A 53673-nucleotide genomic window follows, 5' to 3' on the forward strand; every position below is an offset into this window, starting at 1 on the left:
CGACTGGAACAACGACGGCAACGAAGACATCATCGCCCGCGACATCAACGGCGCCCTCTGGCTCTACCGAGGCCAAGGCACCCTCACCCCCAGCCTTCTCCCGCGCACCCAGATCGGCACCGGCTGGTAGGAATCCCCGCCGGCCGGAAACGACGAGGTCCCGTTCGGTCGAGACGATCGGGCGGGATCTCGCCGGTCTTCCCCCGGACATCGCGGGAACGACCCGAGATGAGATCTTCCACTCCCAAAGGTTAGCCTTACCTAATATATTCGAACGATGAATCCTTCTGACATTCGTACGGTGAGGACCGAGGCCGAGCTCCGGGAGATCGCGAAAGAGCCGCCGCAGACCATCTGGGACAAGGACATCGCCCGGATCGACGAGCACGCACGCACGATCATCGCGCACTCGCCGTTCGTGCTGCTGGCGACCTCGGACTCGGACGGAGTCTGCGACGTGTCGCCCCGGGGGGATCCCGCCGGGGCGGTGCTGGTCCTCGACGACCACCGGCTGGTGCTCGCCGACCGGCCCGGCAACCACCGGCTCGACAGTCTCCGCAACGTGCTGAGCAACCCCCGCGTCGGACTGCTGTTCATCGTGCCCGGAATGAACGAGACACTGCGGGTGAACGGGCGTGCGACGATCGTCTCCGACGCGCCGTTCTTCGACGACCTGGCGGTCCAGGGAAAGCGGCCGCGGCTGGCGCTCCTCGTCGACGTCGAGGAGCTGTACATGCACTGCGCGAAGGCGTTCCTGCGCTCGTCGCTGTGGGAGCCCGAGACCTGGCCGGACCGGAAGAGCCTGCCCACGCTCGGGCGGATCGCGAAGGACCAGCTGGGCATCAAGGGGGTTCCCGCGAAGGCGATCGACGCGGGACTCGCCCTGGACGCCAAGATGAACCGGTACTGACGTCCGGGCGCCTCGCGGGAGCCGGTCGCGGCACCCGGGCGCGTGCGGCCGTCGCCCGGGATGCCGGTGGGATGTCAGCGGTCGGAGGACGGCCAGATGCCGCGCAGTGGACGCATGCCCTCCTCGACGTAGTCGGCGACGGGACGACCGCCGCCGTCGAGGTAACACTGCTCGAGCGCGGCGAAGCAGCCGAAGACGAGGGCGTTCGCGGTCACGCGAGCCTGCGTTCCGGTCAGCCCGCCGGCAGCCGCGATCAGGGGTGCGATCCGCCGGCCTGCATGGTCGAGATCGGCGCAGACCGCCACGCGGACCGACGGCTCGGCGAAGAGGTAACGGGCCCTGCGCCACGGGCTCCTCGTCTGATGGCCTTCGCCCGCGTCCCCGGAACCGGACGCGCCCTCCGGTGCGGATCCGCAGGCGCGGACGGCTCGGAGCAGGCCGCCGACGGGATCACCGGGGACCAGGAAGTCCTCGAGCGCCTCGGGGATCATCCTGCCGAACTCGTCGGCGACCACGATCCCTTCCTTCGTGCCGAAGTAGCGGTACACCGACGACGGCGACACCTCGGCCGCGGCCGCGATCTCCTCGACCGTGACCGCGGCGAACCCCTTCTCGTCGAACAGGTCGAGGGCGCGTTCCTGGACGGCGCGCATCGCCTTGAGCCGCCGGCGTTCACGGAGCCCGCTCATGTGATCAGGGTAGCGATGAAGGCTCACCTGAGCGACGAAGAATCCCGCGCCTTGTCCGGCCGCCCCCCGCCGCGCCGAAGTTCGCCGGACCGTGGAGAGGCCGTGTGCGGAAAACGTCAGCACGCCGTAGCGGAGCCGGGGCGGCTCCTCGGCCACGGCCCGTCCGGTGAGCCGGCCGCGCCGGAGACGGCCAGGAGCGGAGTGCTCGGCCGGGAGGAGCTGCACTACCTCAACGCCGCGCCCGTGCACGAGATCGCCCACCGGTGGATCAGCCGCTACGACCGGGCCAGGGTCCGAGCCCTGGCGGACCTGAAACTCGCCCTGGAGAGGACCCCGATGGACGCGCCGACCTTCGTCTACACCGCCTACATCCGCACCACCCCGCAGAAGCTCTGGCAGGCGCTGACCGAGCCCGCCTTCACCCGCCGCTACTGGGCCACGGAGTTCATCACGGACTGGTCCGCCGGCTCGCCGATGACCTGGGACAACCACGGCGTGCTGATCAGCGACCCGGAGCAGGTCGTGCTGGAGGCCGAACCCTACACCCGGCTCTCCCACACCTGGCACGCCATCACCCCGGAGCTCTCCAACCGCTTCGGCTGGGACGAGGAACTGCTCCCCCGGCTGTCCGGCGAGGCCCGCTCGAAGGTCACCTTCACGATCGAGGAGACCGCGCAGGTCGTGAAGCTCACCGTCGTGCACGACGGCTTCGAGCCCGGATCGAGCCTGGCCGAGATGGTCGGCCACGGCTGGCCGAACGTGGTGTCGAGCCTGAAGTCGCTGCTGGAGACCGGCGAACCGCTGCCGGCCGATGCGTGACCTCCCCGATCAGGGCTCGGCGGCCGCGCCGGGGAGGAAAACGACGAGATCCCGTCCGATCGGAGCGATCGGACGGGATCTCGTCGATGTGCTTCAGGCCGTTTCGACAACGGCCCGGAGTGGAGCTATGGGGATTCGAACCCCAGACCTCCTCCATGCCATGGAGGCGCGCTACCAGCTGCGCCATAGCCCCTTGCCGTGGCCCGCCGGGCTCTCACCCGGCGGCACCACGCCAGTGTATAGGACATCGCGCAGCACCCCGTAACCGCCGGACGCTAGCCGAGTTCCACGGCCCGGCCGATCAGGCCGGCCAGCTCGGTCACCATCGGGTCCTCGGTGCTCCCGGCCAGGCGGGCGGCGTGCCCGGCGAGGTCCCGGACGCCCACTCCGGCCAGCGGCTCGCGGCCGCGCAGGTACTCGGCGAACGCCGCGGCCACCACGTCCACCTGGAACCTCGGCGGCATCCCCGCCCAGAGCGACTCCGACAGCTCCCCCGCCTCCAGGGAGCCGCTGGCCTCGGCGGGCCGCCGGGTGTCGGGGTCCTGCCAGCGCACGGTCGCGGTGGCCACCTGGCCGGAGGCCCCGCCGCGCAGCCGCAGGCGGTAGAGGGCGGTCACCGAGTGCCCGGGCCCGATCTCGCCGCCGTCCCGGGCGTCGTCGCGGAAGTCCTCGGCCGCCAGCGTGCGGTTCTCGTAGCCGATGAGGTGGTAGGACTCCACGACCGCGGGGTTGAACACCACCTGCGCCTTGGCGTCGCGCGCCCGCAGGTCGAGGGTGGTGGCGAGCTGCTCCGCGAAGACCTTGCGCGCCTCGTCGGCCGAGCCGACGTAGACCGCCGCGCCGTCGCCGTTGTCGGCGAGCTGCTCCATCAGGTGGTCGCCGTACTCGCGGCCGACTCCGACGCAGAGCAGGGTGATCTGCTTGCCGGCGGACTCCTCGACCCGGTCCAGGATGCCCTGCCAGCTCGTGTCGCCGGTGTTGGCCAGGCCGTCGGAGAGCAGGATGACCCGGTTGGTGGCCACCGGCCGGAACGCGTGGGAGGCCTCGGCGTACCCGGCGGTCAGGCCCGCCTCCAGATTCGTGGAGTCCTGTACGGCGAGCCGGTCGACGGCCGCGTGCAACGTCTCGCGATCCGTCGCCGGCGTCATGGAGAGGACCGTCTCGGCCTCGTCGCTGAAGGCCACGATGGAGATCCGGTCCCCCGGCCCGAGCTGGTCGACGAGCATGTGCAGGGACTGCCTGACCAGGTCGAGCCGGCCGGGCTCGCCCATCGAGCCGGACACGTCCACCACGAAGGTCAGGTTCGCCGGACGGCGCGTCTCCGGGTCCTCCCGGCGGGTCTGCAGGCCGACCCGGAGCAGCGCGGTCCCGTTCTCGGGCGCGCGGGCGCCGTCGACGTGCACGGCGAAGCCGTCGTCCGCGGGCTCCCGGTAGTCCTGCCGGAAGGAGTTGACGAACTCCTCCGGCCGGACCCCGGCGGGATCGGGCAGCCGGCCCTCGCCGAGGAGCCGCCTGGCATAGCCGTAGGAGGCGGTGTCCACGTCGAGGGCGAAGGTGGAGATCTGCTCGGCGGAGGTGTCCCGGCCCTCCCGGGCGCCCGGCTCCCCCGCCGCGGTCTCCTCCCCCGCCGCCTTCTGCTCCTGGGCGGGCGCCCGGGACGGCGCGGCCCGGTCCTGGTTCATCGGACCGGCCGCGGGCTTGGTGCCCTCGCCTCCCGTCCCTCCGCCGCAGGCGGCGGCGAGCAGCAGGGCGAGCGCGGCGAGGACGATGGCGAGCGGACGTGACTTCCGTGACTTCATGGTCGCCTCCGGGGATGCGGGTCACCCCCTACGACGACGACGTCCCCGTGCGGGCCGGGTGCTTGACCCAAGCGAGTGCGAACCGTGCCCGTCGCGTGATCACGCCTTCCAGGCGGGGTCCCGCCCGGTGAGCCCGAGCGCCCGGTCGAGGGGCGGGGCGTCCGCCGGCACCGCGACCTCCTCGCCGAAGACCCCGTTCTGCCGCGCCATCGGCGCCATCTGCTCGACGTAGACCGCCATGGCCTCGGCGGTCTCGGAGTCCACCTCGTAGTCCTGCCCGGTGGCCCGGGCCAGGTCCCAGCCGTGGAAGACCAGGTCGCCCAGGCCCATCTGGAACACGACGGTCATGGGCAGTCCCATCATCGGGCTCTCCCCCTCGAACGCCTCCTGGTGCGACCAGGCCTCGACCATGCCCCGGACCCGGCCCTCCAGGGCGTCCGGCTCGCTGTCCTCCGGCGGCAGGGGCTCCTTGCGGGCCAGTGCCTCGAACATCAGCGCCACCCAGGACAGGTGGCCGAGCAGCGCCCGGACGTCGTACTCGCTGCAGGGGGTCGGCAGGGCGAGCTGGTCGTCCCGGATCCCCCGGACCACGTTCACAGTGCGGTCGGCCGCACGCGACAACATCTCGTTCATAGCGCTCATCATTCCTGTCGATCCCCCTGCTGTCCCGGAGAAACGCGACATATGATCCGTGATCACGCGTGTCCGCCCGGAACCGGCCGCCGAGCGTCCCGGCGCGGAGATCCCGGGGTTCCGGCGTCCGCGGGGCGGACCGGTCAGCAGGCGCAGGCGGCGCCGGAGACGGGGGCGGTCAGGGAGTCGACCGGGCGGCGGGAGACGCCGCCCGCGGTCTCGACCGGGAACCCCTCGCGGGCCCAGTACTCGAAACCGCCCAACATCTCCTTGACCGGGTGGCCGAGCCTGGCGAACTCCAGCGCGGCGCGGGTGGCGCCGTTGCAGCCGGGACCCCAGCAGTAGGTCACCACGGTGGCCCCGGCGGGGACCGTCTCGGCGGCGCGGGCGGGGATCTCCGCGGTGGGCAGGTGCACGGCGCCCTCGATGTGGCCCTGGTCCCAGCTCTCCCGGCTGCGGGAGTCGACCACGACGATGCCCGGGACGCCTGCGGCCAGGTCGGCGGCGACGTCGGAGACGTCGGTCTCGAACGCCAGGCGGGCGGCGAAGTGCGCGAGTGCGGCGGCGCCGTCCGCGGCGGGGATCCAGGTGACGGCGGACACAGGGGCGGCAGGGGCGGGGGTGGGGGACATCTCGTACGGCCTTTCGGTCGGACCGGTCCGGCTCGTCTGCCGGGCCGGTCTGCGGCGCTGATCGGTGGAGTGGGGCGGCGGAAGGACTGCAACGGAAGGAATACTGCCGCGACCGGAGGACGCCCAACAGTGGCACGAATGCCGCTTATCGCTAATATCTCGCCATGCTGCTACCGCTGCCGGCGCCGCGCGGCGTCCGCCGTACCGTCTCCGTGCTGGCCTTCGACGGCATGGCCCCCTTCGAGCTCGGGTGCGTGGTGGAGATCTTCGGGATCCCCCGTCCCGAGCTGGACGCGCCCTGGTACGAGCTGGCCGTCTGCGCCGAGGCCCCCGGCGACCTGCGGGTCGTGGGCGGCTTCACCATGCGGGCCGGGCACGGCCTCGACGTGCTCGCCGCCGCGGACACCGTGATCGTCCCGGGGGTGCCGGACGTGCGGGGCGAGGTCTCCCCCGGCGTGGTGGCGGCGCTCCGCACGGCGCACGGGCGGGGCGCGCGGGTCGTCTCGATCTGCTCGGGGGCGTTCGCGCTGGCCGCCGCCGGCCTGCTGGACGGGCGGGAGGCGACGACCCACTGGCAGTACGCCGAACTGCTCCAGCGCAGGTTCCCCCGGGTGCGGGTGAACCCGGACGTGCTCTACGTGGACGGCGGCGACGTGCTGACCAGCGCGGGCAGCGCGGCCGGGCTGGACCTGCTGGTCCATCTCGTGCGCAGGGACCACGGCCCGGGCGTGGCCAACACGGTCGCGCGGCGGCTGGTCATCCCGCCGCACCGGGACGGCGGGCAGGCGCAGTTCGTCCAGGCGGCGGTCACGCCGCTGGAGGACGGCGACGCGGTGGCCGCCGCCATGGCCTGGGCCCTGGAGCACCTCGCCGAACCTCTCACGGTCGCCGATCTGGCCAGGGCCGCGCACATGTCGCAGCGCACCTTCATCAGGCGCTTCGGCCGCCGGACCGGGACCAGCCCGCTGCGCTGGGTGATCTCCCAGCGGGTGGCGGCCAGCCTGCCCCTGCTGGAGTCCGCCTCGGCTCCGGTGGAGGAGGTCGCCGCCGCGGTCGGATTCGACAGCGCGGTGACCTTCCGCCACCACTTCGCCCGGGCGATGCGCACCTCTCCCTCGGCCTACCGCAGGGCCTTCCGCTCCTCGGTCTGAGGCCGTACGGCGCCGCCTCCCGGGTCAGGGGCGGGGCACCGGCCCGGCCCGGCCCGGCAGGTGGAGCGTCGCGCCGGGCCGGGCCGGTGCTCCCGCGCAGGAGCGCCGCGCTCAGGAATGCGCCTGCTGCAGGCTGCCGAGCAGGTCGAAGGCGGGGCGGTCCACCGGCCGCTGCGTGTTGCTCAGCACGACGACGCCCACCCCCTTCTCCGGGTCGAACCCCGTGAACGAGGAGAACCCGCCGGTCGCCCCGTTGTGCCAGATCTGGAGGTGGCCGCCCTGGCGGGCGTGCAGGCGCTGGCCCATCCAGCCCAGGTGGATCCAGGAGAAGGGGGTGATGCGGTGCTCGGTCTCGCGGCTGAGCCGGACCGCCTCGGCGAACCCGCCCGCTCCGCCGCCCGACGGGGCGTCGTCCAGCTGGGCGCGGAGGAAGGCGACCATGTCGGCCGCCGTGGACCGCAGTCCGCCCGCGCCGGCCAGGTCCGCGAGGTGCCACGGCGCGGCGGGCCGCCCGCGCCGGGTGTGCCCCTGGGCGAGGCGCGCGGAGCGGTCCCCCCCGGTGGCGATGCCGGTGTCCGCCATGCCCAGGGGCGCGCAGATCTCCCGGGTGATCAGTGTCTCGTAGTCGGTGCCGGCCCGGCGGGCGAGCGCCAGCCCGAGCAGGCCCGCGCCGAGGTTGGAGTAGCGGAACCGGCGGCCGGGCGCGGCGCCCAGCCGGGTCGCGGCCAGCCCCCGCAGCAGGAAATCGGCGGTGCACCCGGCGTAGGGGTCCGGCTTCCCGGGGCGCAGCAGCGCCGGCAGGAGCATGCCCTTGGGCAGGCGCGGCAGGCCCGAGGTGTGGGTGGCCAGGTGCCGCAGCGTGATCTCCCCGCCGTCCCGCGACGGAACGGCCGTCCCCTCGGGCAGCAGCGCGGCCAGCGGCTCGTCGAGGCCGGCCTCGCCCGCCACGGCCAGCCGGGCCAGGGCCAGCGCGGTGAACGTCTTCGTCACCGACCCGATCTCGAACAGCGTGCCGGCGTCCGGCGTGCCGTCGCGCTCGCCTCCCGTCCGGCCCGCGCCTCCGATCTCCGCCGATCCTCCGGCCACCGCGGCGACCACCACACCCGCGTGTGTCGCCGCCAGCCGATCGGCGGTCTCCCGCACTGCAACGCCAAGATCCGTCATATCTCGATTATCCGGCAGCCGGACGAGGGGCCTCCACCGACTAAAGTCTCCGGTCCTCTATCGATGGGATGCCGTCCGGGCCGGATCCCCGGGCGTGCGCCGCCCCGCCCGAGCGGGCGCCGAGCGCCCCGGCCGGCGTCCCCCTACGGGCCGCGCGTCCCGGCCGGGAACGCTACGGCCGGATCCCGAAGCGGGTGAAGAGCATGTCCAGGTAGCCGACCAGGTCCCGGCGGCGGTCGGCAGGCGGGATCCGGGCGGAGCCGTCTCCCGCGCGCAGGCGCAGCGCCTCAGCCAGGATCGGGAGCGGGCCGAACTCCTCCATCGCCCACCGGCCCGCACCGCTCTTGGACGTGACCAGCCCGGTGGTGAGAGTGTAGCACAGGCGGCTCACGCCGAGGGCGGTCCACACGACGAGCTCGTCGCCCATGTGGACCGGGTCCGCTCCGGCGATCAGCTCACGCCTCGGATACCAGTAGCCGCGCAGGTTGCCGCGGGTCCACCCGGCGAGCCCCTCCGGGTCGGTGCGGACGTGCGGCGGCCCGCCGCGCAGGACGACCGGGGACTGGGCGAGGGTCTGCCAGACGGCGGGGTTGCTCTCGAAGCACTCGGCGACCTCGAAACCCCCCGCGAAGGCGTACGGCCGCGGCCCGCTCCGGGTGGGGTCGTCGCCCAGGCCGGCGGCGGTCACGTAGACGCCGTCGAAGGGCATGGGCGGGTCCAGCTCCGCGTGCACCCGGCCGAGGGCGGCGACCTGCTCGGCGGTGGGTTCGGCGGACGTCCGGGCGACGAAGTCGACGTCGCTGCGGCCGGGGCGGTAGTCGCCGAGGGCCAGCGAGCCGACGAGGTAGAGCCCGTCGACGAGATCCGGCGCGTGGGCGTCGGCGAGGGCGAGGTAGCGGTCGGTGACGGCCAGGACTTCCGGGGGAGGCACGATCATGTTCTGTGATCGTAATTCACCGCGCCCGACCGGGCCCCGCGTTCGGCTCGGCCCGGCCGGACCGGCGGGCGGGGGGCGGGGGGCGGGGCGGCCGCGGCCCGGGGCCGCGGCCGCGCGGATCAGCGTCTGGCCCTGCGGTAGCGGCGGACGGAGAGGGGGAGGAAGAGCGCCACGATCGCCAGGGGCCAGGCCACGGCCATCAGCAGCGCGTTCTGCGCGATCCAGGAGTCGCCGCCCAGCCCCGGGTTCCCGAACAGCTCGCGGATCGCGGCGACCGTGGAGGAGAGCGGGTTCCACGCGGCGGCGGCGCCCAGCCAGCCCGGCATCATCTCCGGGGCGACGAAGGCGTTGGAGATCATCGTGAGCGGGAACAGCAGGGCGTAGAAGTTGCCCGCCGTCTCGGCGTTCTTCGCCCTCAGCCCCAGGTAGATGCCGACCCAGATGAAGGCGAACCGCAGCAGCAGCAGCAGCCCGACCGCGGCGAGGGTCTCCCCGGCCGTCCCGTGCGCCCGCCAGCCCACGATCAGGCCGCAGAGGATCAGGATCACGAGGTCCATGACGGAGTTGATCATGTCGGCCGTGCTCCGGCCGACCACCACCGCCGACCGGGCCATCGGCATCGCCCGGAACCGGTCGGTGATGCCCTTGTCGGCATCGGTGGTGACGCCCATCATCGTGTTGCCGATGCCGAACATCATGGTCATGCCGAACAGGCCCGGGAGCAGGAACTCGCGGTAGTCGCCTCCGCCCGGGACCACCATGGCGCTGCCGAACACGTAGCCGAACAGCAGCACGGAGACCATCGGGTACATCAGCCCCCACACGACGTAGGAGGGCTCCCGCACCCAGTGGATCAGGTAGCGGCGGGTGACGGTCCAGCTGTCGGCGACCGCCCAGCGGACGCGGGCGAGCGGGCCCGACGGCAGTACCCGGCCCGGCGCGGCGGGGGCGGTGGATGCGGTGGATGCGGTGGATGTCGTCATACGGCGGTCGTCTCCTCTTCCGCTCGGTGGCCCGCGGGCTCCGCCCGCCTCTTCCCGGAGTCCGGCCGCCCCCCGCCGGGTCCCGCTTCCTCCCCGGGTCCCGCCGGGTGCCCGGTGAGCCGGAGGAACACCTCGTCCAGGGTCGGCCGCCGCAGGGCGATGTCCTCCACCGCGATCCCGGCCTCGTCCAGGGCCCGGACGGCTTCGACGAGGGTGGTCGCCGCGAGGGTGGCGGCGCGGTGCCGGACCGGGGCGGTGATCCCCCGCGTGTCGGGCCGCGTCTCGGGCTCGGCCCCGCAGACTCCGGCGACGACCCGCGCCGCCCGGTCCAGCTCGGCGGCGTCGGTGATGACCAGGTCGAGCTGGTCGCCGCCGATGGTGGACTTGAGCCGGTCGGGTGACCCCTCCGCGATCATCCTGCCCTTGTCGAGCACGACGATCCGGTCGGCGAGCCGGTCGGCCTCGTCGAGGTACTGGGTGGTCAGCAGGACCGTGGTGCCCTCCGCGACGAGCGAGCGGACCGCCTCCCAGACCTCGATGCGGCCGCGCGGATCCAGACCGGTGGTGGGCTCGTCGAGGAAGAGCACCTGCGGGGCCATGATGAGGCTCGCCGCCAGGTCGAGCCGGCGGCGCATTCCGCCGGAGTAGTGCTTGACCGACTTGCCCGCGGTGCCGGCCAGCCCGAACCGCTCCAGCAGCTCGTCCGCCCGGCGCCGGGCCCCGGCCGCGCCGAGGTGGTAGAGCCGCCCGAACATCTCCAGGTTCTGCCGGCCGGTGAGGATCTCGTCGACCGCGGCGTGCTGCCCGGTCACCCCGATCCGGTAGCGCACCTGCGCGGCCTGCCGTACGACGTCGAAGCCGGCGACCTCGGCCCTGCCGCCGTCGAACTCCAGCAGCGTGGAGAGGATCCGCACCGCCGTGGTCTTCCCCGCCCCGTTGGGGCCGAGCAGCCCGCAGACCGAGCCCTCGGGGACGGTGAGGTCGAACCCCTCCAGCGCCCTGGTCTGCCGGTACTCCTTCCGCAGTCCTTCGGCGACGATCGCCGGTCCGTTCGGAGCCATGCCGGTCTCCTTACTGGGTACAGTGTACGAAGTTATGCGTACACAATACGCAGTTCTAGGATTGACGCAAGATGACGACGGAATACAGCGGCGGCGGCGACCTGTCCTTCAGCCTCAAGATCATGTGGAGGGGCGGAGAACGGCCCTCGCGCGGCCCGAAACCAGGCCTCGACCTGACGCGGATCGTCGAGGCGGCGATCCGCGTCGCCGACGCCGAAGGGCTGGCCGCGCTGTCCATGCGCCGGATCGCCACCGAGCTCGGGGTCGGCACGATGTCGCTCTACCGCTACGTGCCGGGCAAGGCCGAACTGCTCGACCTCATGCTCGACGCGGTGTACGGCGAGGACATCGACCTGGAGCAGGATCCCGGGCAGGAGGCCGCGCGGCTGCGGGCCGGGGGCTGGCGGGCCGGGCTGGAGGAGATCGCCCGCGGGTCGTGGGCGCTGCACCTGCGCCACCCGTGGATCCTGCAGGTCTCCCAGGCCCGGCCGGTCCTCGGCCCCAGTTCGATCACGGGCCTGGAGATCGCCATGCGACTGCTCGACGGCATCGGCCTGGACGACTTCCAGATGATGAAGGTGATCTCCCTGATCGACAGCTACGTGACCGGCACGGCCCGGCTCGCCGTGGAGGCCGGCCAGGCCGCGCAGCGCACCGGCGTCAGCGACGAGGACTTCTGGCAGGCGCAGGGACCGTTCATCATGCGTTTCATGAGCGACGAGCGCTTCCCGACGCTGACCCGCGCCGCCGAGGCCGGCGTGTTCACCGTCGACGACGGCGACGGCTTCGGCTTCGAGTTCGGCCTGCAGCGCGTGCTGGACGGCATCGAGGCGTTCGTCGCGGCGGCCGGCCGGGAGCACCCGGCGCCCGGGACCGGCTGACGGCGATCACCCGGGTCCGTGCCCCCGCAGCCCCGGGGCCGCGCGGCCCGTCCGGCGCGCGGGGCGCCCGGAGCCGGGCGCGCTCCACCGGGGCCGTCCCGTCAGCCGTGCTCGCACGGCCGGCGGTCAGGACCCGCCGTGAGCATGAGCCGGAACTCGGGGCAGTCGAAGAAGTCCTCCTCCGGGCAGTCCAGCACGTGCTCGACCATCTCCATGGACGCACGCAGCCGCTCCATCCGCCGGGCGAGCCCGGCCCGGTGCCGCGCGAGGATCTCCCTCCTGCGCGCCCCGCTCCCGGCCGTCACCAGGTCGCGGATCTGCTCCAGCGAGGCCCCGGCCTCCTTGGCCCGCACGATCAGCGCGACCCTGGCCTCGTCCTCGGGACCGTAGCGGCGCCGCCCGTTGCCCTGCCTCGCGGGGCTGAGCAGGCCCATCGCCTCCCAGTGGCGCAGGACGTGGGCGGCCAGGCCGTACCGGCCCGCCAGTTCGCCGATCTCGAGCGACTCCGCGGCGGTTGACTTCATGTTCACATTAACCTGCAGAGTGGGGGCGGAGATCAATCCCCGAGAGGAAGCGATCGGCATGTCCCACTTCGAAGGCCGCAGCGGCGAGCGGTACGACCGCCGGGCGGGCCGCCTCAACCGCACCCTGTTCCGCAAGATCTGCCGGGAGGTCGCCGCCGTGGCGCCGCGGGACGGTGCGGTCCTCGACGCCGGGACCGGCTCCGGGCACCTGCTCCTGGAGCTCGCCCGGATCCGCCCGGACCTGCGCCTGACCGGCGTGGACCTGTCGGCCGACATGATCGGGATCGGCCTCCGCCACGTGCGCGGGGCCGGGCTGGAGAACCGCGTCTCCCTGGACGTGGCCGACGTGGCCGAGCTGCCCTACCCGGACGGCCGCTTCGACGTCGTCGTCTCGACGCTGAGCATGCACCACTGGGACCGGGTGGACCGGGCCGTGGCCGAGTTCGCCCGGGTGCTGAGGCCGGGGGCGCCCCTGCGGATCTACGACTTCCGGTTCACCTCCTCCCGGAAGCTGGCGGAGGCCGTACGGGAGCGCTTCCCGGGGCGGCCGCTGCGCCGCACCCCGGTCCGCGCCCTGCTGCCGTTCGCCGTCTTCGCCGGATACGCGGTCTGACCGGGCCGCCCGGCCGGCGGACCCGCCCGGCCCTGGCCGTGGCTCTCGGGCCGTGGCTCTCGGGCCGTGGCTCTCGGGCCGTGGCTCTCGGGCCGTGGCTCTCGGGCCGTGGCTCTCGGACGGCGCCCCTCCGGCGGCGCCCCGTGAACCGGGCGGCGGGCGCGGACGTTTGAAGGGCATGCGCCGTCGTGTGTTCACCACCGCCCTGCTGGCCGTCGCCGCTCTCGCCGCGTGCGGCGGCGGGCCGGAGACCCGCGCGATCACCGCCGAGGGGGTGGAGCGGGAGAACCCGCCGGGGGCCCCGGTCGCGAACCTCCAGCCCGGCCTGGCCGCCTTCGGCCACGCCCTGTTCACCGCCGCCGCCAAGCCGCAGGCCAACACGGTGCTGTCCCCGCTGAGCATCGCCTACGCCTACGGCATGGCCAGGGCGGGAGCGGACGAGGCGACCGGGGCCGAGCTGGACCGGGTCTTCGGCTTCCCGCCGGAGGGACCGCACTCGGCCTTCAACACGCTCTCCCGCGTGGTCACCACGACCGACGGGCCGCCGCCCGTACCCGACCGGGGCACTCCGCGCGACGCCCAGGAGAGCGAGGCCGCACCGCCGGTCGTCAGCCTGGCCGGAGGGCTCTTCGTGCAGGACGGGCTGAGCGTCCGGCAGGAGTTCCTGCGCGTGCTCGCCGCCAAGTACGGCGCGGGCGCGCGCCAGGTGGACTTCGCCGGGGACGCCGCCGATGCGATCAACGCCTGGGCGGAGCAGCGGACCGCCGGACGGATCAAGGAGGTGTTCGACCGGCTGGACCCGGAGACGAGGCTGGTCATCGTGAACACGCTCTACCTCAAGGCCGACTGGGCCGTGCCGTTCACCGACCCGCCGGAGCGGGACGCCGTCTTCACCCGCGGCGACGGCACGGCGGTGCGCACGGACCTGATGCGGCAGGAGGGCGAGTTCCGCTACGCGAGCGGGCCAGGCGGGCAGGCGGTCGAGCTCCCGTACGCCGGAGGCGAGCTGGCCATGTGGATCCTGCTGCCGGAGCCGGGCGGCGCTCCCGGCGACCGGCTGGCCCCCGCGGCCGTCGCCGAGGTGGGCAGGGAGCTGAAGAAGACGAGGGTCAAGGTCGCCATGCCCCGCTGGGACTTCTCCACCGGCCTGGACCTGGAGCAGCCGCTGGCGGCACTCGGACTGAGGGGCGCCGGCTACTCCGGCATCGCCGACGGCCTCCTCCTGGGGCGGGCGGTCCACAAGGCGAACATCGCGGTCGACGAGTGGGGCACCGAGGCCGCCGCCGTCACCGGCCTCGCCTTCCTCCAGTCCGCGCCGCCGCCCGCCGAGGCCGAGCTCCGCGCCGACCGGCCGTTCGCCTTCGCGATCGTCCACCGGCCGACGCTGGTCCCGCTCTTCGTCGGCCAGGTCGCCGACCCGGCCGCGGCGGGCTGAACCCGGCCCGGGTCAGCCGCCGATGTTCAGCAGGCCCGCGCCCACCACGCCGCGGCCGAAGGGCCGGGCCAGCTCGGCCAGGCGGGCCAGTTCCCCATCGGAGAGCGCGGCGTAGGCGGGCGCGGCCAGCTCGTCGGTGCGGTCCTCGATCCGCTGCTTCAGCGCCCGGCCCTCCGCGGTGAGCTCGTCGCCCGCCAGCAGCCCGCGCCCGCGCAGCGACTCCTCGGCCGCCAGCCACTCCTCCTCCGGCCAGGCCCGGCTGAGCTTCAGGAAGATCGTGGGCACGCCCCCGGAGGCGCCGTGCAGAACCAGCGCCTCCAGCGGGCCGACCCCCTCGGCGAGCAGGGTCGCGACGTGTCCGTCGCCCCGGAACTCGCGCAGCAGCGTCTGGGCGTGCCAGAGCTCCAGCAGCGGGTCCGACGGCCAGGGCAGCGTGGCGTGCGCGGCGAACAGCGGGCGGCCCTGGGGCTGCTCGCAGGCGTGCTCGGCCGCCCGCCGGGCCAGCGCGGCCGTCTCGGCGAGGCCGGGCAGCTCGTGGATCCCGCCCCGGCGCAGCGCCGCGTCGGCGGCGTCGTAGCGGGCCTGCAGGATCTTCTCCGGCGTCACGGCCTCCCAGGCCGCCGGGAGCGCCCTGCGCACGAGCGCGGGGCAGAAGTTGTAGAAGGTCGCGATGACCAGCTCGGGCGAGGCGGCGCCGAACGCGGCCGAGCGGGAGGCGAAGTAGCCCGCGTGCACGTCGAGCCCGAGCGCGGCGTAGCGCTCGGTGGCCTCGGGGACGAAGTAGATCATCCCGTGGAGGGGCTCCAGGCGGCGCCAGGACTGCCGGGCGAGCTGGACATCGGTCATCGTTCCTCCGGGAGGTCGGCTGGCGTCCGGAATGTTATTCCAGAACGTATTGCTACTCGCCAGTAGCCGTCAACGGCGGCGCAGCACGAACACGCCCCACCCGAGGTGGCGCCTGCCGTACTCCACGTGCGACCTGCGGCAGCGCTCCAGGAACGCGCGGATCTCCCCGGCCTCGGGATCGCCGGGGTTGGCGCGCAGCCAGTCGCTCAGCGTCCACCACTGGCTCGCCACGTACCGGTCCCAGCTTCCGGGATCGGCCAGGACCATCTCCAGCACCTCCGTCCCCGCCGCCTCGAAGCGGTCGAAGGTCCCGGCCAGAGAGGTGAAGGCCTCGGGCGCGAAGCCGAACGCCTCGTAGGCCCCGGAGGGCGGCTCGGAGATCCAGTACGGCTCGCCGACCAGGAGGACCCCGTCCTCCCTGAGCGCGGGGAGCATCAGCTCGACCGTCCCCTCCACCCCGCCCCCGATCCACGTCGCCCCGAGGCAGGAGACGACGTCGTAGGAGCCCGGCTCGGCCCGGTGGGCCCCGGCATCCCCGTGCTCGAACCGCACCCGCCCGGCCACGCCCAGCTCCGCAGCGCGCTCGTGCGCCGCCGCCAGGAACACCCGGCTGATGTCGATCCCCACCCCCTCGATCCCGTGTTCCGCGGCCCAGCGGCAGAGCATCTCGCCCTTCCCGCAGCACAGGTCGAGCAGGCGCGTGCCGGGCCGGAGCCGGGCGACCTCGCCGAGCAGGGCGAGCTTGTCGTCGGTGAACGGGTTGAGGATGCGGTGATCGGCCTCGGCGATCTCGTGAAAGCGCAGTGACATGCCCGCCATGCTGCTCCTCCCGCGATCTCCGGCCAACCGGTTATTCCCCCTCGCCGACGACCTCCGGGCCGGTGCTACGGTGGAGGGGACAGGATTTGAACGTGTTCAAAAATGGAGGGCGGCATGCGTCCCCTGATCGACGCGGTTCTGACCACCGGAATGCTCGTGGTCGTCCCGGCCGGTCTGCGGCTCCTGCGGGTGCCGCGGTGGCTGCTGCGGGCGTGGTGGCTCGGCGCGGTGCCCGGCGCGCTCTCGCTCTGGCTGGAGCGCGGTCCCTGGGCTGCGGCGGCCGCGTCAGCCTATGCGCTCGCCACCGCCTGCCTGGCCGTCCAGGCCCCGATCCGGCTGTGGTCCCGGCGGGACCCGAGCTCCCCCGGTTCCCGGCCCCCGCTGCGGGACCTCCTCGCCCCTCGCGAGATCGCCGCGCTCACCGCGCTGGTGACCCCCGCCGTCGCCGCCGTCGCGCTGGTCGCCGAGCGTGCGGGGCATCCGCTGTGGGGCTTCTCCCTCAAGATCCTGGCGCTCACCGTGGCCCACTTCCACTTCGCCGGCTTCGCCGCCGCGCTGGTGGCGGGACTGACCGGCCGCGCCGCCGGGGACGGCCCGCTGTCCCGCGCGGCGGCGCTCAGCGTGCCCGGCGGCACGCTGCTGGTGCTCGGCGGCTACTTCGTCGGCGACTGGGCGGAGCTGGCCGGTGCGGTGGTGCTCACCGCGGGTATGTGGCTGGTCGGCTGGCTGACGCTGGCCGAGGTACGGCGGGGCGGCCACGACCGGCTCACCGGTGCCCTGCTCGCCGTCTCGTCCCTGGTCCTGGCCGTCTCGATGGTGCTGGCGCTGAGCTGGGCGCTGGGCGAGGCGAGCGGCCTGCCCCGGCTCCCGCTGGACTGGATGGTCGCCACCCACGGCCTGCTGAACGCCTTCGGGTTCGCCCTGTGCGCGCTCGCCGCCTGGATCAGACTCCGTCCCGAACCGCTCTGACCCGCCCCGGAAGGACCACGATGGACCCGCTCCAGCGTTACCTCGGCGCCGACTTCGGCTATCCCGACGTCGGCTTCACCCACCCGGACACGGACGCGTTCCGGGCCGGGGCCGTACCGCCCGGCTACCGGCGGGTGCGCCACCGGCGGCTGCTCGGCCCCGGGGTGAGCCTGGAGCGGGCGGCCGAGACCCTGCTGACCTGGCAGGCCCACGCCCGGTGCGGGCTCCGGCCGGTCGCCTCCGCCCCCCGGGCCGCGGCGGGGGTGACCGTCGTCTCCCGGCTCGGCCTGGGGCCGCTCCGGCTGCCCGCTCCCTGCCGGGTGGTGTGGACGCTGGAGGAGGGCGACCGGGCCGGGTTCGGCTACGGCACGCTGGCGGGGCACCCGGAGAGCGGGGAGGAGGGCTTCCTGCTGGAGCGCGGCCCGGACGGGCGGGTCCGGTTCACCGTCCACGCCTACACCCGTCCCGGCCGCTGGTACACCCGGCTCGCCGGTCCCGTCCCCGGCCTCCTGCAGCACCTGTTCGCCCGCGCCTACGCCGGAGCGCTGCGCTGACACCCGGCCGTCCGCGCCCGGTGGGCCGGGCGGACGGCGGACGGCGGTCACCCCTGCGTGACCGCGGGCTCCCGGCCGGTGTCGCTCCGCTCCCCGGAGGGCTCCGGCCGTGGGGCGCGGAGGATGAGGCCGCCCGGGACGACCTCGGCCCTCAGCTTGGTGACCGTGCCCTTGGCGCCCCCGTCCAGCTCGTAGGACATGGGCCTGGCCAGCTTGACCGTGATCTTCCTGGCGCGGGTCATCCGGACGAAGGGCGAGGCGTCGGAGCGGCTCACGCTCATCCGGCCGAGCGTGCGGGCCCACTGGATCGGCCCCTCGGCCGTGGTGACGCCGACCTCCAGCCAGCCGTCGTCGGGGCGGGCGTCGTCGAAGGCCTCGATGCCGCCGGTGATCGTGCCGACGTTGCCGAACAGCACGCAGCTCGCCTCGGCGTCGAACCACGGCGTCCCGTCCACCTTGATCTTCATCGGGACGAGCTCGCCCCGCACGTGCCGCAGGCCGGTCCAGAAGTAGGCGGCCCGGCCCATCCGGTCCTTCAGCCCCCGGTCCGCGTCTTTGATCATCTCCGCGTCGAACCCGATCCCGGCCATGACGGCGAAGTGCTCACCGTTGACCCTGCCCAGATCGAGCTTCCTGTCCTCGCCGTGGAAGGCGATCCGCACCGCCTCCGGCAGGTCCTCGGGGATGCCGAGGTTCCTGGCGAACATGTTGGCCGTGCCGGCGGGGATGATCCCGACGGCCGTCCCGGAGCCCGCGAGCGCGTCCACGCACCGCTGCACCATGCCGTCGCCGCCCCACACGAGGACCAGGTCCGCGCCCTTCTTCAGCGCCTTCCTGGCCTGCTTGGGAGCCTTCTTGCTCTTGGGCACCTCGTACCAGAGCAACTCGTCCACACCCTCGTCGGCCAGCAGCCGGCGCAGCTCGTCCAGACCGCCGCCGAGCGACTTCCGCTGGTGGGCGATCACAGCGACCGTACCGGCCTTCCGCTGTCCCTTCGGCATGATGACCTCCCGCAGCCGTCCGTCCCGAGCTGACCGACGGCTGCCCCGGTGCGCAAGATCCAAACGTCGGCGGAGATCATCCGCACGCCGGGCCGGGCGGTGCGGGATCCCGCCGGCGCGCGGCGGGAGCGGGAGTGTGAGAGGACGCAGAACCGGGACGGGACGGGGAAGGAGCATGAGCATGGACGGATTCGACGCGGTGGTGGTCGGCTCCGGGCCGAACGGCCTGGCGGGGGCGCTGACCCTGGCCGGGGCGGGGCGCCGGGTGCTGCTGCTGGAGGCCGCGGAGCGCTTCGGCGGCGGGCTGCGCACCGAGGAGCTGACGCTGCCGGGGTTCGTGCACGACGTGTGCGCGACGGCGCTGCCGATGGCCGCGGTCTCGGCCGCGTTCCGCTCGCTCGGCCTGCCCGTCGGCTTCGCGCACCCTCCCGTGCCCGCGGCGCACCCGCTCGACGACGGCCCCGCCGTACTGGTGCACCGCGACCCGGATCGGACCGCGGCCGGTCTCGGGCGGGACGGGCGCGCCTGGCGGGCCGTGGTCGGGGCGACCGCCCGCGCCGGGACCCCGCTGGTCGACACCCTGCTGTCCCCGCTCGGCCTGCCCCGGGCGCCGCTGGCCGCCGCCCGCTTCGGGGCGCTCGCGGTGCAGCCGGCGACGGTGCTGGCCCGGGCGGCCTTCCGCACCGCCGGGGGCCGGGCCGCGCTGGCCGGAATGGCCGCCCACTCCATGCTGGACCTGCGCTCCCCCATCACCGGCGGCTTCGGGGTGATGCTGGCCGCCCTCGCCCACCACGCGGGCTGGCCGGTGGTGCGCGGCGGCTCTCAGGTGCTGGCCGACCTGATGGTGGCCCGGCTGCGCGAGCTCGGCGGCGAGGCCGTCACCGGGCACCGGGTGACCTCCCTGGCCGGCCTGCCGCCCGCGCGGACGGTCCTGCTGGACGTCACGCCGCGCCAGTTCCTCGCCATGGCCGGCGACCGGCTGCCGGCCCGCTACGCCCGCCGGCTGGCCCGCTACCGGTACGGCCCCGGCGTGTTCAAGCTGGACTGGGCCCTGGACGGGCCGGTGCCGTGGAAGGACCCGGCGGTCGGCCTGGCCGGCACCGTCCACCTGGGCGGCACCCTGGAGGAGATCGCGCTGAGCGAGGCGCAGGTCGCCCGCGGCGTCCACCCGGAGCGGCCGTACGTGCTGCTGGTGCAGGCGTGCGTGGCCGACCCGTCCCGCGCCCCGGCCGGCCGGCACACCCTGTGGGCCTACTGCCATGTGCCCAACGGCTCCGCGGTGGACATGACCGCGGCGGTCGAGGACCAGATCGAGCGGTTCGCCCCCGGCTTCCGCGACCGCGTCCTGGCCAGGCACTCCCTGGACTCCCCCGCCATGCAGGACCGCAACGCCAACTACGTCGGCGGCGACATCGGGGCGGGTCTGGCCGACCTGCGCCAGTTCGTAGGCCGCCCGGTGTACTCCCCGCGTCCCTGGCGGACCCCGCTGCCCGGTGTCTACCTCTGCTCGGCCGCGACCCCGCCCGGCCCCGGCGTGCACGGCATGGGCGGGTACCGGGCCGCCCGGCTCGCCCTGCGCGCCGGCTGAGCGCCCGCCGCGGGGCGGGGAGCACGGCGGGAGCGCCTTCCCCGCCCCGTCCCGCTCCGCCCCGCTCCGGCGGAGCGGGGCCTCCGGCGCCCGGCGGTTCACCTCGGGGACGGCCTCCGGAGACGGAGCGGGAGGGTGCGCGGCCCGCGGACCTGGCCCGTCGCCCAGGTCACCGCGGCCGGATCGTCGAGGCTGAACCACGGGATCCGCTCCAGCCACACCTCCAGGGCGACCCGCAGCTCCATGCGCGCCAGGTGCGAGCCCACGCAGCGGTGGATGCCGAGGCCGAACGCGGCGTGCCGGTTGACCTCGCGGTCGATGACGACCTCGCCGGCCCGGTCGAACTGGGCCGGATCGCGGTTGGCCGCCGGGAACGACAGCAGGACCCAGTCGTCGGCCTTCATCTCGACACCGTTCCAGTGCATGTCCTCCTTGACCAGCCGCGCCATCGTGACCGGCGCGTAGGCCCGCAGCAGCTCCTCCATCGCGGTCGGCAGCAGGGCGGGCTCGGCGACCAGGCGCTCGCGGTCGGCCGGCGTCCTGGCCAGGTGCCACAGCGACGCGCCGATGGCGCTCCAGGTGGTGTCGATGCCGGCGATGAGCAGCAGCGCCATCGTGCCCGCCACGTGGGCCGTCTCCAGTTTCCGGCCGTAGAGCTCCGCGTTGACGAGGTAGGTCGTCAGGTCGTCGCGCGGGTTCTCGACGTGGTCGCGGATCTGCACCATCAGGTAGTCGAACAGCTTCTCCGCCCGGAGGATGCGCTCCTCGGGCGGCAGGTTGACGCCCTCCAGCGCGTTCTCCACGAACTCGCGGAACCGCGGCCCGTCCTCCGCAGGGAAGCCCAGCATGTCGGCGATGACCCGCATCGGGATGTGCTGGGCGTAGTCGCGGGCGGCGTCGACGACGTCCTGCCCCTCCAGCGCGTCGATGAGCGCGTGGCAGAGCTCGCGCGTCGCCTGCTCCTGCCCGGCCACCGCGCTCTTGGTGAACGCCGGCAGCAGCAGCTTGCGCGCGTCGTGGTGGAAGGGGGGGTCGGAGGAGATCGGCGGCACGCCGCCCACCGGGGCCAGCTCGCGGGGCGGCCGGACGTTGCTCACGATGATCGCGCGGGAGGAGAAGCGCTCGGTGTCGTAGGCGATCGCCGCGACGTCCTCGTAGCGGGTCGGCAGCCACGCGCCTCCGAACCGGTCGGTGTGCGCGATCGGGCAGCGCTGCCGCAGGTCGTCCTGGATGGGGTACGGGTCGGCCGCCCACTCCGGCTCGGCGTGGGAGAAGTCGGTGGCCCAGTCCGCGACCGGACCGGTGATGATCTCGTTGCGCACGCCGGCGGGCCGGTGCCGCATCCTCTCCTCGTAGTTCCGCTGGTCGAAGCGGTCGTCGACGGTCACGTCACACCTCCTGGAGGATCTCGATCGCTCGTTCCGGACAGTTCGCCGCGGCCCGGCGCGCCGGATGCTCCTGCTCGGGCGGAACGGCGCCGTCGCCGGAGACCCGGCCGTACCCCTCGTCGTCCTCGCCGAACAGGCCGGGGGCGAGGTCGTAGCAGCGGCCGTGGCCCTGGCATCGCCCGGAGTCGATCGTGACTTTCACTGCGGCGTTCCCTTCTGCGCTGTGGTGCCGTCGGGGGCGAGGGCGGCGACGACCCGGGTGAGCAGCGCGGTCCACTCCCCGTCGTCCACCGCGTGCAGGCCGGGTGCGACCAGCGCGCTGCCCATGGCGAGCAGCAGGCAGAAATGCGCCAGCGCGTCCGGAGAGAGCGTGCCGTCCAGTTCGCCGCCGTCCTGGGCCGCGCGGACGAGCCCGGCCAGCCAGCCGGCGCGCTCGCCGACGTAGTCGCGCATCGGCCGGGCGACGTCCTCGTCGCGGCGGGCCGCGACGAGCGCCTCGACGATGAGGTAGCCGAAGGCGTCGCGGCGGTGCGGGAGACTGCGGCCGACGACGACCAGCAGGTCCGCTACCGGCCGGCTCGGGTCGGCGGCGAGCAGCTCGGCCAGCAGCTGCGGCCCGTGCGCGCGCAGCGCGGCCACCATCAGCTCGGCCTTCGAACCGAAGTGCGCGTACAGCGCGCCGTTGCTCACTCCCGCGGTCGCGGCGATGTCGGCCACGCGCGTGCCGTCGTAGCCGCACCGCGCGAAGGCCTCGGCCGCCGCCTGCAGCAGCCGCTCGCGGGTCTCGGCGGCGGTGACCCCTGCGATGCGCCCCATGAACGAATTAAAAAAGCGTTCATTTGATGTGTCAACGGCGGGTGCGAGCGCCCGGCGGCCCGTTCCCGGCTCCCGGCGCCCCGGCGGCGGAGCCGCGCACACGGTAGCCCATAGACGAATGTTCTGGTACGTATGCACCCATGGATGTGCTGCGGACTCCCGACGAGCGTTTCGCCGACCTGCCCGACTTCCCCTACCCGCCGCGCTATGTCGACCTGCCCGACGGCCCGCGCATGGCCTACGTCGACGAGGGCGAAGGCCCCGTCGTCCTGCTCCTGCACGGTGAGCCGTCGTGGTCGTTCCTGTACCGGCACGTCATCCGGGTGCTGGTGGACGGCGGCTGCCGCGCCGTGGCCCCCGACATGATCGGCTTCGGCCGCTCCGACAAGCCGGCCGCGATCGCCGACCATACCTACGCCCGCCACATCGCCTGGACGGCCGCGTTCGTCGACGCCCTCGGCCTCGACGACGTCACGCTCGTCGGGCAGGACTGGGGCGGTCTCATCGGTCTGCGCCTGGCCGTCGCCGACCCCGGCCGCTACGCGCGGATCGTGGCCGCCAACACCGGCCTGCCGACCGGCGACTTCCCCATGCCGGAGACCTGGCTGCGCTTCCGCGAGGCCGTACGCGGCGCGGGCGCGGAGTTCGACGTGCCGCGCGGCGTCCAGTCGGGCTGCACGAGCACGCTGCCGCCCGAGGTCCTGGCCGCCTACGACGCGCCCTTTCCCGACACCGCCTACAAGGCGGGCCCCAGGGCCATGCCGGGGCTGGTGCCCGCCGAACCGGACGACGTCGAGGCCCAGCCGAACCGCGACGCCTGGGAGGTCCTGCGCGCCTGGAACAAGCCCTTCCTCGTCGCCTTCAGCGACCGCGACCCGATCACCGGCCCCATGGCCGGGCTGTTCCAGAGCCTCGTGCCGGGCGCGCGGGGAATCGACCACCCGGTGCTGGAGGGCGCCGGCCACTTCCTGCAGGAGGACGCCGGCGAGCGCCTCGGCCGCGAAATCGTGCGTTTCGTGACACGCTGAAGGCTCCCAGTGCCGGGCCGCGCGGCCACACGGCCACCCAGGCACGCAGCCACGCAGCCACGCAGCCACGCGGAAGAACCCCAGCCGGATCACGGCTCCGGACCCGCCCCGTACGGGAGACGGTTGTCTGATTTCATGTAGTTTCACACGCCCCGGCAGCACCTCACGACGAGTCAGCCGTCCCTGTCGACATCCTTTTCCTCCCGCCCCTGCGGTGCCCGGGACGCGGCGTCCCCGCCCTGCTGCGCACCTACGCCGGCCGCATCGCCGAGGCGATCGCCCGGCTCCAGGAGTCCCGGAAGGCGCTGGACTCGCTTCTCGGCACCGCCCTGCGACGGCCCCTCGGGCCGGAGGACGGCTCTCCCTGATCTGCGCGGAGGCGGGTACGGCGCGCGGCCGGGAACGCGGGGCCCCCGCGGACCGCCCGGTCCGCGCCGTGACCCGGAACCGCGTCCGGCGCATCGCCGAACACCTCTGCCGCCGGGGCATAACCGGGTCCGCCGGGGGAAAAGGCAGGCACGATCTGGAGGACGATCTGCGACAAGGAGTCGTGTGATGGCAGCCCGGTACACGCTGAAGAAGACCTCTGCGGGATTCCGCTTCAACCTGGTCGCCGGCAACGGCGAGATCATCGCGACCAGCGAGTCGTACACGAGCAAGGCCGGCGCGCTCAAGGGCATCGAGGCCGTCAGGAACAACGCCGATGCCCCCGTCGACGACCAGACCGGCAGCTGAGGCCCCGCCCGGGCCGGGGAGTCACCGGCCCGGGCATCGCCGCCGGGATGACGCGGATCACCGGATCCGGGCGTCCCGGATGGAAGCCATGCTCCACAGCCGCACCGTGCCACCCGCATCGGGAGCGGCCAGCAGATGCCCCCGGGGGTGGAAGGCCAGTGAGGAGACATGCCCCGTCTGGCCGCTCAGCGGCTCCCCGGCGGGCCGGACGGTCGCGGTGTCCCACCGCCGCACCGCGAGGTCGTCACCGGCGGTCGCGAAGAACCGGCCGCCGGGGTGGAAGGCCACCGCCCAGACGTGGTCCCCGCGATGGCCGCGCACCGGTTCGCCGACCGGGCAGCCGGTCGTGACGTCCCACAGTCTCACCTGGTTCCGGTCGTAACCGGCGGCGGCCAGCAGGCGTCCGGCGGGGTGGAAGGCCACCGCGTGCACGGACCCGCTGTGATCGCCCGGCAGGCGGCAGGCGGACCGACCGCCCCCGACCTCCCACAACCGCACGGTACGGCCCGCGGCGCAGGCCAGCAGGCCTCCGTCGGCGGAGAAGGCCACCGCGTGGACGGGGTCGCCGTGGTCGCCCAGCGCTTCCCCGGCGGGCTGAAGGGTGTCGGTGCGCCACAGCCGTACCCTCCCGTCCTGGCCCGCACTGGCCAGCAGGTGGCCGCCGGGGTGGAAGGCCAGCGCGGTGACGCCCCCGGTGTGACCGCCCGGCGGTTCGCCGGCGGTGCGGAAGGCGGCGGTGCGGAAGGCGGCGGTGCGGAGCACCCGGACCGCGCCGTCCGACCAGCCGGTGGCGACCAGGTGGCCCCGGGGATGGAAGGCCACCGCCCAGGCCTGTTCAACCGGATCGGCCAGGGACCGGCCGACGGCGTGACCGGTGGCGGTGTCCCACAGGCGCACGGTCCCGTCCTCCCCCGCGACGGCGAAACAGCCGCCTCCGGGGTGGAAGGCCACATCCGCCGGGGCGCAGCGCCCGATCCGAACGTCCCGGAAAGGAGAAGTCATATCGATCGGAGGATAGCGCCGTCCCGCCGGCGGGCGGGACCACCCGCATCGCCGACCTGCACGTCCTCGCCCCGCGGCGGCAGAGCGCCCACCTGCGGCCCGCCGCGGCCGATCCGGAGCGCTCCGCCGGGCGGACACGCCTCACACCAGGATGAGAATCGCCGCGACCACCGCCATCACCGCGGCGGTGAGGCCGTGGACGCCGAACGCCACCGCCCGCGGACCCCCGTTCCTGAGCACGACGACCATGTCGCCCAGCGGGGCGAACACGCTGGCGAGAATCAGCCAGCCGAGCATGTGCTGGTTCCCCGTCAGGAGGGCCGGCAGCACGACGAGCCCGGCCGTGATGTCCCGTACGCCCTTGACGGTCAGGTAAGCGTTCATGGACACGGGAACCCCGTAGCCCTCCGCCGACGCGACCGGCTGCAGCAGGAAGCGGATGCCGATGAGGATGATCCCGATGGCGACCAGCCCGGCGAGCCAGGTGGCGATGGTGACCATGCCGTCTCCTTAGATCGTTGCTAGAAGTAGTAGCGACGCTAACCTAGCAACGCTTCTCTGTCTAGCGGTGCTAGAATCCGAGGGTGTCCACACAGCAGCGCAGAGAACGCGAACGCGCCCGCCGCCACGACCTGATCGTCACGACCGCCCGCAAGCTGGCCGAGTCCGAGGGCTGGGACGCCGTGACCACCCGCCGCCTGGCCGACGAGATCGAGTACAGCCAGCCGGTCCTGTACAGCCACTTCGCCGGCAAGGACGCCATCGTCGCGGCGGTGGCGCTGGAGGGCTTCACGGAACTGGCCGCCCGCCTGCGCGCCGCGACCCGGACGGGCGAGCCGCGGGCCGCACTGGAGGGACTGGCCAGGGCCTACCTGGCGTTCGCCGAGGAGAACCCCGCGCTGTACGACGCCATGTTCACGATGGCCGTGGACCTGCCGTTCGGCCAGGACGACACCCCGGAGCCGCTCCGGGACGGCTTCCAGGCGCTTCTGTCCGGGGTCGCGCAGTTCGCCGGCGGCCGCGACCCGGCGATCCTGACGGAGGTCGCCTGGAGCGCCCTGCACGGGCTGATCGTCCTGTCCCGCGGCGGCCGGCTCCCCGCCTCGGGCCGCGAGGCCCGCCTGACGCTGCTGCTCGACCAGCTCGGCGCCGCCCGCTGACCCAGCCGCGTACGCTCAAGCGAGCCCGCCGACGGCCGCACCAGCCGGGGAAACGACGAGATCCCGCCCGATCAAGCCGATCGGGCGGGATCTCGTCAACGCGCTTCAGGCCGTCTGAGAAACGGCCCTCTGTGGAGCTATGGGGATTCGAACCCCAGACCTCCTCCATGCCATGGAGGCGCGCTACCAGCTGCGCCATAGCCCCTTGCGGTGTGCGGTGCGCCCCCTGCGGAGGGCGGCACAGAAGAAATCTTAGCCGACCCGGGGCACCCCTCGCGCCACCGTTTCCGGACCGTGTCCCGTGGAAAAGGGTCCCGGGCCGTGTCACGCGGGAAGGACCGTGATACGTCCTGGATCCATGGCCGTCGAACGCTTCGAGCACCACCGCGACCTGCTGACCGGGGTCGCCTACCGGATCCTCGGCACCGTCACCGACGCCGAGGACGTCGTACAGGAGGCCTGGCTGCGCTGGTCGGGCGTGGACGCCGCCGCGGTCGAGAACGACAGGGCCTACCTGATCAGGGTGGTCACCCGGCTCTCCATCGACCGGCTCCGGCGGATCGGGGCCCGGCGGGAGACCTACGTCGGGGAGTGGCTGCCCGAGCCGGTCGCCACGGCTCCCGGGGTGGCCGAGCGGGTCGAGCTGACCACCTCGGTGGAGCTCGCGCTGCTGGTGGTGCTGGAGACGCTGTCCCCGCTGGAGCGGGCGGTGTTCGTGCTGCGGGAGGCGTTCGGCCTGCCGTACGCGGAGATCGGCGAGGCGATCGGCCGCAGCGAGGCGACGGCCCGGCAGCTCGGGCGGCGGGCCAAGCGGCACGTCGAGGAGGGCCGGCCGAGGTTCGACGTGGACCGGGCCAGGCGCCGCGAGATCACCGAGCGCTTCATCGGCGCCGCGGCCGGCGGCGACCTGGACGGGCTGATCTCGATGCTCGCCGCCGACGTCACGCTGGTGGCCGACGGGGGCGGGAAGGTCAAGGCCCCGCTGCGGACCCTGACCGGCGCCGGGAAGGTCACCCGCTTCCTCGCCGCGATCACGACCGAGGCGGGGATCCGGCGGTTCCTGGAGTCGGCGGGCGCCGAGGCGGCCGGCGGGCTCACCGTGGAGACGGCCGAGGTCAACGGCGCCCCGGCGGTCGTGGCGGCCGCCGGCGGCCGGCCGGTCGCGGTGTTCTCGCTGGTGGTCAGGGACGGCCTGATCGAGACGATCTACCTGCTCGCCAACCCGGAGAAACTGACGCGTCTGTGATGTCACGGACGCGTCCGCGGGCTGCGTCGTGAGGGCATGAGACGACAGATCACCATCATCGGCGGCGGCCTCGCCGGGCTGACCGCGGCCATCGCGTGCGCCGAGGGCGGCGCCGCCGTCACCCTCCACGAGGCCCACCGCGCCCTGGGCGGGCGGGCCCGCTCGTCCGCCGCGCCGTACATCGCCAACGACGGCACGCACGTCTTCTACTCCGACGGCGAGCCGTGGCGCTGGATGGCCGCGCGGAAGCTGGTCCAGCCGTTCCGCAGGCCCACGCTCGGCGAGCTCGCGCGGAGCCGGTTCCGGTACGGCGGCCGCCTGGCCCTGACCCCTCCCTGGTCTCTGGTGAGCGCGCTCACCAAGCGGAAGGCGGTGGCCCCGGTGGACCGGGACTTCCGGAGCTGGGCCGCCGGGCGTTTCGGCGAGGAGGCCATGCGGGCGGCCTGCGGGCTCGTCGGCGTCATCACCTACGACGCCGACCCGGGGCGGCTGTCGGCCGCGTTCGTCTGGGAGCGGGCGCTGCGGGCGAGCGCGCCGCAGTACCCGGCCCCGCGCTACGTGGTCGGCGGCTGGCAGCGGGTGGTCGACCGGATGGCCGATCACGCGCGCGGGCTCGGCGTGCGGATCGAGACCGGTTCCCGGGCCGACCGCCTGCCGGAGGACACGCCCGTGATCGTCGCGACCTCGCTGGACGCGGCCAGGGCGCTGCTGGGCGACGAGTCCCTGCGCTGGGAGAGCGGCCGGGCGGTCCTGCTCGACCTCGGGCTCACCCGGAGTCCGAGGGACGTGTTCTTCGCCTCGGACCTGGACGAGGGCGGGTTCGTCGAGCAGTACGGCCTGGCGGACCGCACGCTCGCCCCGGCCGGGCACACGCTCGCGCAGCTGGAGATGCCGCTGCGGGCGGGCGAGGCCAGGGCCGGAGGGCTCGCCCGGCTGGAGCGCCTGGCCGACCTCGCCCTGCCCGGCTGGCGGGAGCGCACCACCTGGCGGCGGGAGTCGGTGGCGAACGGCCGCAGCGGGGCCCTGGACCTGCCCGGCGTCTCGTGGCGGGACCGCCCGGCGGTCGACCGGGGCGACGGCGTCTGGCTGTGCGGAGACTCCGTCGCCGCTCCCGGTCTGCTCAGCGAGGTCTCCACGCACAGCGCCCTGGCCGCGGCCCGGGCCGCGCTGCGTGCCGTGGGCGCGCCCGTGGCTGCCTGACCCGCCGGGGAGGCGTGTCCGGCGACCGGGCACGCCTCCCGCGCCCCGGCCCCGGCGGGCGGGATCAGGCCGGGGACACGGTGGTGCGCGCGGTGGTGCGCGCAGTGGTGCGCATGGTCAGCTCGGAACCGTCGGCGGACAGCTCCAGGGTGACGGCGGCCGCGCCCAGCTCGGCGGTGCGCGTCAGATGGGTGCCCCCGCAGGGGATGCTCACCGCGCCCTCGGGCAGGTCGCAGTGCCAGCTCCGGCGCGCGGTCAGTTCGGCGCCCGGGCTCTCGATCCGGACCGGGGCATCGGCCGCGATCCACTCCTTGAGCCGGTCCCCGGTCCGCCGGGTGATCTCCGGGAGCTCCTCGGCCAGGCCCTCGGCGGTGAAGCCCTTGCGGCGCAGGGACTTGCCGAGCCGGTAGACGTCGCGGCTGCCGTACGGCTCGATCCGCGAGGAGGCGATGGCCGTCTGGTCGAAGTCGGGGCTGCCCAGCCCGTCGGCGGGGGCCTCCTTGCGCCAGCGGCCGGCCAGCGCGGCGTTGAGCGCGAGGGCGGCCAGGTGGCAGGCGGTGTGCCCGGCCGACAGGGCCCGGCGGTGCCCGGCGTCGGCCACCAGCTCGACCTCGCCCTCCAGGGGTGTGTCGGTGACGTGGACGACGAGCCAGTGCCAGCCGGGGGTGCCCCGGCGGACCGGGATGTCCTCGCCGAGGTGGACGGTGTCCCCGCCGTCCTCCAGGGCCCCGGTGACGCAGTCGGTCACCGGGGCCCCGCCGATCGTGCCGGTGTCGGCGGGCTGGTCCGGCCAGGTGTGGTCGAGGGGGTGGAACGGGGTCTCGGCGACGATCACCCCGTGCCGCTCCCCCACCGGCACGACCCCGATGACGGCGGACCTCCCCCGGGTCTCCCCCGCCGGGTAGGTGACCAGCGTCGATGTCTCGATCTTCATGCCCTCATGATGCCAGTACGGCCTGCGCCGCCCCCGAGGAGGCGCAGGCCGTTCCGGCTCTCGGGGAGGTCAGCGGGCCAGGGCCCGCTCGTCCTCCAGGTAGCGGGAGCGGCCGGCGTACCAGCCGACGGCGAGCTGCACCGCGACCACCGCGAACAGGAACAGGAAGGGGGCCGTCCAGCCGCCGGTCGACTCGTGCATCACACCGACGACCAGCGGGCCCGCACCGGCGATGAGGTACCCGGCGCTCTGCCCGAAGGCGGACAGCGCGGCGGTGGCCTCGGGGGTGCGGGTGCGCAGGGCGAGCATGGTCAGCGCGAGCGGGAAGGAGCCCATGCCGATCCCGACCAGGATCGTGAAGAGCCAGGCCCAGGAGGCGGGCGCCAGCCAGAGGCCGAGGAACCCGGCCGCGTAGAGCGCGACGAACGCCGCCACCACGGGCCGCTGGTCGGCGAACCTGGTGGCGACCGAGGGCACGACCAGGGAGACCGGGATGCCGATCGCGGTGAAGACGCCCAGCAGCAGCCCGGCCTGGCCGGTGGTGAGGCCGCCGTCGGTGAGGATCTTCGGCAGGAAGCCGAACATGATGTAGGCCACCATGCTCTGGGTGCCGAAGTAGGCGGCGACCGCCCAGGCGAGCCTGCTGCGGACCAGCGTCCGCATGCCCAGGCCGGCGGTCCCGGCGGCGCGCTCCGGCTCGCTGCGCAGCAGGAGGAGCCAGGGCAGGGCGGCGACGGCGGCCAGCGCCGCCCACACGCCGAGCGCGACGTGCCAGTTGCCGTCGGCGGCGCGCTCGATCGGGACGGTCGCGGCGGCGGCGAGCATGGTGCCGACCGCCAGGGCGGTGGTGTAGACGGTGGTCATGGTCCCGGCCCGGCCCGGGAAGTGGCGCTTGATCAGGGTGGGGATGAGAACGTTGCCCACCGCGCCGCCGGACAGCGCCAGGGCGCTGCTGAACAGGAAGACCACGGCCGAGTCCACCATCGCGCGGGTCAGCAGGCCTGCGCCGAGGGCGAGCAGGCCGAGCAGGAGCAGCCGGTGCTCGCCCGCCTTGCGGGCCAGTGCCGGGGTCACCGCGCCGACGGTGGCGAAGATGAGCACGGGAAGCGTGGTGAGCAGGCCGATCCCGGCGCCGGACATTCCCAGGCCGGCCGAGATGTGGTCGAGGACGGGGCCGACGCTGGTGACCGCGGTGCGCAGGTTCAGTGCGGCGAGGACGATTCCCAGCACGAGCAACCAGGCCAGGGATCCCGGCGTCCCATCGGTGCGACCCCGGCTCTCGTGGGTGAGCACGCTCATGCGGGTTCAGTCCTCCGTACAGTCGTGGATTCATAGGATGATTGGCTGACCCAAACTGTAACAGGAGTGAAACGCCGATTTGTTCCTGGCGGGAGAAACCTTGACAAAGTGGAAACCCGGGCCCCTCACCCTTGACAGGGAGGAACCCGGGCCTGCCGGAACCGTCAGAGCTGGCGGCCGGGGGTCGGCGGGAACTGCTCACCCGGGAGCGTGCCGGGGGCCGGCGGGAACTGCTCGCCGGGGAGCGTGCCGGTGCCGCGGTCGTGCGGCCCGGGGACGTCCCCGCGCCAGCCGCCCGTCTCGGCGCCGCGCGACTCGATGAACGTCTTGAAACGCTCCAGGTCGCCGCGGACCCGCAGGCGGACGATCTGCAGCCAGTCGCCGACGGTCTCCGCGAAGCCCTCCGGGTCGTACTCCATCTGGAGGGTGACCCGGGTGGTGTCCGGCGTGAGGTGGTGGAAGGTCACCACACCCGCCTGGTGCGGCCGGTCGAGCGACTTCCAGGAGACCCGCTCGTCGGGGTGCTGCTCGGTGATCTCCGCCTCGAACTCACGGCGCACACCGGCGATCTCCACGATCCAGGCCGTGCGGGTGTCGCTCAGCTGCTTGACCGACTCGACGCCCTCCATGAACTCGGGGAAGCTCTCGAACTGGGTCCACTGGTTGTAGACCGTCCGGATCGGCACGTTCACATCGATGGACTGCTCGATGGTGCTCACAATCCTGCCTTCCTCTCGGGGTCGGGGAAGGCTGCCTCTGCCCGGTACGGCGCGGGCCTAACCAGCCCCCGCCACCGTCCCGTCAACGGCGGCGCGAGAGCCAGAAGAGGCCGAGCAGGGGCAGGACGAGCGGAATGTAGACGTATCCGCTGCCGAAACCGGACCAGACCGTGGCCTTCGGGAAGGCCTCGGGGTCCACCAGGCTGAACGTGCCCACGATGAGCACCCCGGCCAGCTCGATGCCGCAGGCGACCGTGGCCAGCACGCGGTTCTCCCTGGCCAGGGCGACGGCGAGCACGAGGTAGACCAGGGCCGCGAAGGCGGACAGCAGGTAGGCCAGCGGCGCCTCGTCGAACTGCCGGGCGATCTGCACGGCCGCCCGGGCCCCGGCGGCGAGGGCGAAGATCCCGTAGACCGCGACCAGGACCCGGCCGGGCCCGGCGCCGACGGCCGCCGCGCCGGCGGAGGGGGCCCCTGAGGCGGGCACGGCCCCGCCGGACCCGTTGACGTGCTCGTTCATGCCGTCCCCTGCCAGAGCTGCAGCATCCGCCCGACCATACCCGGGATCGCGAAGCCCGCGACCGCGATCACCGCCGGGCCCCAGCGGGAGCGCTCGCCCACCCCCCAGAAGGCGGCGACCGGCGGGATCACCACGGTGCCCGCCATGTAACCGATCAGCGTGGCCGTCTCGGCCGGGCCCTCGCCCCGGACCAGCGCGGCGATCAGGAGCCCCGCCTGGACGAGCAGGCCGAGCTCCAGCACGCCGAGCGCGACGAGGAGCACGTTGCCCATGGCCTTGTTCAGCGCGGTCGTCAGCAGGCTGACCAGCGCGATCACCAGCGCCAGCACGATCAGGCCGGTCGCGAGCGGGCCGATCATCGGGGCCTCGGGAGGTTTGCGGACATGAGCAGTAGGGTACTGCCCGCCCGCGCCGCCCCCCGATCCGAGGCGCATACGCTGGAACCGTGGAGAGAATCCTGGTCAGCGCCTGCCTCATGGGGCGGAAGGTCCGTTATGACGGGGCCGCCAAGACCAGCGGTGACGCGCTGCTGGCCACCTGGCGGCAGGAGGGCCGCCTCGTCCCGTTCTGCCCGGAGGTCGAGGGCGGGCTGCCCGTCCCCCGCCCGGCCGCCGAGATCGAGAGCGGCGCCGGGGGCGCGGCCGTGCTCGCGGGCGCCGCCAGGGTGCTGACCGCCGGCGGGGAGGACGTCACCCCGGCGTTCCTCGCCGGAGCCCAGGCCGCGCTCGCCGTCGCCCGGTCCTTCGGCGTCAAGGTCGCCGTCCTGAAGGAGGGCAGCCCCTCCTGCGGCGTCCTCACCCTCTACGACGGCACCTTCCGCGGCCGCCGCCTGCCCGGCCGGGGCGTCACCGCGGCCCTGCTGGAACTGCACGGCATCGCGGTCTTCGGCGAGGACCGCATCGCGGAGGCCGGGGTACGGCTCCGCGAGATCGAGGACGCCGGAGGAACCGCGGAGCCCGGAGGCCGGTGACCGGCCCGCGGGAGACGCCCGGAGGCGCGCCGGGGCCGGTCGCGCCGTACCCGGCGCCGGTGCTCCCGGATGTCAGGGCCCCCGGATGTCAGTACTCCCAGGTGTCCGTGCGGTTCTCGTGACCGATGCAGAAGGCGGCCGAGCCGTGGTCCCCCTGGTACAGGTCCACCCGGATCCAGCCGTCGGCCTGGGAGATCCTGGTCTGGTAGCCCGAGTTCGGCACGGCGGAGACCAGGCGGCAGGCGCCGTTCTCGATGGTGAACGAGACGGTCCCGCCCTTGACCCGGACCACCCGGACGTTCTGGTTCGCCGCCGCCGCCTGGGTGGTGGCCTTGGGAGCCGTGGTGGTCGCGGCGGGCTTGGGAGCCGACGTGGTCGCGGCCGCCTTGGGAGCCGACGTGGTCGCGGCGGGCTTGGGCGCCGCGGACGTCTGGGCGGGTTTGGGCGCCGCCGTGGTCCGGGCGGGAGAGGGCCGGGCGGAGGAGGGCGAAGGGCTGGCCGAACCGCGCGGCCGTACGGAGTGGCCGGTGTTCTGCGGACCCGGGCGGGCCGGCTTCGACCGGGCGGCGGCGGGCGAGGGATCCGCCGTCCGGTCCGGCCGCTCCGTCCCGGACGTGGCCGTCGGCGTGCCGACGGCCACCACCGGTTCGGCCGTCGGCCCCGAGAGCGGCGGGGCCGCGCCCGTCCTGCCGTTCGCGGCGCCGAACCGCTCGATCGTCACGTCGTCGAAGACCCCGAGGTGCAGCACATCGCGGACGCCGAACCAGGCGATCGAGATCGCCAGGACCGTGGCCCCGAACCACCCCGCGATGAAACCAAGCTTCTGCCGCATGCAGTGAATTATTACCCCAAATGTCTCTTTACTTACTACTGTTCACCTCATGGCGACCGTTCTCGTGGTGGAAGACGACGAGTATGTGCGCTCCGCGATCATCCAGGAACTGAGCAGGCGCCAGCATGCCGTGCGCAGCGCGGGGCGGGCTCTCGACGCGTTGCGGGAGATCACCCAGCGTCCCCCGGACGCGGTGATCCTCGACCTCGGCCTGCCCGACCTGGACGGGTCCGAGGCGCTGAAGATGATCCGCAGCGTCTCCGGCGTCCCGGTCATCGTCGCGACGGCCAGGGACAACGAGGCGGAGATCGTCCGCCTGCTGGAGGCGGGCGCCGACGACTACCTGGTCAAACCGTTCTCCGGCGACCATCTGAACGCCCGGCTGGACGCGGTGCTCCGGCGGGCGCGGACCGCGAGCCCGCCGCAGGTGCTGCGCATCGGCGACCTGTCGGTGGACCTGAACCGTCGCGAGGCCGCCGTGGGCGGCACGCCCCTCACCCTGACACGCCGGGAGTTCGACCTGCTGGCCTACCTGGCCGCGCGGGCCGACCGGGTCGTCTCCCGCAAGGAGCTGCTCACCGAGGTGTGGCAGCAGTCCTACGGAGACGACCAGACCATCGACGTCCACCTGTCGTGGCTGCGCCGCAAGCTCGGCGAGCGCGCCTCCGCTCCCCGCTACCTCCACACCGTGCGCGGTGTGGGCGTCATGCTGGTAGCGCCGCCGCCATGAGGCGGACCCTCGCCCTGCTCGCCCTCGCCGGGGCCTCGATGATCGCCTTGGCCTTCCTCGTCCCCCTGGGGCTCTTCGTCAAGGAGAGCGCCGAGGGCAGAGCGCTGGCCGAGGCCGAACGGCAGGCCGCGGCGCTCGTCCCGGTGCTGGCGATCACCGTGAACCCGGAGCGGCTGCCCCATGCCCTGGCCAGCACCGGCGCCGGGGACCGCATCGCCGTGCACCTGCCGAACGGCGGCGCGGTCGGCACGGTCCGCGCGCCCGTCCCGACCGTGACCGCGGTCGCCGGGCAGGGCCGGGCCGTGACCGCCGAGACCGACACCGGGGTCCTCCTGCTGCGCCCGGTCGCCCTGGACGGCGGCCGGACGGTGGTGATCGAGATCTTCGTGCCCGGCGGGGAGCTCACGCGGGGCGTCACCACCTCCTGGGCGGTGCTGACCGGGGTCGCGGTGATGCTGGTCGCGGGCTCGGTGCTGGTCGCCGACCGGATGGGCGTGCGCGTGGTGCGCTCGGCCCGCCGGCTGGGCCGCGCCGCGGGCGCTCTGGGCGCCGGCGACCTCACCGTCCGCATCGATCCGGAGGGCCCGCCGGAGCTGGCCGCCGCGGGAGAGGCCTTCAACACCATGGCCGACCGGGTGGTCCAGCTCCTCGCCGCCGAACGGGAGATGGCCGCCGACCTGTCGCACCGGCTGCGCACGCCGCTGACCGCCCTGCGGCTCAGCCTCGACCACCTGGGCCCGGAGGCGGAGCAGAGCCGCCGCTCCCTCAGCCGGCTGGAGTCCGAGGTCGACCAGATCATCGCCGCGGCCCGGGCGCCCTCCCGCGCCCCGGAGTTCGTGGCCTGCGACGCGGCGGAGGTCCTCCGCGAGCGGCTGACCTTCTGGTCGGCGCTGGCCGAGGACCAGCAGCGCCGCTGGGAGCTGATCGGCGCGGACGCGCCCGTCCGGGTCCCGGTCGCGGCGACCGAGCTCAGCGCCGTCGTGGACGCGCTGCTCGGCAACGTGTTCCGGCACACCCCCGAGGGCTCGGCGTTCACCGTGACCCTGCACCAGGGCTCCGGCACGGTCGGCATGCTGATCGCCGACGCCGGACCGGGCATCCCCGACCCGTCGGCGGCGCTGCGGCGCGGGGCCAGCGGATCGGGCTCCACCGGGCTCGGTCTGGACATCGCCCGCCAGCTCGCCGAGACCACCGGCGGCGACCTGCGGATCGACGCCTCCTCCCTCGGCGGCGCCCGGGTCCAGCTGTGGTTCCGCACCGACCAGCGGGACCGCACGCCGCGCGCGGCCCGGCGGCCGGTCCGCAGCCGCTGGTCGGGGGCGGCCCGGCGGGTGGTCGGCGACCGCTGGTCGGGGGCGCCCCGCACGCACTGACGACCGGCGCGGGCCGCCTCACCGGCGGCCCGGTCACGCCGCGGCGGCCCCGTGGGCGCGGCGGCCGGCCCAGACCTGGCCGAGCTGCAGGACGCTCAGGCCGAACATCAGCGCGCCCAGCGGGACATGCAGGGTCTTCACCTGCGCTATGCCCAGCGCCACCTGCGCCAGCGTGAGCGCGAAGAACCCGGCCGCGTACAGGACGGGCCCGGGTGAGCCGCCTCCCGGACGCCACGCCAGGACCGCGGCGACCAGGTGCGCCAGCGTCACGGTGAACACCCCGTACCCCGAAGCGCTGTGCAGCGCCGACCCGCCGGGCGAGGACAGCAGCAGTCCGGCGGTGACCGGTGCGGCGAACAGGGCCAGGGTCTGCAGGACGATCACGACACGCAGGAACGTGGCGTAGCCCTGCTTGCCCGTCGTGGACATGGGGTCTCCTCTTCTCTGGTCCGAGGCTCTGCGGCATGGTGCCTCAGTAGTCCGACGACGCGGCCGCCGGGAATGTGAGGCGACCGCGCGACCTCACATTCCGGAGGGCCGTCTCGTCGGTCTGATGAGAGCAACCGCGACAGAGGAAAGCCGGGGACCATGACCACCCAGCCCGAGCCGGGAGACGGCCGATCCGACCCGAACCTGAGTGCGATCATGAGCGAGCGGCGTCATCTGATCAATCTCGCCTACCGCCTCCTCGGTTCCCTGTCCGACGCCGAGGACGTCGTGCAGGAGACCTACGTCCGCTGGTACGCCATGCCCCGGCAACGGCAGGACGCCGTCGGATCCCCCGGCGCCTGGCTGACGACGGTCGCCGGCCGCATCTGCCTGGACCTGCTCGGCTCGGCCCGGGCCCGGCGCGAGCGGTACGTGGGCGAATGGATCCCCGAACCGCTGCCCGACCCCGCGGAGTGGACCCCCGGGCCGTCGGACGGCACCGCGGCCGACCCCGCCGACCGGGTCACGCTCGACGAGTCGGTCAGCATGGCCTTCCTGGTCGTGCTCGAATCCATGACCCCGGCCGAGCGCGTCGCGTTCGTCCTGCACGACGTCTTCCGCTACTCCTTCGCCGAAGTGGCGGCGACCGTCGGCCGCACCCCGGCGGCCTGCCGCCAGCTGGCCTCCTCGGCCCGCCGCCGCCTCCGCGCCGCGCAGGCGTCCACGGCCCCCGCGGCCCGGCAGGCCGGCGTCGTCAGGGACTTCAAGCGGGCCTGGGAGGCCAAGGACATCGACGCCCTCATCGGCCTGCTCGACCCCGGCGCCACGGCGATCACCGACGGCGGCGGCCTCGCCAGCGCCGGGCTCCGCCCGATCGAGGGCAGCGAGCAGATCGTCCGCTACATCCTCGCCGTCGCCGGTACGGCGCCCGCCATGACGATCCTGGAACGCACGGTCAACGGCCGGCCCGGCCTGGTGGCCCAGCAGGGCGGCGTCACCGTGACGGTGACGGCGTTCGACGTCGCAGGCGACCGGATCACGCGCATCTGGGCGGTGCGCAACCCCGACAAGCTCCGGCCCTGGACCGCGGGACCGCGGCAGCACCCGGGTGTCCCGGGGGAAGACCCGGCAGCTCACCCGAGCGGCCCGGCACCGTTCACCGCGCCGCCCGGCGGTACGGCCGCCGTACGCGAGACCTGAAGCAGAGACCATTCCCTTTGTTGTCATCCGCACACGACAAAATGTGTTTATTTTTGTCAGCGAGTGCTTGAACCTCTTTTTATGGGTGAGACTTCCGCCCATTTCCGGCGGGGCCGGGAACTGGAATGCCATATCCTCCGGACCGCCGCCCCGGGCGTCTTCCCGCAGCACCGGAAGACACCCGGGGGAGACAGGCCGCATGTGCACTCCCCGGCCCGCCGGCGGGGATGTTGACTCAGGCGCTTGGCCCTTTTCCCGGGGCGAATGCCCTCACGAAGAGCCGGGATGCCCGGGTCACTGCGGAAATCACGGCCTCCCATCCGGCCCGTCGGCGGCAAGACCGGACCCCGGTGATCTTCGATCCGCCGGCTGGAACGCGCCAGAAAAGGGAGGGGCCCCATAGCGGAGCGCTTATCTCAACATTATTTCCGCGAAGCGGATCAGAATACGATCAATGACAATTCGAATCGACTCCCGGACATTGACGGAGAATACACCTGTCTTTATTCTCGAAATAACCGGCATATCGTATTGGAGTGGCCGATGAAACGTCTCGGGAACCTCGCCGCCGCCGTCCTCCTCGCCGCCGCGGCGTCAATCCTCGCCGCGGCCCCCGCCTGGGCGGCCACCACCACGATCCACAGGGACAACGCTGCGGGCGCCGCCTACGCGGGCAAGGTGCGGGCGACGCTGATCGCGCCCGTGTCGGTCTCCACCTCGCTCGGCACCGCCACCTGCAACACCGGCAACATCGACGCCGCCATCCAGTCGGACGGCACCGCCCTGAACGTCTCGGGCTTCTCCTTCAGCAACAGCCCCGGACCGGCGTGCCCGAACAGCGCCGGCGGCCAGTCCACCGTGAGCGCGGTGGGACTGCCGTGGAACGGGGGCAACGTCACCTACGGCGCGGTGAGCGGCGGGCGCGACGCGACCCTGACGCTCACGAATGTCAGGGTCTCCTCGGTGACCACCGGCTGGTTCGGCACCATCACCTGCGTCTACCGGGGATCGGGGGCCTCCGACAGCATCGTCCTGGACGGCTTCAACGCCGACAACGCCGCCCGCCCCGACCCCTCCGTCGACCAGGCTCAGGCCAGGGCCGTCAACTCCGGCCTCTCCAAGGTCAGTGGAAGCTTCCTGTGCCCCGGTACGGCCAGATACAGCGCCACCTTCCAGTTGCTCGGCGAGACCGTCGCCGGATCCGGCGTCTACGACCAGAAGCTCCACATCACCTCCTGACGGCGTTCGCCGCAGCGGTACAGCCCCTCCCCTCCGGGGGATCGGCCCGCCTCCCCGCCTCGCGCGGGAGGGGCGGGCCACAGCTGCGAGCCCTCCGTCCACAACGCCAGCGCGCACATCGCCTGGTAGACGCAGAGCAGCGCCCACACCTCCTGGGCCACCGTCTCGGCGCTCCTGGAACGCAGCACAGCCGCCGGGCCGCACCGGCCGGCCCAGGCCATCGCGCCCGCCATGTCCCACCGCCCGGCGTACCGTGCCGACAACTCGGCCACGGGCGCCCGCCCCGGATCCGTCAGCGTCGTGACCAGCCAGTCCGTGCCCGGCCGGGGAACGACTCTGACGGGCGCGCCTCCCATCGCGGCGTGCCGGGACAGATACGAGCCGTCCCCGAGGCGGTGCTCCACTGCGAGCCCGTCAGCCCCGGCGATCCCCCACAGCAGGTGCGCGCCGGTCGCCGCCGCCGTACGCCACAGCCCGAACCCCTCGGGACCGGACCGGGCCAGCAGCAGCGCCCCCGGTCCCAGCCTGCGCAGCGCCCGCGCCGCCAGCGTGTGCCGCTCCACCGCCGAGCCCGCGAACGTCGCGTCCACCAGCGTGTGGGTCCCGTTCTCCGCCACCGCCACGACCCGGACACAGGGGAGAGGCCTTTTCCCGTCCGGGCGGCCGAACGCCGCGTTGTCGGGGGTCCCCGGTACGGCCAGCGTCATGTCGTCCATCGTGACCGGCCACAGTCCGGCCAAGTCCTCGTCATGGGCACGGGGCGTGGGGACGGCCACGCGGTGCAGAAGCGCCCGCAGGGGCTCCGCGCCGAGCCGCGCGCGGGCCCGGCTGATCGCCGATGTGCTGGGCGCCTCCCACCGCAGGACCCTGCGGGAGCGCCACGCGAGCCCGTTCAGGAGCAGGCGCATGACCTGGTCGTAGTTCCTGTCGGGGAACATGCACAGCGCCAGGACGTAGTACATCGTCAGATGGGCCGGCAAAGCTCGTCGCCGCCTGTCCGCGCACCCGCTGGCCCGTATCACCTCGTCGAGCAGTGACACCGGGAAGGCGGATGTGAGAACACTGATCGACAAGTGGTCCGCCAGCCGTTCCTCACCCGGCCGGGTCCTCACGTCCCTGATCGTGCCCGTGTGCGCGCCGGGTAAGCGGCGACCGGGTGAATCTCTGATTTCTTGGCGGTGTGCGCTGGAGTCCGCGGCGGGAATGCGCGGAATCTGAGTGCGGTCGCCTCGGTATCCGCGCTCCTGGACGGGCCGCCGACCGTCGCCGGGACCTGACGGGCGGCGGCGAATTCGAACGGCTTCAGCCGCAGGCAGGCGTCGCGTTCGGCGCAGACGCGTGCCGTGCCCGCGACGATCGGCGGGCCGGCTCGTCTAGGCTGTTCCCCCGGATGTTCGGGGGTACGGATTTGCCACAGATGCAGGCGCCCCATCTGGCCCGGGGGATCACCCTCGCCGTTCTGGGCGCGTTCGCGAGCGTGTACCTGCTGGCCGGGATGCCGATCGCGATCGTCGTGTTCGCGCTGCAGCTCGTCCACGTCCTGCCGGCGCTCAGGCGGTTCCGGGGAACGGTGCTGTTCGCCGTACAGGCCGGCGCCGGGTTCTGGGGCGTTCTCGCCTCCGGCGCATCCGTCGGCATGCTCGGCTTCCTGGCCGGGTCACTGCTGCTGTCGCCGCTGTGGCCGCTCGCTCCGGCGGTCGCCGTGGCGGCGGCGGTGATCGGCTCCGTCCGGTACGGCGAAGCGTCCGCCGCAGCCGACGCCACGATCACGATGGTCCTGATCGCGCTGGTGGTCTACGGCCTGACCCGGCTCACCGAGCGGGTCGACCAGCTGCACTCGGCCAGGCTCGCCCTCGCCGTGGCCGCCGTCGCCGAGGAGCGCCTGCACATCGCCGCCGAACTGAGCGACGGTCTCGGGCGAGGCCTCACCATGATCGCCGCAGGCGGCAGGCGCGCCCTGGCCGAGCCGGAACGCACGGCCGAGATCCTCGGACAGGTCGCGGGCACGGCACGGCGCGCCCTGGCCGAGGCGCGGACCGCCGCCTCCGGGTACCGCGCCATGTCTCTGGCGCCCGAGATCACCACCGCCCGCGCGATGCTGGCGGCCGCGGGCGTGACCGCGCACGTGCGCGTCGGCCACGCCGAACCGCTGGGGCCCGCGGGCGCGCTGCTCGCGGCCGTGCTCCGGGAGGCGGTGACCGAGGTCGTACGGCGCGGCACGGCGACGACGTGCGAGATCGAGACCGACGTGTCCGAGGGCGGAGTCCGGCTCCGCGTCTCCAACGACGGAGCCAGGACCGCGGAGGACGAGAGCCTGGGCGACCTTCCGGGCCGGGTCGCCGAGGCGGGCGGATCGCTCACCACAGGCCTGTCCTCCACCGGCCGTTTCACCGTCTCCGTCGTGCTTCCCGGCGCCGGATCCGCTCCGTCGCTCCCGCCGGACGACCGGCACGCCTCCGTTCTCTCCTTCACCCTGCTGGCCGTCGTCCTGGCCGGGTTCAGCGCCAAGGCGCTGCTCCAGCTCCCGGCAGGCTCGCTGCCCCCGGCGGCCGCCTGTCTCGGGCTGATCCTCTTCCTGCAGCTCCGCTCGGTGTCCGGCCACCACATACGGTCGCTGGCGGTCATGGCCCTGCTCACCTATCTCCCGATCCCCGCCTTCGGCGCGGTCTGGCTGGGCGTCGCCGGTTTCCTGTCCGGCCCGCTCCTGCTGGCCTTCCCCGCGGTGCTCGCCTGGCCGCTCGTCGCCTCGGTGACGGCGAGTGCCGCGGTCATCGGCGTCGCCCTGGGGCTGGAGCCCGCCGTGACGGTGAACTACACCGTGAGCACGCTGGTGACCGGCCTGGTCGTCCACGGGCTCCTCCGCCTGGCCCTGCTGGCGAAGGAGGTGCAGGCGGTCAAGGAGGAGCTGGCCCGCTCGGCGGTGGTCGAGGAGCGCCTGCGCGCCGCCCGGGACCTGCACGACCTGCTCGGCCACAGCATGGCGGCGATCCTCCTCAAGTGCGAGCTGGCCAGGAGGCTCGACCCCGTCCGGGCCCGCGCCGAGATCGAGGACGTACTCGAGATGGTGGACAAGGCCGAGGCCGACCTGCGCTCCGTCTCCGGGGAGCGGCACGAGATGGCGCTGGCCGCCGAGGCGGACTCGGCGCGGTCGCTCCTGGGCGCCGCGGGCATCGAGGTCACGGTCGAGCTGAGCCACGGCCGGGTCGCCGCGGAGGTCGAGACCGTGCTGAGCACGGTGCTGCGCGAGGCGGTGACCAACGTGCTCCGGCACAGTGCCGCACGCCGCTGCACGATCACGGCGGACTGCGAGCAGGGCGAGGTACGGCTCCGCGTGCGCAACGACGGCGTGCGCCCGGCCGCGGTTCCCGCCGAGGACTCCGCCCCGGACCGGACCGCGGGGCGCCGCGGCTCTGCGGGAGTCGGCAACCTGACCACGCGGCTGGCCGCCCTCGGCGGCAGTCTCGCCACCACCCGCGACGGCGAGCGGTTCGAGATCGAGGCCCGTGTCCCCACCGCGTCCCTCGCGGTGTCCGTCCCCGCCGGCTGAGGCTCCCCCGCGCCTCGGACGGCAGGCGCCGCGGCCGTCCCCGGGCGGCCCGGTCCCCGCCTCCCGTCCCGGCCGTGCGGGTGCGGCGCGGTCAGATCCAGCCCGCCTGTCTCGCGATGCGCACGGCGTCGACCCGGTTGCGGGCGTTGAGCTTGGCGACGATCGCGGTGATGTAGTTGCGCACGGTCCCCGCGCTCAGGAAGAGGCGCCCGGCGATCTCGGCCGCGTCGATCCCCTCGGCCACCAGCCGGAGCACGTCGGCCTCGCGGGGGGTGAGCGGGTTGTCGGCCAGGTCCCAGGCCGTCACCGCCAGCGAGGGGTCGAGCACCCGCTCTCCGCCGGCCACCGCGCGGATGGCGGCCACCAGTTCCTCCGGCGGCGCGGTCTTCAGCAGGAACCCGTCCACCCGCGCGCCGAGCGCCCGGCGCAGATGGCCCGGCTTGCCGTACGCGGTGAGCATGAGCGTCCGGCAGCCGGGCAATCGCAGGCGGAGCTCTGCCGCGGCCGCGAGGCCGTCGAGCGCGCCGGGCATGTCGATGTCGAGCACCGCGACGTCGGGCCGGTGCAGAAGCGCGGCGGGCACCACGGCGTCGCCCGACTCGACGGCGGCGACGACCTCCAGGTCCTCCTCCAGGCCCAGCAGCACCGCCAGGGCGCCCCGGACGACGTACTGGTCCTCGGCCAACAGCACACGGATCACGGGACATGTCTACCAGTGTCCGGATCATGACGATGTCACGGTCCCTCGATGATCACATCTCTGGCCCGGCGGACCGCAGGCCAGCAGGCTGGCAGGCATGACGGACGTAGTGCGTTTGGACGCGGTGAGCAAGGTGTACGGCACGGGCCAGAGCGCGGTGGCGGCCCTGCGCGAGGTGACGGCGGGCATCCCGCAGGGGAGCTTCACCGCGGTGATGGGACCCTCGGGGTCGGGGAAGAGCACGTTTCTGCACTGCGCGGCCGGGCTGGACTCACCGTCCTCGGGCTCGGTAAAGCTGGGCGGCACCGAGCTGAGCGGGATGGACGAGACGCGGCTGACGAAGCTGCGCAGGCAGCGGATCGGGTTCGTGTTCCAGGCGTTCAACCTGGTGCCCGCGCTGACCGTGACCGAGAACATCACGCTGCCGCTGCGGCTCTCGGGCAGCCGGGTGGATCGGGCCTGGCTCCGCGAGATCGTCTCGAGGGTCGGCCTGGACGGGCGGACCGGGCACCGGCCCGCCCAGCTCTCCGGCGGACAGCAGCAGCGGGTGGCCATCGCCCGGGCGCTGATGACCCGGCCTGAGGTGGTCTTCGGCGACGAGCCCACCGGCGCGCTCGACACGATGACCGCCCGTGAGGTGCTGAGGCTGCTCCGCGAGGTGGTGGACGGCATGGGCCAGACCGTGGTGATGGTCACCCACGACCCGGTGGCGGCCTCCTACGCCGACACCGTCCTGCTCCTGGCCGACGGCCGGATCGTGGACACGATGACCGCGCCGACCTCCGAGCGCGTGGCCGAGCGGATGACCAGGCTGGGAGCGTGGGTGTAATGATCTTCTTCGCATTGCGGACGATCCGGCACCGCAAGGCCGGCTTCGCGGGCGCCTTCCTCGCCCTGATGTGCGCGGCGGCCCTGGTCTGCGCCTGCGGGATGCTGCTGGAGACCGGGCTGCGCGGCGGCGTCGCCCCCGAGCGCTACGCGGGTACCCCGATGCTCGTCGCGGGCGACCAGTACGCCCGCGAGACGATCCGGAAGTCGGAGGGGAAGACCAAGGAGAAGGCCAAGGCCCTGTCAGAGCGCCGGTGGATCCCCGCCTCTCTCGCCGGGGAGCTGAGCCGGCTCCCGGGGGTCGAGCGGGTGGTCACCGAGGTGACCTTCCCCGTCCTGGCCGCGGGCCGGTCCTTCTGGGGGCACGGCTGGGAGTCGGCCCCGCTCACTCCGTTCACCCTGCGCGCCGGACGCGCGCCCGGCAGCGGGAACGAACTGGTGGCGGACGCACGGGCGGGGCTGGAGGTGGGCGCCGAGGTGACCGTGGAGTCACCGGTGGGATCACGGGTCTACCGGGTGACGGGCGTCACCGCCGAGGCCCTGCCCAGCCAGGACATACTGTTCTTCGCCGCCTCCGAGGCCCGCCGCCTGGCCGGCCGCCCCGGTCTGGTCAGCGCGATCGGCGTCTTCCCCCGGTCCGGCGCGTCCCGGATCGACCCGGCCCCGGTGCTCGGCGGTGCGCTCGTCCACACCGGCGACGAGCGCGGCGCGGCCGAGTTCCTCGACGCGGAGCAGGCACGGCTGAAGCTGGTCAGCATGGGCGGCGCCCTCGGCGGTACCGCGCTGCTGGTCGCGGTCCTCGTCGTGGTCGGCACGTTCGCGCTCTCCGTCCAGCAGCGCCAGCGGGAGATCGCCCTGCTGAGAGCGGTCGCGGCGACGCCCCGGCAGGTGCGTCGGCTGCTCGGCGGCGAGGCGCTCATGCTCGGCGCCGTCGCCGGGATCCCGGGGTCCGCTCTGGGAGTCGGCCTGGGTTTCTGGCTGCGCTCCCGGTTCGTCGCGCTGGGCGTGATGCCGGAGAACCTGCGGCTCGTGGTGAGCCCGTTCCCGGTACTCGCCGCACTCGCGGCAACCGTCCTGGCCGCCTGGACCGCCGCGCGCCTCTCCGCTCGCCGTACCGCCCGCATCCGCCCGGTCGAGGCCCTCGGTGAGGCGGCGCTGCCGGCCGCGCGCCTGCCCCGGGGACGGATGATCGCCGGACTGCTGTGCGCCGCGGGCGGTGCCGTGCTGACGTTGGTGCTGTCGGGGCTGTCCACCGAGGCGGCATCCGGCCCTGTGACGATGTTGACCGCACTGGTGTGGACGGTCGCGGCCGCCCTGCTCGGCCAGGTGATCGCCCGGGTGGCCGTCGCGCTGCTCGGAGTGGTGCTGCGCGCCTGGCGGGTGAGCGGGTACCTCGCCGCCGCGAACCTGCGGGCCGGGTCGCACCGGATGGCCTTGGTGATCACTCCGCTCAGCCTGATGGTCGCCATGACGTGCACGATCCTGTTCGTGCAGACCACGATGGGGCACGCCGCCCAGGAGGAGGCGGCCGCGGGTGACCGCGCCGACTACGTGCTCGGCCCGCGGGTTTCCTCCTCCGCGGCCGAGGCCGTACGCCGGGTGCCGGGCGTGGAGGCGGTCACCGAGATGCTGCACACCTCGGTCCGGGTCGGCTTGGACAAGTACGGCGCACGAGCCGTCACGCCCTCGGGGCTCCTGCTGACGCTCGACCCCGGAGTGGTCGCCGGATCGCTGCACGGGCTCGGCCCGCAGACGGTCGCCGTCAGCCGGACCGCCGCGTCCCGCCTCGGCGTGTCGGTCGGCTCGCCGCTCAGGCTCACCCTCGGCGACGGCACCCGCGCGACGCTCCGCGTCGTCGCCCTCTACGAGCGGGGCCTCGGGTACGGCGAGCTCCTCCTGGCGCACGAGCTGGTGCGCCCGCACGTCGACGATCCGTTCTCCACCGTCCTGGTCTCGGCGCCGTCGGTCTCCCGCGCGGCCCTGGAGCGGGCCGCACCGGGCGTCGCGGTGCTCGACAGGGTCCGGGCCGCCGAGGCGGGAGCGCCGAACGCCGAGGTCAACTACGTGACGATGGGCCTGATCATCGCGTTCACCGCGATCGCCGCGGTCAACACGCTGGCGATGTCCGCCTCGGACCGCTCCCGCGAGTTCGCCCTGCTCCGCCTCGTCGGCACCACGCGCCGGCAGGTGCTGAGGATGGCCCGTCTGGAGACGCTGACCGCGGTGCTGGTCTCGGTGGCCGTCGGCACGGTGATCTCGCTGGTCACGCTCACCGCCTTCAGCCTGGGCATGATCGGTTCGGCACGGCCGCACGTGCCGCCGCCGGCCTACCTGGCCCTGGTCGCCTCGGTGGCCGCCCTGGCCCTGGCCGCCACCGCTCTTCCCGTGCGGTTCCTCCTCCGTGCCCGCCCCGCCGAGGCGATCTCCTGATCCGCGGATCCGGTCGTCCTGAACCGGAACCCGTCCCGTCCGGGGCATCGAAGGGCCAGGAGCTGCAGGAGCTGCGCAAACGGTCGGTGATACCGCCGGTGGTCACGCCATCCGGGGAAACGACGAGATCCCGCCCGATCGAGGCGATCGGGCGGGATCTCGTCAACGTGCTCCAGGCCGTTTCGAGAACGGCCCGCTGTGGAGCTATGGGGATTCGAACCCCAGACCTCCTCCATGCCATGGAGGCGCGCTACCAGCTGCGCCATAGCCCCTGGTCACCGCTCCGAGTGCTCTCGTTGCGGCGCCTGGGAAGCATATAGGGACAACGTCCCGTTCACCTAATCGACGGCCGTACGGCTCGCGCCCGTCACCGGCGGAGGCGAGCCGTACGCACCGTCAGGACGGCGCGGCCTCGGGGCTGTCGTCGCTCTGGATCGGCTCCGGCAGGGTCCCGGCGTTGTGCTCCATGAGGCGCCAGCCCTTGCGGCCCTCCTGCAGCACCGACCACGAGCAGTTGCCCAGGCCGCCGAGGGCCGGCCAGTGCTCCTGGGGCAGGCCCATCAGCCTGGCGATGCCGAGCCGGATCGCCGCGCCGTGGGAGACGACGACCAGCAGCCCGTCGGGGCTGAGCCGCTCGGCCCAGCGGCGGACGGAGGCCGACACCCGCTTGGCGACGTCGGCGACGTCCTCCCCGCCGGGCGCCTCCCAGGCGGCGAACTCACGGGGCCAGCCCGCGGAGATCTCTTCACGGGTGAGACCTTCCCACTCGCCGCCGCCGCGCTCGCGCAGGTCCTCGTCAACGGTCACGGACAGGCCTGTGACGCGGGCCAGCGCGTCGGCGGTGTCCGCGGCGCGCTGGAGGTCGGAGGCGACGATCAGCTCGGGGCGGAGCGTGGCGAGCATCGAGGCGGCGCGCGCGGCCTGCGCGATGCCGGTCTCGTCCAGCGGGATGTCGGTGTGGCCCTGGAAGCGCCGCTCGACGTTCCACAGGGTCTGGCCGTGTCTCAGGCAGACGACCCGGCGGCTCATGCGCCGCCCTCACCGCGGGCTGCGGGGGCGGGGGTGGGGGCGGGGGCCGTCCGGACGGCGGCCCGCTCATGCCGTCCCGTCACAGGGCGTCCCCCGGAGCGGCCGGGCGGGCGCGCTGCGCGGCGACCTGGGTCACGCTGTCCGGCAGGGAGATCGCCGGGCAGTCCTTCCACAGCCGCTCCAGGGCGTAGAAGGTGCGGTCCTCCTCGTGCTGGACGTGCACGACGATGTCGACGTAGTCCAGCAGGACCCAGCGGCCCTCGCGCTCCCCCTCGCGGCGGACGGGCTTGGCGTCGGCCTCGATCCGCAGCCGGTCCTCGATCTCGTCGACGATGGCACGGACCTGGCGGTCGTTGGTGGCGGAGCAGAGCAGGAAGGCGTCGGTGATGACGAGCTGCTCGCTCACGTCATAGGCGAGGATGTCGTCGGCCAGCTTGTCGGCGGCGGCCTCGGCGGCGAGCCTGACGAGCTGAACGGATCTGTCGGTTGCGGTCACGGTGTGGGTTAGTCCTCCGGTAGTCGGCCCTGTCATGCCCAGGGGTCACCCCTAAGGATGCCCGGTGTGGCGCGCGTTAAGAGCGGGCACGGATACAACGCATATCGTGTGCCACCCGATTCCGCACCGCAAACGATTTGGCGGTCCGGCCGCGGGCTCTGCGCGCGGTCCAGGCGGCGTCCGCTGATGCGGCGCGCTCGCCGGTGCCCTGACCAGGGTATCCGCAACGGTGCTCCGGGCCGGGCGCCCGTTCCGCCGCCCGGCCTCGCCGCTCACGCGTGAGCTCAAGGCCGAGATCGTCGAGCCCTGCCGCTTACGAGGCCGCTTGCGCGGCCCGACCATCACCCCAGGGGTGTCCTTCGAAGCGGAGCAGGTTCAACTAGAAGATCGAGCAGGGTGCCCGCCCAGGTCATGCGGGTAAGGGCCGACCATAACCAACATGATTCGGTGGAGTTTCTGCGCTTTATTACGTCCCATTTCCGCCCAACCATCACGTCTGATTGACGACCATTCTTGCTCCCACGGGGCATGGTCTTCGTCGTCGAGGACGGCCGAGTCGATCACCATTGGGCCGAACGAGCCCTCGACGGTCCTGACCACTGCGTGCGCGATGAGCTCTGTCGCGAACCCTTACCTTCCATCCCGGGCAGTCGCACGATCCAAGCAGGTAAGAGCGACATTTCCACGTTTCGCCACCACATCTTCCTGCTTGGTCGCCCTGTCTGCCGCCGCAACCACCTACGGCCCAGGTTTGCAATCACGATCATCCTGGAGCCGGGGCCCACCGAAGGCACCCGTGCAAGGGCCCGAAGGGCCTCGCAGCGGTCAGGGCCGGGCGGCCGGCCGCCCGGCGGACGGCTGAGGAAAGCCCTGCTCAGTCCTCTGCCCGCTGGTACAGCCCGCGCTTTCCGATGTACTGGACGATGCCGTCGGGCACGAGATACCAGATGGGCTCTCCCGCGGCCACCCGCTCCCGGCACTCCGAGGAGGAGATGGCCAGGGCCGGGATCTCCAGCAGGCTGACCCGGCCCGCGGGCAGGCCGGGGTCGTGCAGGTGGTGGCCGGGACGGGTGGCGCCGACGAAGTGCGCGATGGTGAACAGCTCGTCCACGTCCCGCCAGCTCAGGATCTGGGAGAGCGCGTCGGCGCCGGTGATGAAGTACAGCTCCGTGTCGGGGCCGTGGATGTCGGCGATGTCACGCAGCGTGTCGATGGTGAAGGTCGGGCCCGGCCGGTCGATGTCCACCCGGCTCACCGAGAAGCGGGGATTGGACGCGGTCGCGATGACCGTCATCAGATAGCGGTCCTCGGGCGCGGAGACCGCCTGGTCGGCCTTCTGCCAGGGCCGCCCGGTGGGCACGAAGACGACCTCGTCGAGCTCGAAGTGGTGCGCGACCTCGCTGGCCGCGACCAGGTGACCGTGGTGGATCGGGTCGAAGGTTCCTCCCATGACGCCCAGACGGCGCTTCCCCCGGCCGATCGGCGCGTTCATCATGGAAGGGACCATACGCGCAAGCCGTACAGAGCTTTTAAGGGCCCCCCGCGCGTGACAGGCGGACCCGACGTAGCATGCCGGACATGACCACCACCCCGGATCGCAACCGCGTGCAGCTTCCCGGCATCAGCTCCCGTGCCTACGAACATCCCGCCGACCGGTCCGCGCTGGTCGCTCTCCGTTCGCTCAGCGGGTTCGACACGGTCCTCAAGCAGATGTCCGGTCTGATCAGCGAGCGCCGTCTGCGCCTGATCTACCTCGCCTCGGCGGTGCGCACGAGCGACACCCAGTTCCGCGCTCTGCACGACATGGGCCGCGACGCGGCCTACGTGCTCGACCTCCACCGCATCCCGGAGGTCTACGTGCAGCAGAGCCCGCAGGTCCAGGCCAAGGCCATCGGCTTCGACGACCCGTTCATCGTCGTCACCACCGGCCTGCTCGACCTGATGGACGAGGAGGAGCAGCGCTTCGTCATCGGCCACGAGACCGCCCACATCCTGTCCGGCCACGCGGTCTACCGCACCATGCTGGACATCCTCACCCGCCTGGCCACCCGCGTGGCCTGGATCCCGCTGGGCTACATCGGCCTGCGCGCGATCGTGGCGGGGCTGGAGGAGTGGCACCGCAAGTCCGAGCTCTCCGCCGACCGCGGCGGCCTGCTCGTCGGGCAGGACCCCGACGCCGCGCTGCGCGCGCTGATGAAGCTGGCCGGCGGCTCGCGCCTGCACGAGATGAACATCGAGGCCTTCCTCGACCAGGCGCGCGAGTACGACACGGCGGGCGACGTCCGCGACGGCCTGCTGAAGGTCCTCAACCTGCTGGGCACCACCCACCCGTTCGCCGTCTCCCGGGTCGCCGAGCTCGACAGGTGGCGCCGCAGCGGCGAGTACGAGAGCGTCCTCCGCGGCGACTACCCGCGCCGCGCCGACGACTCCAGCGCGAAGATCTCCGAAGAGGTCAAGGCCGCGGCCCGCTCCTACCGCGAGTCCTGGTCGCAGTCCCAGGACCCGTTCATCGGCGTCCTGCGCGACGTCGCCGAGGGCGCGGTCAACGCCGGCGAGCGCATCTTCAACCGCTTCTCCCGACGCGACGGCAACTAGCTCATTTCGTTCACAAAAAGGTCTGGAAGTTCACCTTCCGGACCTTTTTGCATGTACATGAAGATTGCCCTACTGTGCCGGGCCATGAGAATGCGCATGATCGCAGCCCTGACCGGGCTGGCCGGGCTGCTGCTGTCGGGTACGGCCCACGCCTACCCGATCAAGGACGAGATGCTGACGAAGAACAAGCTCTACTCCTCCGGCAGACTCGCCGCGGCCGCGTGCAAGGAGCCGCCGGTCAAGGACGGCGACGCCGCCTCGCTGAAGAAGTACTGGGCCGGGATCAACACCTGTCTGGACACCGTCTGGGGTGCCCACCTCACCAAGGCGGGTCTCCCGTTCAGCAAGCCGGTCCTGAAGTTCGGAAAGATTCCCAAGAAGTACTGCGACTTCGAGATCGTCAAAGACGACTCGATGGCGTACTACTGCCCGCAGTCGAAGACCATCATGGCGCAGCTCGGAAAGAACTGGCTGGAGGACACGGACGACCTCTGGCTGCTCCACTTGGCGGGCGGGATGTACGGATACCACGTCATGAACCTCGTCGGCATCGAGGAGGCCTTCCAGGCGGCGCCGTACGCGAACAAGAACGAGCTGAACGAGCAGATCCGGCGTCAGAGCCTCCAGACCGACTGCCTAGGCGGCGTGTTCGTCAAGAGCGTCTGGTCCTCCCTACGGCGGCCGGGTGAGGACTGGAAGCACCTGCTGGGTCTCCTCCAGACCAGCGGCGACGTCAAGGGTAAGCCCCGCACCGCAGGCAAGGGCGGCAACCGCGTCTACTGGACCAAGAAGGGCTACGTCACCGGCAATCCCGCCTCCTGCAACACCTGGTCCGCCCCCTCGTCCAAGGTGGCCTGACGGTCGCCCGCCCTGGGCGCGCCGACCGGTCACAGGACCAGCGCGACGACCCGTACGGCCGCCGCGCACAGGGCGACGAACCCGCCGAGGACGGCCAGCGCCCGCAACCCCTCCCTGCGGAGGTCGGGCAGGCCGGAGCCGACCCGCTCCACCTCGCGGCCGATGATCCCGCCGCAGGTCACCCCGAACACGACGCCCGCGAAGGCGACCGGGGCGGGCCGCTGCCACCAGTCGGGGGGCAGCGTCCCGCCCAGGGTCAGCCAGAGCGCGAAGGCCGCCAGTCCGGCCGCGGGCAGCCCCGGCCAGAAGACGGCGCTCGCCAGTGAGCCCGCGAAGGTCAGCGGGAAGCCCAGGACCCGCAGGGCGCCCCGGACCCGGGCGGATCTGCGCTTCCTGACCAGCCAGTGCCCGGTCCAGACCGTGCGTGCCAGGACGGCGAAGAACCCGGTGACGGCGAAGGTCGCCACCGGCCAGATCACCGAGGCCACCACGCAGGGCACCGCCAGCAGGGCGAGGACGATCAGCGCCATGTTCCCCGCGGGCAGCGGACCCGCCGGGGCGGAGGGCGCCGCCTCGGCCGCCAGGGCGCTGTCGGCCTGCCGCCCCCGGGAGGCGGTCCTGGCGGTCCGCGTCCCCGTCGCGGAGGCCCGCCGGGGCTCCCGCCCTTCGGCCGCCGCGGTCCGCGTGCCGCGTGAGGGCTCCCTGCTCCCGGACGCCTGCCTGGCCGCGCGCGCGGGCTCCCGCTCCGGCCCGGGCTCGGCTCCGCTCTCCGCCTTCGTCCCGGCCTTGCGCGCTCCCGTCCTCTCCGGGCCCGTTTTCTCCGCGGCGGCGGGTTGCGGCGGGGGCGGCGGCTCGGCCGGGGCGGGTTTCCTCCGCACGGTCCTGGCGGTCTTCGGCGGCGCCGGAGGCTCCGGGGACTGCTCGCGGGCGCGGGCCAGGCGGGCGAGGCGGGCGGCCAGGAGGGCCGCGGTGGGGCGTTTGGCGGCCTCCCGGTGGAGCGCGGCGCGCAGCAGCGGCAGGAGCGCGGCGGGGACCCCGGCGAGGTCCGCCTGGCCGTTGAGGATGGCGTACATCTGCGCCTCGACCGTGCCCCGGCCGAAGGTGGGGCGGCCGGTGGCGGCGAAGGCCACCGTGGCGGCCCAGGCGTGCACGTCGGCGGGCTCGCCCACCGGCTCGTCCGCGAACAGCTCGGGGGCGGAGTAGCCGGGGGTGCCCAGGAAGGTGCCGGTCATGGTGAGCCGGGTGGCGTCCAGGACCTGGGCGATGCCGAAGTCGATGAGGACGGGCTCACCCGACGGGCCGACCAGGACGTTGGCGGGTTTGAGGTCCCGGTGGACCACCCCGGCCGCGTGGATGATCGCCAGCGCGGCGGCCAGGCCCTGGGCCAGGACGACCAGGTCGGCGCCGGTCAGCGGGCCGGCGGTCCGCACCCGGTCGAGCAGGGTGTCGCCCTCGATGTGCTCCATGACCAGGTAGGGACGGTCGCAGGCGAGGTCGGCGTCGAGCACCCGGGCGACGTAGGGGCTCTCGACCCGGCGCAGCGCGCGGACCTCGCGCTCCAGGCGGATCCGGGCCTCGGAGTCGGCCTCGATCGCGTCACGGAGCATTTTGAGCGCGACGTTCTCACCCCGGCGGGTGGCGGCGAGGTAGACCTCGCCCATCCCGCCCCTGCCGAGGCGCTCCACCAGCGTGTACGGGCCGACGCGCCCGAGTCTGCCCCGACCTCCACCCATAGGAGACCAAACCCTAGCGGGCGGGCACGACGAAACCCCGGCGGCACGCCGTACGCGGGAAGATCGGCGGGCGGGCTACGATCGGCCCGCGGGCTCGCGTCCCGAGGGCACGAACAGGCTCTCCAGCTCGGCGACGGGCTCGGCCGACAGGTCCAGGCGCCCCTTGCGCCGCCAGTTCACGTGCCCCCGGCTCTCCAGGAACAACATCAGCCGGTCGGCGCCGAGCAGCACCGCGACGACGAAGAGGCATGCGATCACGATCTCCACGCGGAGAGTCAAGCCGGATCCTCCGCGGCCTCCGCGGACGACACGCGGCTACATACCGTGAGCGGCGAGACGCTTTACCAGATCGTCGATGAACCTGCGCAGCACCACCCTGACCACCGGTCCCTGCCCCGGCAGGCGGCCGCGGAAGCGCGACCTCCAGCGGATCGTGGTGCCGCCGCCGGGGATCGGCTCCAGCGTGACGTCGGCGCGGTGGTCCCGGGCCGGGACGCCCTCCAGCAGCTCGTAGGCGAAGTGCCACGAGCCGGGGTCGAAGGCGACCACCCGCTCCCGGGTGACCCTGCTCCCGCGCCGGAAGAGCCGGACCGCCCCGACGCCGTCGCGCTCGGGAGAACCGGGTGACT

At 73.5% G+C, this 53673-nt stretch carries 56 protein-coding genes and 3 tRNA genes (1 of these 59 only partly in view); 24 read left to right on the forward strand and 35 right to left on the reverse strand.

Features of this window, described 5'->3' with window-relative positions; genetic code table 11:
- The first annotated feature begins 277 nt into the window (after positions 1-277).
- Entirely contained in the window at positions 278-910 is a 633-nt protein-coding gene (locus tag FHS22_RS30390) for a pyridoxamine 5'-phosphate oxidase family protein (protein ID WP_184947421.1), read from the forward strand.
- Positions 911-984: 74 nt separating this feature from the next.
- Here the strand turns inward: FHS22_RS30390 and FHS22_RS30395 are convergent, their stop codons facing one another.
- Positions 985-1599: a TetR/AcrR family transcriptional regulator gene (locus tag FHS22_RS30395; protein WP_184947423.1), complete on the reverse strand. Its 615-nt coding sequence runs from the start codon at positions 1597-1599 to the stop codon at positions 985-987.
- 102 nt (positions 1600-1701) lie between these two features.
- Here FHS22_RS30395 and FHS22_RS38540 point away from each other — a divergent pair, with 102 nt between their 5' ends.
- Positions 1702-2418: an SRPBCC family protein gene (locus FHS22_RS38540; protein WP_338048018.1), complete on the forward strand. Its 717-nt coding sequence runs from the start codon at positions 1702-1704 to the stop codon at positions 2416-2418.
- Between the two features lie 120 nt (positions 2419-2538).
- On the opposite strand, the gene FHS22_RS30405 is transcribed toward FHS22_RS38540, so the two are convergent.
- From FHS22_RS30405 to FHS22_RS30420, 4 genes are all read right to left on the reverse strand, one after another.
- Positions 2539-2611 (reverse strand) — tRNA-Ala (locus FHS22_RS30405).
- An 82-nt stretch (positions 2612-2693) separates the two neighbouring features.
- The gene (locus tag FHS22_RS30410; RefSeq protein ID WP_184947427.1) at positions 2694-4217 is read right to left on the reverse strand and encodes a vWA domain-containing protein; all 1524 of its coding nucleotides are present in this window, start codon (positions 4215-4217) and stop codon (positions 2694-2696) included.
- 99 nt (positions 4218-4316) lie between these two features.
- A complete protein-coding gene (locus FHS22_RS30415; RefSeq protein WP_221474312.1) occupies positions 4317-4850 on the reverse strand; it encodes a TIGR03086 family metal-binding protein in 534 nt (177 codons plus the stop codon).
- A gap of 143 nt (positions 4851-4993) precedes the next feature.
- The gene (locus tag FHS22_RS30420) at positions 4994-5482 is read right to left on the reverse strand and encodes a rhodanese-like domain-containing protein (RefSeq protein ID WP_184947431.1); all 489 of its coding nucleotides are present in this window, start codon (positions 5480-5482) and stop codon (positions 4994-4996) included.
- Positions 5483-5646: 164 nt separating this feature from the next.
- On the opposite strand from FHS22_RS30420, the gene FHS22_RS30425 reads away from it, so the two are divergent.
- Positions 5647-6633 carry a helix-turn-helix domain-containing protein gene (locus tag FHS22_RS30425; RefSeq protein WP_184947433.1) on the forward strand — a complete coding sequence of 329 codons (987 nt, stop codon included), beginning with the start codon at positions 5647-5649 and terminating at the stop codon, positions 6631-6633.
- Positions 6634-6744: 111 nt separating this feature from the next.
- Here the strand turns inward: FHS22_RS30425 and FHS22_RS30430 are convergent, their stop codons facing one another.
- The 4 genes from FHS22_RS30430 to FHS22_RS30445 all read right to left on the reverse strand — a co-directional run bounded on the left by FHS22_RS30430 (position 6745) and on the right by FHS22_RS30445 (position 10778).
- Positions 6745-7797 (reverse strand): serine hydrolase domain-containing protein, encoded by a 1053-nt coding sequence (locus tag FHS22_RS30430; protein ID WP_184947435.1) that lies wholly within the window; start codon positions 7795-7797, stop codon positions 6745-6747.
- A 172-nt stretch (positions 7798-7969) separates the two neighbouring features.
- Positions 7970-8734, reverse strand: a complete 765-nt coding sequence (locus FHS22_RS30435) for a nucleotidyltransferase domain-containing protein (protein ID WP_184947437.1) — start codon at positions 8732-8734, stop codon at positions 7970-7972.
- Positions 8735-8853: 119 nt separating this feature from the next.
- The gene (locus tag FHS22_RS30440; protein WP_184947439.1) at positions 8854-9717 is read right to left on the reverse strand and encodes an ABC transporter permease; all 864 of its coding nucleotides are present in this window, start codon (positions 9715-9717) and stop codon (positions 8854-8856) included.
- The gene (locus FHS22_RS30445; protein ID WP_184947441.1) at positions 9714-10778 is read right to left on the reverse strand and encodes an ATP-binding cassette domain-containing protein; all 1065 of its coding nucleotides are present in this window, start codon (positions 10776-10778) and stop codon (positions 9714-9716) included. The genes FHS22_RS30440 and FHS22_RS30445 overlap by 4 nt, the downstream gene beginning before the upstream one ends.
- A 71-nt stretch (positions 10779-10849) precedes the next feature.
- Between FHS22_RS30445 and FHS22_RS30450 the strand changes: the two genes are divergently transcribed.
- The gene (locus FHS22_RS30450; RefSeq protein ID WP_184947443.1) at positions 10850-11659 is read left to right on the forward strand and encodes a TetR/AcrR family transcriptional regulator; all 810 of its coding nucleotides are present in this window, start codon (positions 10850-10852) and stop codon (positions 11657-11659) included.
- Between the two features lie 101 nt (positions 11660-11760).
- Here the strand turns inward: FHS22_RS30450 and FHS22_RS30455 are convergent, their stop codons facing one another.
- A complete protein-coding gene (locus tag FHS22_RS30455) occupies positions 11761-12183 on the reverse strand; it encodes a MerR family transcriptional regulator (protein WP_184947445.1) in 423 nt (140 codons plus the stop codon).
- A 58-nt stretch (positions 12184-12241) separates the two neighbouring features.
- Here FHS22_RS30455 and FHS22_RS30460 point away from each other — a divergent pair, with 58 nt between their 5' ends.
- A complete protein-coding gene (locus FHS22_RS30460) occupies positions 12242-12796 on the forward strand; it encodes a class I SAM-dependent methyltransferase (protein WP_184947447.1) in 555 nt (184 codons plus the stop codon).
- Positions 12797-12974: 178 nt separating this feature from the next.
- On the forward strand, positions 12975-14231 hold the full coding sequence (locus tag FHS22_RS30465) for a serpin family protein (protein WP_184947449.1): 1257 nt from the start codon (positions 12975-12977) through the stop codon (positions 14229-14231).
- Positions 14232-14243: 12 nt separating this feature from the next.
- On the opposite strand, the gene FHS22_RS30470 is transcribed toward FHS22_RS30465, so the two are convergent.
- The gene (locus tag FHS22_RS30470) at positions 14244-15077 is read right to left on the reverse strand and encodes an SCO6745 family protein (RefSeq protein WP_184947451.1); all 834 of its coding nucleotides are present in this window, start codon (positions 15075-15077) and stop codon (positions 14244-14246) included.
- A gap of 69 nt (positions 15078-15146) precedes the next feature.
- A complete protein-coding gene (locus FHS22_RS30475; protein WP_260408449.1) occupies positions 15147-15887 on the reverse strand; it encodes an SAM-dependent methyltransferase in 741 nt (246 codons plus the stop codon).
- Positions 15888-16010: 123 nt separating this feature from the next.
- On the opposite strand from FHS22_RS30475, the gene FHS22_RS30480 reads away from it, so the two are divergent.
- Positions 16011-16865 carry a YndJ family protein gene (locus FHS22_RS30480; protein WP_184947455.1) on the forward strand — a complete coding sequence of 285 codons (855 nt, stop codon included), beginning with the start codon at positions 16011-16013 and terminating at the stop codon, positions 16863-16865.
- Positions 16866-16885: 20 nt separating this feature from the next.
- Positions 16886-17419, forward strand: coding sequence for a DUF1990 family protein (locus tag FHS22_RS30485; RefSeq protein WP_184947456.1), 534 nt, complete (start codon positions 16886-16888; stop codon positions 17417-17419).
- Positions 17420-17466: 47 nt separating this feature from the next.
- Here FHS22_RS30485 and FHS22_RS30490 read toward each other — a convergent pair whose 3' ends face one another.
- Positions 17467-18420 (reverse strand): diacylglycerol/lipid kinase family protein, encoded by a 954-nt coding sequence (locus tag FHS22_RS30490; RefSeq protein ID WP_184947458.1) that lies wholly within the window; start codon positions 18418-18420, stop codon positions 17467-17469.
- A 181-nt stretch (positions 18421-18601) separates the two neighbouring features.
- On the opposite strand from FHS22_RS30490, the gene FHS22_RS30495 reads away from it, so the two are divergent.
- Positions 18602-20008, forward strand: a complete 1407-nt coding sequence (locus FHS22_RS30495; RefSeq protein WP_184947460.1) for a phytoene desaturase family protein — start codon at positions 18602-18604, stop codon at positions 20006-20008.
- Between the two features lie 98 nt (positions 20009-20106).
- On the opposite strand, the gene FHS22_RS30500 is transcribed toward FHS22_RS30495, so the two are convergent.
- The 3 genes from FHS22_RS30500 to FHS22_RS30510 are packed head-to-tail and all read right to left on the reverse strand — an operon-like array spanning position 20107 to position 22212.
- A complete protein-coding gene (locus FHS22_RS30500; protein WP_338048020.1) occupies positions 20107-21396 on the reverse strand; it encodes a cytochrome P450 in 1290 nt (429 codons plus the stop codon).
- Between the two features lies 1 nt (position 21397).
- On the reverse strand, positions 21398-21598 hold the full coding sequence (locus FHS22_RS30505; RefSeq protein WP_184947462.1) for a ferredoxin: 201 nt from the start codon (positions 21596-21598) through the stop codon (positions 21398-21400).
- Entirely contained in the window at positions 21595-22212 is a 618-nt protein-coding gene (locus FHS22_RS30510; protein ID WP_184947464.1) for a TetR/AcrR family transcriptional regulator, read from the reverse strand. Before FHS22_RS30510 ends, FHS22_RS30505 begins: the two co-directional genes overlap by 4 nt.
- Positions 22213-22352: 140 nt before the next feature.
- Here FHS22_RS30510 and FHS22_RS30515 point away from each other — a divergent pair, with 140 nt between their 5' ends.
- On the forward strand, positions 22353-23240 hold the full coding sequence (locus tag FHS22_RS30515; protein WP_184947466.1) for a haloalkane dehalogenase: 888 nt from the start codon (positions 22353-22355) through the stop codon (positions 23238-23240).
- Between the two features lie 555 nt (positions 23241-23795).
- Complete coding sequence (locus FHS22_RS30520; RefSeq protein WP_184947467.1) at positions 23796-23975, forward strand: YegP family protein; 180 nt, start codon at positions 23796-23798, stop codon at positions 23973-23975.
- Between the two features lie 57 nt (positions 23976-24032).
- Here the strand turns inward: FHS22_RS30520 and FHS22_RS30525 are convergent, their stop codons facing one another.
- Entirely contained in the window at positions 24033-24977 is a 945-nt protein-coding gene (locus tag FHS22_RS30525) for a WD40 repeat domain-containing protein (RefSeq protein WP_184947469.1), read from the reverse strand.
- 141 nt (positions 24978-25118) lie between these two features.
- Positions 25119-25478: a DUF4267 domain-containing protein gene (locus FHS22_RS30530; protein WP_184947470.1), complete on the reverse strand. Its 360-nt coding sequence runs from the start codon at positions 25476-25478 to the stop codon at positions 25119-25121.
- Between the two features lie 83 nt (positions 25479-25561).
- Here FHS22_RS30530 and FHS22_RS30535 point away from each other — a divergent pair, with 83 nt between their 5' ends.
- Positions 25562-26137 (forward strand): TetR/AcrR family transcriptional regulator, encoded by a 576-nt coding sequence (locus FHS22_RS30535; RefSeq protein ID WP_184947472.1) that lies wholly within the window; start codon positions 25562-25564, stop codon positions 26135-26137.
- Between the two features lie 132 nt (positions 26138-26269).
- On the opposite strand, the gene FHS22_RS30540 is transcribed toward FHS22_RS30535, so the two are convergent.
- Positions 26270-26342, reverse strand: a tRNA-Ala gene (locus FHS22_RS30540).
- Between the two features lie 153 nt (positions 26343-26495).
- Here FHS22_RS30540 and FHS22_RS30545 point away from each other — a divergent pair.
- Both FHS22_RS30545 and FHS22_RS30550 read left to right on the forward strand, forming a co-directional pair.
- Positions 26496-27383 (forward strand): RNA polymerase sigma-70 factor, encoded by an 888-nt coding sequence (locus tag FHS22_RS30545; RefSeq protein WP_184947474.1) that lies wholly within the window; start codon positions 26496-26498, stop codon positions 27381-27383.
- A gap of 36 nt (positions 27384-27419) precedes the next feature.
- Positions 27420-28583, forward strand: coding sequence for a phytoene desaturase family protein (locus tag FHS22_RS30550; RefSeq protein WP_184947476.1), 1164 nt, complete (start codon positions 27420-27422; stop codon positions 28581-28583).
- A gap of 64 nt (positions 28584-28647) precedes the next feature.
- Here the strand turns inward: FHS22_RS30550 and FHS22_RS30555 are convergent, their stop codons facing one another.
- The 5 genes from FHS22_RS30555 to FHS22_RS30575 form a co-directional block, all read right to left on the reverse strand.
- Positions 28648-29517: an alanyl-tRNA editing protein gene (locus FHS22_RS30555; RefSeq protein WP_184947478.1), complete on the reverse strand. Its 870-nt coding sequence runs from the start codon at positions 29515-29517 to the stop codon at positions 28648-28650.
- A gap of 69 nt (positions 29518-29586) precedes the next feature.
- Entirely contained in the window at positions 29587-30816 is a 1230-nt protein-coding gene (locus FHS22_RS30560) for a CynX/NimT family MFS transporter (protein ID WP_184947480.1), read from the reverse strand.
- 164 nt (positions 30817-30980) lie between these two features.
- Positions 30981-31535, reverse strand: coding sequence for an SRPBCC family protein (locus tag FHS22_RS30565; RefSeq protein ID WP_338048021.1), 555 nt, complete (start codon positions 31533-31535; stop codon positions 30981-30983).
- Between the two features lie 82 nt (positions 31536-31617).
- A complete protein-coding gene (locus FHS22_RS30570; RefSeq protein ID WP_260408450.1) occupies positions 31618-32055 on the reverse strand; it encodes a hypothetical protein in 438 nt (145 codons plus the stop codon).
- Positions 32052-32489, reverse strand: a complete 438-nt coding sequence (locus FHS22_RS30575) for a hypothetical protein (protein WP_260408451.1) — start codon at positions 32487-32489, stop codon at positions 32052-32054. The genes FHS22_RS30570 and FHS22_RS30575 overlap by 4 nt, the downstream gene beginning before the upstream one ends.
- An 11-nt stretch (positions 32490-32500) precedes the next feature.
- Here FHS22_RS30575 and FHS22_RS30580 point away from each other — a divergent pair, with 11 nt between their 5' ends.
- Positions 32501-33025: a 2-thiouracil desulfurase family protein gene (locus FHS22_RS30580; protein WP_184947482.1), complete on the forward strand. Its 525-nt coding sequence runs from the start codon at positions 32501-32503 to the stop codon at positions 33023-33025.
- Between the two features lie 88 nt (positions 33026-33113).
- Here the strand turns inward: FHS22_RS30580 and FHS22_RS30585 are convergent, their stop codons facing one another.
- Positions 33114-33857: a hypothetical protein gene (locus FHS22_RS30585; RefSeq protein WP_184947484.1), complete on the reverse strand. Its 744-nt coding sequence runs from the start codon at positions 33855-33857 to the stop codon at positions 33114-33116.
- 49 nt (positions 33858-33906) lie between these two features.
- Between FHS22_RS30585 and FHS22_RS30590 the strand changes: the two genes are divergently transcribed.
- Together FHS22_RS30590 and FHS22_RS30595 are read left to right on the forward strand one after the other, a co-directional pair.
- On the forward strand, positions 33907-34587 hold the full coding sequence (locus tag FHS22_RS30590) for a response regulator transcription factor (protein WP_184947486.1): 681 nt from the start codon (positions 33907-33909) through the stop codon (positions 34585-34587).
- A complete protein-coding gene (locus tag FHS22_RS30595; RefSeq protein ID WP_184947488.1) occupies positions 34584-35960 on the forward strand; it encodes a sensor histidine kinase in 1377 nt (458 codons plus the stop codon). Before FHS22_RS30590 ends, FHS22_RS30595 begins: the two co-directional genes overlap by 4 nt.
- Before the next feature lie 33 nt (positions 35961-35993).
- Here FHS22_RS30595 and FHS22_RS30600 read toward each other — a convergent pair whose 3' ends face one another.
- Positions 35994-36389 (reverse strand): hypothetical protein, encoded by a 396-nt coding sequence (locus FHS22_RS30600; protein WP_184947490.1) that lies wholly within the window; start codon positions 36387-36389, stop codon positions 35994-35996.
- Positions 36390-36548: 159 nt separating this feature from the next.
- Here FHS22_RS30600 and sigJ point away from each other — a divergent pair, with 159 nt between their 5' ends.
- Positions 36549-37589, forward strand: coding sequence for an RNA polymerase sigma factor SigJ (gene sigJ / locus FHS22_RS30605; protein WP_184947492.1), 1041 nt, complete (start codon positions 36549-36551; stop codon positions 37587-37589).
- A 543-nt stretch (positions 37590-38132) separates the two neighbouring features.
- On the forward strand, positions 38133-38828 hold the full coding sequence (locus tag FHS22_RS30610; RefSeq protein ID WP_184947494.1) for a hypothetical protein: 696 nt from the start codon (positions 38133-38135) through the stop codon (positions 38826-38828).
- Here the strand turns inward: FHS22_RS30610 and FHS22_RS30615 are convergent.
- On the reverse strand, positions 38798-39940 hold the full coding sequence (locus FHS22_RS30615) for a transposase domain-containing protein (protein WP_184947496.1): 1143 nt from the start codon (positions 39938-39940) through the stop codon (positions 38798-38800). The genes FHS22_RS30610 and FHS22_RS30615 overlap by 31 nt on opposite strands.
- Positions 39941-40245: 305 nt before the next feature.
- Here FHS22_RS30615 and FHS22_RS30620 point away from each other — a divergent pair, with 305 nt between their 5' ends.
- Positions 40246-42375 (forward strand): sensor histidine kinase, encoded by a 2130-nt coding sequence (locus FHS22_RS30620; RefSeq protein WP_221474313.1) that lies wholly within the window; start codon positions 40246-40248, stop codon positions 42373-42375.
- Between the two features lie 91 nt (positions 42376-42466).
- On the opposite strand, the gene FHS22_RS30625 is transcribed toward FHS22_RS30620, so the two are convergent.
- Positions 42467-43075 carry a response regulator transcription factor gene (locus FHS22_RS30625; protein ID WP_184947498.1) on the reverse strand — a complete coding sequence of 203 codons (609 nt, stop codon included), beginning with the start codon at positions 43073-43075 and terminating at the stop codon, positions 42467-42469.
- Between the two features lie 97 nt (positions 43076-43172).
- Here FHS22_RS30625 and FHS22_RS30630 point away from each other — a divergent pair, with 97 nt between their 5' ends.
- The gene (locus tag FHS22_RS30630; RefSeq protein WP_184947500.1) at positions 43173-43904 is read left to right on the forward strand and encodes an ABC transporter ATP-binding protein; all 732 of its coding nucleotides are present in this window, start codon (positions 43173-43175) and stop codon (positions 43902-43904) included.
- Positions 43904-46333 carry an ABC transporter permease gene (locus tag FHS22_RS30635; protein ID WP_184947556.1) on the forward strand — a complete coding sequence of 810 codons (2430 nt, stop codon included), beginning with the start codon at positions 43904-43906 and terminating at the stop codon, positions 46331-46333. The genes FHS22_RS30630 and FHS22_RS30635 overlap by 1 nt, the downstream gene beginning before the upstream one ends.
- Before the next feature lie 199 nt (positions 46334-46532).
- On the opposite strand, the gene FHS22_RS30640 is transcribed toward FHS22_RS30635, so the two are convergent.
- The 4 genes from FHS22_RS30640 to nadD form a co-directional block, all read right to left on the reverse strand.
- Positions 46533-46605: transfer RNA gene (locus tag FHS22_RS30640), tRNA-Ala, on the reverse strand.
- A 124-nt stretch (positions 46606-46729) separates the two neighbouring features.
- Positions 46730-47362, reverse strand: a complete 633-nt coding sequence (locus FHS22_RS30645; protein WP_184947502.1) for a histidine phosphatase family protein — start codon at positions 47360-47362, stop codon at positions 46730-46732.
- A gap of 79 nt (positions 47363-47441) precedes the next feature.
- Positions 47442-47858: a ribosome silencing factor gene (gene rsfS / locus FHS22_RS30650; RefSeq protein ID WP_184947504.1), complete on the reverse strand. Its 417-nt coding sequence runs from the start codon at positions 47856-47858 to the stop codon at positions 47442-47444.
- An 874-nt stretch (positions 47859-48732) separates the two neighbouring features.
- Complete coding sequence (gene nadD / locus FHS22_RS30655) at positions 48733-49353, reverse strand: nicotinate-nucleotide adenylyltransferase (protein WP_184947505.1); 621 nt, start codon at positions 49351-49353, stop codon at positions 48733-48735.
- Positions 49354-49427: 74 nt separating this feature from the next.
- Between nadD and FHS22_RS30660 the strand changes: the two genes are divergently transcribed.
- Together FHS22_RS30660 and FHS22_RS30665 are read left to right on the forward strand one after the other, a co-directional pair.
- Complete coding sequence (locus tag FHS22_RS30660) at positions 49428-50453, forward strand: M48 family metallopeptidase (RefSeq protein WP_184947507.1); 1026 nt, start codon at positions 49428-49430, stop codon at positions 50451-50453.
- A gap of 84 nt (positions 50454-50537) precedes the next feature.
- On the forward strand, positions 50538-51311 hold the full coding sequence (locus FHS22_RS30665) for a neutral zinc metallopeptidase (protein ID WP_184947509.1): 774 nt from the start codon (positions 50538-50540) through the stop codon (positions 51309-51311).
- A 29-nt stretch (positions 51312-51340) separates the two neighbouring features.
- On the opposite strand, the gene FHS22_RS39055 is transcribed toward FHS22_RS30665, so the two are convergent.
- The 3 genes from FHS22_RS39055 to FHS22_RS30680 form a co-directional block, all read right to left on the reverse strand.
- Positions 51341-53044: a protein kinase domain-containing protein gene (locus tag FHS22_RS39055; protein ID WP_184947511.1), complete on the reverse strand. Its 1704-nt coding sequence runs from the start codon at positions 53042-53044 to the stop codon at positions 51341-51343.
- Between the two features lie 75 nt (positions 53045-53119).
- Positions 53120-53323, reverse strand: a complete 204-nt coding sequence (locus FHS22_RS30675; protein ID WP_221474315.1) for a hypothetical protein — start codon at positions 53321-53323, stop codon at positions 53120-53122.
- A 36-nt stretch (positions 53324-53359) separates the two neighbouring features.
- Positions 53360-53673: the 3' portion of an SRPBCC family protein gene (locus FHS22_RS30680; protein ID WP_184947512.1), read on the reverse strand. The gene runs 121 nt beyond the window's last position; 314 of the gene's 435 nt are visible here — the last part of the coding sequence; the start codon falls outside the window, past its right edge — the gene reads right to left on this strand; the stop codon is at positions 53360-53362.

Source organism: Thiemannella venezuelensis (assembly GCF_014203605.1).
Taxonomy (GTDB): domain Bacteria; phylum Actinomycetota; class Actinomycetes; order Streptosporangiales; family Streptosporangiaceae; genus Planomonospora_A; species Planomonospora_A venezuelensis.

Bases quoted from the DNA above. Each gene is read 5' to 3' on its own strand.
- FHS22_RS30425 (WP_184947433.1), top strand. From the start codon at position 5,647: ATGCTGCTACCGCTGCCGGCGCCGCGCGGCGTCCGCCGTACCGTCTCC.
- FHS22_RS30495 (WP_184947460.1), top strand. From the start codon at position 18,602: ATGGACGGATTCGACGCGGTGGTGGTCGGCTCCGGGCCGAACGGCCTG.
- FHS22_RS30555 (WP_184947478.1), bottom strand. From the start codon at position 29,517: ATGAAGATCGAGACATCGACGCTGGTCACCTACCCGGCGGGGGAGACC.
- sigJ (WP_184947492.1), top strand. From the start codon at position 36,549: ATGACCACCCAGCCCGAGCCGGGAGACGGCCGATCCGACCCGAACCTG.
- FHS22_RS30520 (WP_184947467.1), top strand. From the start codon at position 23,796: ATGGCAGCCCGGTACACGCTGAAGAAGACCTCTGCGGGATTCCGCTTC.
- nadD (WP_184947505.1), bottom strand. From the start codon at position 49,353: ATGATGAACGCGCCGATCGGCCGGGGGAAGCGCCGTCTGGGCGTCATG.
- FHS22_RS30415 (WP_221474312.1), bottom strand. From the start codon at position 4,850: ATGAACGAGATGTTGTCGCGTGCGGCCGACCGCACTGTGAACGTGGTC.
- FHS22_RS30645 (WP_184947502.1), bottom strand. From the start codon at position 47,362: ATGAGCCGCCGGGTCGTCTGCCTGAGACACGGCCAGACCCTGTGGAAC.
- FHS22_RS30510 (WP_184947464.1), bottom strand. From the start codon at position 22,212: ATGGGGCGCATCGCAGGGGTCACCGCCGCCGAGACCCGCGAGCGGCTG.
- FHS22_RS30455 (WP_184947445.1), bottom strand. From the start codon at position 12,183: ATGAAGTCAACCGCCGCGGAGTCGCTCGAGATCGGCGAACTGGCGGGC.
- FHS22_RS30600 (WP_184947490.1), bottom strand. From the start codon at position 36,389: ATGTCCACGACGGGCAAGCAGGGCTACGCCACGTTCCTGCGTGTCGTG.
- FHS22_RS30550 (WP_184947476.1), top strand. From the start codon at position 27,420: ATGAGACGACAGATCACCATCATCGGCGGCGGCCTCGCCGGGCTGACC.
- FHS22_RS30470 (WP_184947451.1), bottom strand. From the start codon at position 15,077: ATGACCGATGTCCAGCTCGCCCGGCAGTCCTGGCGCCGCCTGGAGCCC.
- FHS22_RS30660 (WP_184947507.1), top strand. From the start codon at position 49,428: ATGCCGGACATGACCACCACCCCGGATCGCAACCGCGTGCAGCTTCCC.
- FHS22_RS30450 (WP_184947443.1), top strand. From the start codon at position 10,850: ATGACGACGGAATACAGCGGCGGCGGCGACCTGTCCTTCAGCCTCAAG.
- FHS22_RS30630 (WP_184947500.1), top strand. From the start codon at position 43,173: ATGACGGACGTAGTGCGTTTGGACGCGGTGAGCAAGGTGTACGGCACG.
- FHS22_RS30465 (WP_184947449.1), top strand. From the start codon at position 12,975: ATGCGCCGTCGTGTGTTCACCACCGCCCTGCTGGCCGTCGCCGCTCTC.
- FHS22_RS30590 (WP_184947486.1), top strand. From the start codon at position 33,907: ATGGCGACCGTTCTCGTGGTGGAAGACGACGAGTATGTGCGCTCCGCG.
- FHS22_RS30460 (WP_184947447.1), top strand. From the start codon at position 12,242: ATGTCCCACTTCGAAGGCCGCAGCGGCGAGCGGTACGACCGCCGGGCG.
- FHS22_RS30390 (WP_184947421.1), top strand. From the start codon at position 278: ATGAATCCTTCTGACATTCGTACGGTGAGGACCGAGGCCGAGCTCCGG.
- FHS22_RS30635 (WP_184947556.1), top strand. From the start codon at position 43,904: ATGATCTTCTTCGCATTGCGGACGATCCGGCACCGCAAGGCCGGCTTC.
- FHS22_RS30560 (WP_184947480.1), bottom strand. From the start codon at position 30,816: ATGAGCGTGCTCACCCACGAGAGCCGGGGTCGCACCGATGGGACGCCG.
- FHS22_RS30445 (WP_184947441.1), bottom strand. From the start codon at position 10,778: ATGGCTCCGAACGGACCGGCGATCGTCGCCGAAGGACTGCGGAAGGAG.
- FHS22_RS30575 (WP_260408451.1), bottom strand. From the start codon at position 32,489: ATGCGCCTCGGATCGGGGGGCGGCGCGGGCGGGCAGTACCCTACTGCT.
- FHS22_RS39055 (WP_184947511.1), bottom strand. From the start codon at position 53,044: ATGGGTGGAGGTCGGGGCAGACTCGGGCGCGTCGGCCCGTACACGCTG.
- FHS22_RS30435 (WP_184947437.1), bottom strand. From the start codon at position 8,734: ATGATCGTGCCTCCCCCGGAAGTCCTGGCCGTCACCGACCGCTACCTC.
- FHS22_RS30440 (WP_184947439.1), bottom strand. From the start codon at position 9,717: ATGACGACATCCACCGCATCCACCGCATCCACCGCCCCCGCCGCGCCG.
- FHS22_RS30515 (WP_184947466.1), top strand. From the start codon at position 22,353: ATGGATGTGCTGCGGACTCCCGACGAGCGTTTCGCCGACCTGCCCGAC.
- FHS22_RS30585 (WP_184947484.1), bottom strand. From the start codon at position 33,857: ATGCGGCAGAAGCTTGGTTTCATCGCGGGGTGGTTCGGGGCCACGGTC.
- FHS22_RS30620 (WP_221474313.1), top strand. From the start codon at position 40,246: ATGCAGGCGCCCCATCTGGCCCGGGGGATCACCCTCGCCGTTCTGGGC.
- FHS22_RS30480 (WP_184947455.1), top strand. From the start codon at position 16,011: ATGCGTCCCCTGATCGACGCGGTTCTGACCACCGGAATGCTCGTGGTC.
- FHS22_RS30545 (WP_184947474.1), top strand. From the start codon at position 26,496: ATGGCCGTCGAACGCTTCGAGCACCACCGCGACCTGCTGACCGGGGTC.
- FHS22_RS30570 (WP_260408450.1), bottom strand. From the start codon at position 32,055: ATGAACGAGCACGTCAACGGGTCCGGCGGGGCCGTGCCCGCCTCAGGG.
- FHS22_RS30410 (WP_184947427.1), bottom strand. From the start codon at position 4,217: ATGAAGTCACGGAAGTCACGTCCGCTCGCCATCGTCCTCGCCGCGCTC.
- FHS22_RS30665 (WP_184947509.1), top strand. From the start codon at position 50,538: ATGAGAATGCGCATGATCGCAGCCCTGACCGGGCTGGCCGGGCTGCTG.
- FHS22_RS30420 (WP_184947431.1), bottom strand. From the start codon at position 5,482: ATGTCCCCCACCCCCGCCCCTGCCGCCCCTGTGTCCGCCGTCACCTGG.
- FHS22_RS30610 (WP_184947494.1), top strand. From the start codon at position 38,133: ATGAAACGTCTCGGGAACCTCGCCGCCGCCGTCCTCCTCGCCGCCGCG.
- FHS22_RS30490 (WP_184947458.1), bottom strand. From the start codon at position 18,420: ATGCCGAAGGGACAGCGGAAGGCCGGTACGGTCGCTGTGATCGCCCAC.
- FHS22_RS30525 (WP_184947469.1), bottom strand. From the start codon at position 24,977: ATGACTTCTCCTTTCCGGGACGTTCGGATCGGGCGCTGCGCCCCGGCG.
- FHS22_RS30530 (WP_184947470.1), bottom strand. From the start codon at position 25,478: ATGGTCACCATCGCCACCTGGCTCGCCGGGCTGGTCGCCATCGGGATC.
- FHS22_RS30485 (WP_184947456.1), top strand. From the start codon at position 16,886: ATGGACCCGCTCCAGCGTTACCTCGGCGCCGACTTCGGCTATCCCGAC.
- FHS22_RS30395 (WP_184947423.1), bottom strand. From the start codon at position 1,599: ATGAGCGGGCTCCGTGAACGCCGGCGGCTCAAGGCGATGCGCGCCGTC.
- FHS22_RS30475 (WP_260408449.1), bottom strand. From the start codon at position 15,887: ATGTCACTGCGCTTTCACGAGATCGCCGAGGCCGATCACCGCATCCTC.
- FHS22_RS30595 (WP_184947488.1), top strand. From the start codon at position 34,584: ATGAGGCGGACCCTCGCCCTGCTCGCCCTCGCCGGGGCCTCGATGATC.
- FHS22_RS30430 (WP_184947435.1), bottom strand. From the start codon at position 7,797: ATGACGGATCTTGGCGTTGCAGTGCGGGAGACCGCCGATCGGCTGGCG.